This window comes from Pedococcus sp. P5_B7 (genome assembly GCF_054049895.1).
This window is the reverse complement of the sequence record NZ_JBFULM010000004.1, coordinates 227,727-281,407: the sequence shown is the minus strand read 5'-3', so window position 1 is coordinate 281,407 and position 53,681 is coordinate 227,727. Positions and strand designations below refer to the sequence as shown.

Annotated in this window: 61 protein-coding genes, 1 tRNA gene and 1 riboswitch (2 of these 63 cut by a window edge); of the genes, 33 read left to right on the top strand and 29 right to left on the bottom strand. The window is 71.3% G+C overall.

Features of this window, described 5'->3' with window-relative positions; genetic code table 11:
* The 4 genes from ACXJKD_RS11945 to ACXJKD_RS11930 all read left to right on the top strand — a co-directional run.
* Positions 1-1,666, top strand: partial view of a serine/threonine-protein kinase gene (locus tag ACXJKD_RS11945; RefSeq protein WP_457254784.1) — the 3' portion only. The gene continues 26 nt to the left of window position 1, outside the view; only the last 1,666 of its 1,692 coding nucleotides appear in the window; its start codon lies off the left edge, out of view; the stop codon is at positions 1,664-1,666.
* The gene (locus tag ACXJKD_RS11940) at positions 1,663-3,156 is read left to right on the top strand and encodes a threonine/serine ThrE exporter family protein (RefSeq protein ID WP_457254783.1); all 1,494 of its coding nucleotides are present in this window, start codon (positions 1,663-1,665) and stop codon (positions 3,154-3,156) included. Before ACXJKD_RS11945 ends, ACXJKD_RS11940 begins: the two co-directional genes overlap by 4 nt.
* A 262-nt stretch (positions 3,157-3,418) precedes the next feature.
* A riboswitch (cyclic di-AMP (ydaO/yuaA leader) is annotated at positions 3,419-3,572 on the top strand.
* Between the two features lie 11 nt (positions 3,573-3,583).
* Complete coding sequence (locus ACXJKD_RS11935; protein ID WP_457254782.1) at positions 3,584-4,309, top strand: transglycosylase family protein; 726 nt, start codon at positions 3,584-3,586, stop codon at positions 4,307-4,309.
* Between the two features lie 145 nt (positions 4,310-4,454).
* Positions 4,455-4,527 (top strand) — tRNA-Thr (locus tag ACXJKD_RS11930).
* Between the two features lie 49 nt (positions 4,528-4,576).
* On the opposite strand, the gene ACXJKD_RS11925 is transcribed toward ACXJKD_RS11930, so the two are convergent.
* On the bottom strand, positions 4,577-5,014 hold the full coding sequence (locus ACXJKD_RS11925) for an SRPBCC family protein (protein ID WP_457254781.1): 438 nt from the start codon (positions 5,012-5,014) through the stop codon (positions 4,577-4,579).
* A gap of 250 nt (positions 5,015-5,264) precedes the next feature.
* Between ACXJKD_RS11925 and ACXJKD_RS11920 the strand changes: the two genes are divergently transcribed.
* Together ACXJKD_RS11920 and ACXJKD_RS11915 are read left to right on the top strand one after the other, a co-directional pair.
* On the top strand, positions 5,265-9,143 hold the full coding sequence (locus ACXJKD_RS11920; protein WP_457254780.1) for a Pls/PosA family non-ribosomal peptide synthetase: 3,879 nt from the start codon (positions 5,265-5,267) through the stop codon (positions 9,141-9,143).
* Entirely contained in the window at positions 9,140-10,453 is a 1,314-nt protein-coding gene (locus ACXJKD_RS11915) for a M1 family metallopeptidase (RefSeq protein WP_457254779.1), read from the top strand. The genes ACXJKD_RS11920 and ACXJKD_RS11915 overlap by 4 nt, the downstream gene beginning before the upstream one ends.
* Before the next feature lies 1 nt (position 10,454).
* On the opposite strand, the gene ACXJKD_RS11910 is transcribed toward ACXJKD_RS11915, so the two are convergent.
* Positions 10,455-11,153, bottom strand: a complete 699-nt coding sequence (locus ACXJKD_RS11910) for a 4'-phosphopantetheinyl transferase family protein (protein WP_457254778.1) — start codon at positions 11,151-11,153, stop codon at positions 10,455-10,457.
* A gap of 73 nt (positions 11,154-11,226) precedes the next feature.
* On the opposite strand from ACXJKD_RS11910, the gene ACXJKD_RS11905 reads away from it, so the two are divergent.
* On the top strand, positions 11,227-11,391 hold the full coding sequence (locus ACXJKD_RS11905) for a hypothetical protein (RefSeq protein ID WP_457254777.1): 165 nt from the start codon (positions 11,227-11,229) through the stop codon (positions 11,389-11,391).
* 35 nt (positions 11,392-11,426) lie between these two features.
* Here ACXJKD_RS11905 and ACXJKD_RS11900 read toward each other — a convergent pair whose 3' ends face one another.
* From ACXJKD_RS11900 to ACXJKD_RS11890, 3 genes are all read right to left on the bottom strand, one after another.
* Positions 11,427-11,699: a hypothetical protein gene (locus ACXJKD_RS11900; protein ID WP_457254776.1), complete on the bottom strand. Its 273-nt coding sequence runs from the start codon at positions 11,697-11,699 to the stop codon at positions 11,427-11,429.
* 83 nt (positions 11,700-11,782) lie between these two features.
* Positions 11,783-12,523: a GAF domain-containing protein gene (locus ACXJKD_RS11895; RefSeq protein ID WP_457254775.1), complete on the bottom strand. Its 741-nt coding sequence runs from the start codon at positions 12,521-12,523 to the stop codon at positions 11,783-11,785.
* A gap of 45 nt (positions 12,524-12,568) precedes the next feature.
* Entirely contained in the window at positions 12,569-13,303 is a 735-nt protein-coding gene (locus tag ACXJKD_RS11890; RefSeq protein WP_457254774.1) for a GAF and ANTAR domain-containing protein, read from the bottom strand.
* A gap of 312 nt (positions 13,304-13,615) precedes the next feature.
* Between ACXJKD_RS11890 and ACXJKD_RS11885 the strand changes: the two genes are divergently transcribed.
* Positions 13,616-13,909, top strand: coding sequence for an STAS domain-containing protein (locus tag ACXJKD_RS11885; RefSeq protein WP_457254772.1), 294 nt, complete (start codon positions 13,616-13,618; stop codon positions 13,907-13,909).
* Positions 13,910-14,807: 898 nt separating this feature from the next.
* On the opposite strand, the gene ACXJKD_RS11880 is transcribed toward ACXJKD_RS11885, so the two are convergent.
* Both ACXJKD_RS11880 and ACXJKD_RS11875 read right to left on the bottom strand, forming a co-directional pair.
* Entirely contained in the window at positions 14,808-15,419 is a 612-nt protein-coding gene (locus ACXJKD_RS11880) for a hypothetical protein (protein ID WP_457254771.1), read from the bottom strand.
* 81 nt (positions 15,420-15,500) lie between these two features.
* Positions 15,501-16,181, bottom strand: a complete 681-nt coding sequence (locus tag ACXJKD_RS11875; protein WP_457254770.1) for an SDR family NAD(P)-dependent oxidoreductase — start codon at positions 16,179-16,181, stop codon at positions 15,501-15,503.
* A 184-nt stretch (positions 16,182-16,365) separates the two neighbouring features.
* Between ACXJKD_RS11875 and ACXJKD_RS11870 the strand changes: the two genes are divergently transcribed.
* Entirely contained in the window at positions 16,366-17,754 is a 1,389-nt protein-coding gene (locus ACXJKD_RS11870; protein ID WP_457254769.1) for a sensor histidine kinase, read from the top strand.
* On the opposite strand, the gene ACXJKD_RS11865 is transcribed toward ACXJKD_RS11870, so the two are convergent.
* Together ACXJKD_RS11865 and ACXJKD_RS11860 are read right to left on the bottom strand one after the other, a co-directional pair.
* Positions 17,751-18,455, bottom strand: a complete 705-nt coding sequence (locus ACXJKD_RS11865) for a response regulator transcription factor (protein ID WP_457254768.1) — start codon at positions 18,453-18,455, stop codon at positions 17,751-17,753. The two genes, ACXJKD_RS11870 and ACXJKD_RS11865, sit on opposite strands and share 4 nt — an antisense overlap.
* A gap of 2 nt (positions 18,456-18,457) precedes the next feature.
* The gene (locus ACXJKD_RS11860; protein ID WP_457254767.1) at positions 18,458-19,228 is read right to left on the bottom strand and encodes a phosphatase PAP2 family protein; all 771 of its coding nucleotides are present in this window, start codon (positions 19,226-19,228) and stop codon (positions 18,458-18,460) included.
* Positions 19,229-19,545: 317 nt separating this feature from the next.
* Between ACXJKD_RS11860 and ACXJKD_RS11855 the strand changes: the two genes are divergently transcribed.
* From ACXJKD_RS11855 to ACXJKD_RS11840, 4 genes are all read left to right on the top strand, one after another.
* A complete protein-coding gene (locus ACXJKD_RS11855) occupies positions 19,546-20,466 on the top strand; it encodes a lysylphosphatidylglycerol synthase transmembrane domain-containing protein (RefSeq protein ID WP_457254765.1) in 921 nt (306 codons plus the stop codon).
* Complete coding sequence (locus ACXJKD_RS11850) at positions 20,463-21,584, top strand: glycosyltransferase family 4 protein (protein ID WP_457254764.1); 1,122 nt, start codon at positions 20,463-20,465, stop codon at positions 21,582-21,584. Before ACXJKD_RS11855 ends, ACXJKD_RS11850 begins: the two co-directional genes overlap by 4 nt.
* Positions 21,581-22,426 (top strand): COG4705 family protein, encoded by an 846-nt coding sequence (locus ACXJKD_RS11845; protein WP_457254762.1) that lies wholly within the window; start codon positions 21,581-21,583, stop codon positions 22,424-22,426. The genes ACXJKD_RS11850 and ACXJKD_RS11845 overlap by 4 nt, the downstream gene beginning before the upstream one ends.
* Before the next feature lie 117 nt (positions 22,427-22,543).
* Positions 22,544-22,732, top strand: coding sequence for a hypothetical protein (locus ACXJKD_RS11840; protein ID WP_457254761.1), 189 nt, complete (start codon positions 22,544-22,546; stop codon positions 22,730-22,732).
* A 39-nt stretch (positions 22,733-22,771) separates the two neighbouring features.
* Here the strand turns inward: ACXJKD_RS11840 and ACXJKD_RS11835 are convergent, their stop codons facing one another.
* Positions 22,772-23,266 (bottom strand): DUF6328 family protein, encoded by a 495-nt coding sequence (locus ACXJKD_RS11835; protein ID WP_457254760.1) that lies wholly within the window; start codon positions 23,264-23,266, stop codon positions 22,772-22,774.
* A gap of 159 nt (positions 23,267-23,425) precedes the next feature.
* On the opposite strand from ACXJKD_RS11835, the gene ACXJKD_RS11830 reads away from it, so the two are divergent.
* Both ACXJKD_RS11830 and ACXJKD_RS11825 read left to right on the top strand, forming a co-directional pair.
* Positions 23,426-24,280 (top strand): sigma-70 family RNA polymerase sigma factor, encoded by an 855-nt coding sequence (locus ACXJKD_RS11830; protein WP_457254759.1) that lies wholly within the window; start codon positions 23,426-23,428, stop codon positions 24,278-24,280.
* Between the two features lie 2 nt (positions 24,281-24,282).
* Positions 24,283-25,236 carry a TIGR03557 family F420-dependent LLM class oxidoreductase gene (locus tag ACXJKD_RS11825; protein WP_457254758.1) on the top strand — a complete coding sequence of 318 codons (954 nt, stop codon included), beginning with the start codon at positions 24,283-24,285 and terminating at the stop codon, positions 25,234-25,236.
* Between the two features lie 4 nt (positions 25,237-25,240).
* Here the strand turns inward: ACXJKD_RS11825 and ACXJKD_RS11820 are convergent, their stop codons facing one another.
* Complete coding sequence (locus tag ACXJKD_RS11820; protein ID WP_457254757.1) at positions 25,241-25,942, bottom strand: HAD family hydrolase; 702 nt, start codon at positions 25,940-25,942, stop codon at positions 25,241-25,243.
* A 185-nt stretch (positions 25,943-26,127) separates the two neighbouring features.
* Between ACXJKD_RS11820 and ACXJKD_RS11815 the strand changes: the two genes are divergently transcribed.
* A complete protein-coding gene (locus ACXJKD_RS11815) occupies positions 26,128-26,397 on the top strand; it encodes a DUF7218 family protein (RefSeq protein ID WP_457254756.1) in 270 nt (89 codons plus the stop codon).
* A gap of 10 nt (positions 26,398-26,407) precedes the next feature.
* Positions 26,408-26,557 (top strand): hypothetical protein, encoded by a 150-nt coding sequence (locus ACXJKD_RS11810; protein WP_457254755.1) that lies wholly within the window; start codon positions 26,408-26,410, stop codon positions 26,555-26,557.
* 2 nt (positions 26,558-26,559) lie between these two features.
* On the opposite strand, the gene ACXJKD_RS11805 is transcribed toward ACXJKD_RS11810, so the two are convergent.
* A complete protein-coding gene (locus tag ACXJKD_RS11805) occupies positions 26,560-27,168 on the bottom strand; it encodes a PAS and ANTAR domain-containing protein (RefSeq protein WP_457254754.1) in 609 nt (202 codons plus the stop codon).
* A gap of 307 nt (positions 27,169-27,475) precedes the next feature.
* Here ACXJKD_RS11805 and ACXJKD_RS11800 point away from each other — a divergent pair, with 307 nt between their 5' ends.
* The 5 genes from ACXJKD_RS11800 (at position 27,476) to ACXJKD_RS11780 (ending at position 30,906) form a co-directional block, all read left to right on the top strand.
* Positions 27,476-27,913 carry a hypothetical protein gene (locus ACXJKD_RS11800; RefSeq protein ID WP_457254753.1) on the top strand — a complete coding sequence of 146 codons (438 nt, stop codon included), beginning with the start codon at positions 27,476-27,478 and terminating at the stop codon, positions 27,911-27,913.
* On the top strand, positions 27,910-29,139 hold the full coding sequence (locus ACXJKD_RS11795; protein WP_457254752.1) for an NRAMP family divalent metal transporter: 1,230 nt from the start codon (positions 27,910-27,912) through the stop codon (positions 29,137-29,139). Before ACXJKD_RS11800 ends, ACXJKD_RS11795 begins: the two co-directional genes overlap by 4 nt.
* A 29-nt stretch (positions 29,140-29,168) precedes the next feature.
* Positions 29,169-30,011 (top strand): hypothetical protein, encoded by an 843-nt coding sequence (locus ACXJKD_RS11790; RefSeq protein WP_457254751.1) that lies wholly within the window; start codon positions 29,169-29,171, stop codon positions 30,009-30,011.
* A 122-nt stretch (positions 30,012-30,133) separates the two neighbouring features.
* Entirely contained in the window at positions 30,134-30,367 is a 234-nt protein-coding gene (locus ACXJKD_RS11785) for a hypothetical protein (RefSeq protein WP_457254749.1), read from the top strand.
* Positions 30,368-30,474: 107 nt separating this feature from the next.
* A complete protein-coding gene (locus ACXJKD_RS11780; RefSeq protein ID WP_457254748.1) occupies positions 30,475-30,906 on the top strand; it encodes a VOC family protein in 432 nt (143 codons plus the stop codon).
* A 12-nt stretch (positions 30,907-30,918) separates the two neighbouring features.
* Here ACXJKD_RS11780 and ACXJKD_RS11775 read toward each other — a convergent pair whose 3' ends face one another.
* The 7 genes from ACXJKD_RS11775 to ligD all read right to left on the bottom strand — a co-directional run bounded on the left by ACXJKD_RS11775 (position 30,919) and on the right by ligD (position 36,826).
* Complete coding sequence (locus tag ACXJKD_RS11775) at positions 30,919-31,551, bottom strand: hypothetical protein (protein WP_457254747.1); 633 nt, start codon at positions 31,549-31,551, stop codon at positions 30,919-30,921.
* A gap of 101 nt (positions 31,552-31,652) precedes the next feature.
* Positions 31,653-32,396: a calcium-binding protein gene (locus tag ACXJKD_RS11770; protein WP_457254746.1), complete on the bottom strand. Its 744-nt coding sequence runs from the start codon at positions 32,394-32,396 to the stop codon at positions 31,653-31,655.
* Positions 32,397-32,586: 190 nt separating this feature from the next.
* Entirely contained in the window at positions 32,587-33,639 is a 1,053-nt protein-coding gene (locus ACXJKD_RS11765; protein WP_457254744.1) for a sulfate/molybdate ABC transporter ATP-binding protein, read from the bottom strand.
* Positions 33,640-33,669: 30 nt separating this feature from the next.
* Entirely contained in the window at positions 33,670-34,473 is an 804-nt protein-coding gene (locus tag ACXJKD_RS11760) for an ABC transporter permease (protein WP_457254858.1), read from the bottom strand.
* A 16-nt stretch (positions 34,474-34,489) separates the two neighbouring features.
* On the bottom strand, positions 34,490-35,317 hold the full coding sequence (gene modA / locus ACXJKD_RS11755) for a molybdate ABC transporter substrate-binding protein (protein ID WP_457254743.1): 828 nt from the start codon (positions 35,315-35,317) through the stop codon (positions 34,490-34,492).
* Positions 35,314-35,718, bottom strand: coding sequence for a TOBE domain-containing protein (locus ACXJKD_RS11750; protein WP_457254742.1), 405 nt, complete (start codon positions 35,716-35,718; stop codon positions 35,314-35,316). Before ACXJKD_RS11750 ends, modA begins: the two co-directional genes overlap by 4 nt.
* 136 nt (positions 35,719-35,854) lie before the next feature.
* Positions 35,855-36,826 carry a non-homologous end-joining DNA ligase gene (gene ligD / locus ACXJKD_RS11745; protein ID WP_457254741.1) on the bottom strand — a complete coding sequence of 324 codons (972 nt, stop codon included), beginning with the start codon at positions 36,824-36,826 and terminating at the stop codon, positions 35,855-35,857.
* A 168-nt stretch (positions 36,827-36,994) separates the two neighbouring features.
* On the opposite strand from ligD, the gene gabT reads away from it, so the two are divergent.
* Positions 36,995-38,326 (top strand): 4-aminobutyrate--2-oxoglutarate transaminase, encoded by a 1,332-nt coding sequence (gabT, locus tag ACXJKD_RS11740; protein WP_457254740.1) that lies wholly within the window; start codon positions 36,995-36,997, stop codon positions 38,324-38,326.
* 291 nt (positions 38,327-38,617) lie between these two features.
* Here gabT and ACXJKD_RS11735 read toward each other — a convergent pair whose 3' ends face one another.
* Positions 38,618-39,112: a YciI family protein gene (locus ACXJKD_RS11735; RefSeq protein WP_457254739.1), complete on the bottom strand. Its 495-nt coding sequence runs from the start codon at positions 39,110-39,112 to the stop codon at positions 38,618-38,620.
* Here ACXJKD_RS11735 and ACXJKD_RS11730 point away from each other — a divergent pair.
* Positions 39,111-39,551, top strand: coding sequence for an N-acetyltransferase family protein (locus ACXJKD_RS11730; RefSeq protein ID WP_457254738.1), 441 nt, complete (start codon positions 39,111-39,113; stop codon positions 39,549-39,551). The two genes, ACXJKD_RS11735 and ACXJKD_RS11730, sit on opposite strands and share 2 nt — an antisense overlap.
* A gap of 34 nt (positions 39,552-39,585) precedes the next feature.
* Here the strand turns inward: ACXJKD_RS11730 and ACXJKD_RS11725 are convergent, their stop codons facing one another.
* The 6 genes from ACXJKD_RS11725 to ACXJKD_RS11700 form a co-directional block, all read right to left on the bottom strand.
* Positions 39,586-40,983, bottom strand: coding sequence for a vanadium-dependent haloperoxidase (locus ACXJKD_RS11725; protein WP_457254736.1), 1,398 nt, complete (start codon positions 40,981-40,983; stop codon positions 39,586-39,588).
* Positions 40,984-41,146: 163 nt separating this feature from the next.
* Complete coding sequence (locus ACXJKD_RS11720; RefSeq protein ID WP_457254735.1) at positions 41,147-41,911, bottom strand: SDR family NAD(P)-dependent oxidoreductase; 765 nt, start codon at positions 41,909-41,911, stop codon at positions 41,147-41,149.
* A gap of 6 nt (positions 41,912-41,917) precedes the next feature.
* Positions 41,918-43,102, bottom strand: coding sequence for an acyl-CoA dehydrogenase family protein (locus ACXJKD_RS11715; protein WP_457254734.1), 1,185 nt, complete (start codon positions 43,100-43,102; stop codon positions 41,918-41,920).
* A gap of 141 nt (positions 43,103-43,243) precedes the next feature.
* A complete protein-coding gene (locus ACXJKD_RS11710) occupies positions 43,244-44,092 on the bottom strand; it encodes an SGNH/GDSL hydrolase family protein (protein WP_457254733.1) in 849 nt (282 codons plus the stop codon).
* Positions 44,089-44,766: a uracil-DNA glycosylase gene (locus ACXJKD_RS11705; protein ID WP_457254732.1), complete on the bottom strand. Its 678-nt coding sequence runs from the start codon at positions 44,764-44,766 to the stop codon at positions 44,089-44,091. Before ACXJKD_RS11705 ends, ACXJKD_RS11710 begins: the two co-directional genes overlap by 4 nt.
* 46 nt (positions 44,767-44,812) lie before the next feature.
* Positions 44,813-45,178, bottom strand: a complete 366-nt coding sequence (locus ACXJKD_RS11700; RefSeq protein WP_457254730.1) for an ArsR/SmtB family transcription factor — start codon at positions 45,176-45,178, stop codon at positions 44,813-44,815.
* A gap of 112 nt (positions 45,179-45,290) precedes the next feature.
* Here ACXJKD_RS11700 and ACXJKD_RS11695 point away from each other — a divergent pair, with 112 nt between their 5' ends.
* The 4 genes from ACXJKD_RS11695 to ACXJKD_RS11680 all read left to right on the top strand — a co-directional run bounded on the left by ACXJKD_RS11695 (position 45,291) and on the right by ACXJKD_RS11680 (position 47,279).
* A complete protein-coding gene (locus tag ACXJKD_RS11695) occupies positions 45,291-45,872 on the top strand; it encodes an ArsI/CadI family heavy metal resistance metalloenzyme (RefSeq protein ID WP_457254729.1) in 582 nt (193 codons plus the stop codon).
* A gap of 11 nt (positions 45,873-45,883) precedes the next feature.
* Positions 45,884-46,558, top strand: a complete 675-nt coding sequence (locus ACXJKD_RS11690; protein WP_457254728.1) for an aquaporin — start codon at positions 45,884-45,886, stop codon at positions 46,556-46,558.
* A complete protein-coding gene (locus tag ACXJKD_RS11685) occupies positions 46,555-46,968 on the top strand; it encodes an arsenate reductase ArsC (RefSeq protein ID WP_457254727.1) in 414 nt (137 codons plus the stop codon). Before ACXJKD_RS11690 ends, ACXJKD_RS11685 begins: the two co-directional genes overlap by 4 nt.
* Before the next feature lie 107 nt (positions 46,969-47,075).
* Complete coding sequence (locus ACXJKD_RS11680; protein ID WP_457254726.1) at positions 47,076-47,279, top strand: hypothetical protein; 204 nt, start codon at positions 47,076-47,078, stop codon at positions 47,277-47,279.
* Between the two features lie 38 nt (positions 47,280-47,317).
* On the opposite strand, the gene ACXJKD_RS11675 is transcribed toward ACXJKD_RS11680, so the two are convergent.
* Genes ACXJKD_RS11675 through ACXJKD_RS11665 form a run of 3 tightly spaced genes read right to left on the bottom strand, consistent with a single transcriptional unit; the run spans position 47,318 to position 50,162 of the window.
* Positions 47,318-49,153 carry a BTAD domain-containing putative transcriptional regulator gene (locus tag ACXJKD_RS11675; RefSeq protein WP_457254725.1) on the bottom strand — a complete coding sequence of 612 codons (1,836 nt, stop codon included), beginning with the start codon at positions 49,151-49,153 and terminating at the stop codon, positions 47,318-47,320.
* A 52-nt stretch (positions 49,154-49,205) separates the two neighbouring features.
* Positions 49,206-49,901 (bottom strand): redoxin domain-containing protein, encoded by a 696-nt coding sequence (locus ACXJKD_RS11670; protein WP_457254724.1) that lies wholly within the window; start codon positions 49,899-49,901, stop codon positions 49,206-49,208.
* Between the two features lie 9 nt (positions 49,902-49,910).
* Complete coding sequence (locus tag ACXJKD_RS11665) at positions 49,911-50,162, bottom strand: DUF4242 domain-containing protein (RefSeq protein WP_457254723.1); 252 nt, start codon at positions 50,160-50,162, stop codon at positions 49,911-49,913.
* 119 nt (positions 50,163-50,281) lie between these two features.
* Between ACXJKD_RS11665 and ACXJKD_RS11660 the strand changes: the two genes are divergently transcribed.
* The 5 genes from ACXJKD_RS11660 to ACXJKD_RS11640 form a co-directional block, all read left to right on the top strand.
* Positions 50,282-50,938, top strand: a complete 657-nt coding sequence (locus ACXJKD_RS11660) for an HAD family hydrolase (protein ID WP_457254722.1) — start codon at positions 50,282-50,284, stop codon at positions 50,936-50,938.
* 40 nt (positions 50,939-50,978) lie between these two features.
* Positions 50,979-52,349, top strand: a complete 1,371-nt coding sequence (locus ACXJKD_RS11655) for a pyridoxal phosphate-dependent decarboxylase family protein (protein WP_457254720.1) — start codon at positions 50,979-50,981, stop codon at positions 52,347-52,349.
* Between the two features lie 316 nt (positions 52,350-52,665).
* Positions 52,666-52,956 (top strand): DUF3263 domain-containing protein, encoded by a 291-nt coding sequence (locus ACXJKD_RS11650; RefSeq protein ID WP_056922188.1) that lies wholly within the window; start codon positions 52,666-52,668, stop codon positions 52,954-52,956.
* Between the two features lie 121 nt (positions 52,957-53,077).
* The gene (locus tag ACXJKD_RS11645) at positions 53,078-53,533 is read left to right on the top strand and encodes a GNAT family N-acetyltransferase (RefSeq protein WP_457254719.1); all 456 of its coding nucleotides are present in this window, start codon (positions 53,078-53,080) and stop codon (positions 53,531-53,533) included.
* Positions 53,533-53,681, top strand: partial view of a VOC family protein gene (locus ACXJKD_RS11640; protein WP_457254718.1) — the 5' portion only. It continues 244 nt past the right edge of the window; 149 of the gene's 393 nt are visible here — the first part of the coding sequence; the start codon lies at positions 53,533-53,535; its stop codon lies beyond the right edge, outside the window. The genes ACXJKD_RS11645 and ACXJKD_RS11640 overlap by 1 nt, the downstream gene beginning before the upstream one ends.

Genomic DNA, 53,681 nt, shown 5'->3' with positions numbered 1-53,681 from the left:
CGACGGGCGTTCCGCCGTGCCCGAGGGCCCCCGGATCGGGCCGTACCGCCTCATCCAGCAGCTCGGCGAGGGCGGCATGGGGGTGGTCCACCTGGCGCTCGATCCCAGCGGCAGGGCGGTGGCCCTCAAGCTGCTGCGCCCCCACGTCGCGCACGACCGGGACGCCCGCACCCGCCTGGCTCGCGAGGTACAGGTGCTCAGCCGGATCCGCGACGACCGGGTGGCTGCGGTCATCGACGCAGACCTCGACGGCGAACGCCCCTACCTCGTCACGCGCTACGTCCCGGGCCCGGCCCTCGACGACGTCGTGAAGGATGTAGGCCCCATGCGGGGCGAGGAGCTGCTCCGGCTGGGCCGCGGACTCGCCGAGGCGCTCGACGCCATCCACGAGGCCGACGTGATCCACCGCGACCTCAAGCCCGGCAACGTCCTGCTGCTCGACGGCGACCCCGTGCTCATCGACTTCGGGATCGCCCACGTCGCGGACGACGTGCGGATCACCATGACCGGGTTGGTGATGGGCACCCCCGGCTACCTCTCGCCCGAAGTGGTCGAGGGCGCGCCCGTCACCGAGGCGACCGACTGGTGGGGCTGGGCGGCGACGCTCGCCTTCGCCGCGAGCGGCGCCCCGCCCTTCGGCCGTGGCCCGATGGACGTCGTCCTGTCGCGGGTCAGCCGCGGCGAGGCCGACCTCACCGGCGTCGACCCCCGGCTCGCGCCGCTCCTGTATGCCGCCCTGTCGCCCGTGCCGCGCGAGCGCCCCGATGCCGACGAGGTCGTCGACGCGCTGGAGCGCTACGCCACCGGCCAGCCGGTGACCGAGGCACTCACGGCGCCGTCACGGCATACCCGGGCCTTTGAGCACCGGACCACGGCCCGCTGGGAGCGGCCTGCGGTCGCACCCGCGCCGGTCGCCCGGCAGGTCGAGCCGCAGCCGGTCGCGGAGCCCGTCTGGTCGCCCGAGCCGGAGGGCGAGCTGGTCCCGTGGGACGAGCCCGAGGGCGAGCCGTCGGAGTGGCAGGCTGCCTGGGAGGGTGGCGCCAGCCAGCCGGACCCACGCATCGGGCGGCCGGCGCGCACCGGCACGCTGCTGGCACTGCTTGCTGCCGTCGTCGCGGGTGTCGCGGGCTTCCCGGTGGTCGCTGCGGTCGTCGCGGTGCTCTGGTCGTGGGCCGCTCGCACCGCCGACCGGTCCGTCACCTCCCTGGTCCTGCGGCGGCACACCCGCGGACCGCGTCGCTCCGACGTGCCGGTCGCGGTCGTGGCGAGCCCCTGGCACCTCGTCGTGGGCGCGCTCGCCACCGTCGTCAGCGCGGTCCTCCCGCTGGTCGTGGGCATCTGCGCGGTCTTCAGCACGGCCCTGGGCACGGTCGCCGTCTACGGCGGCCAGCCCCACCCCGACTCGTCCGGGCCGCTCGCGGTGGGCGCGGCGGTCGCGGCCCTCATGGCGTGGTGGGGCCCTGGCGGCTCGGGCCTGCGCCGGGGCACCCGCAGCATCGTCCGCGGCGTCAGCCCGGGTACGCGGGGCACGAAGGTCGTCGTGGCCCTCGCCCTGCTCGTGGCGGCAGGGGTCGTAGTGGTGATCGTGCAGAACGGCGGCATCCCGCTGTGGTGGCCCTACGACCCACCCTCGGCCGTGCTGCCCGGGGTGGGCTTGACGGGATGACCGAAGGCGTCCAGGACCGACCCGTTCATCCTCCCGCCAAGCGTCGACCGGTGTTGCGGCACAGCCGGATCTGGCGCGGCGAGGAGCTGACCGAGACCCTGCCGATGGTCGAGTCCCTGCGGCACACGCCCTACCGCAACCCGCGGGTGCGACAGGCGGCGGCCGAGGAGCGCGAGGCGCGGGCCTCGCTCGACCTCGCCCTGCGCGTCGGCGAGCTGATGTTGCGCTGCGGCGCCGGCGCTCCCCAGGTCGAGTCGTCGGTCGTGGCGGTGGCCGCGGCGGCCGGACTCGACAACCTCGAGGTCGACATCACGTTGCAGTCCTTGCTGATCCAGTGCACGACGGGTTCCGGGGCGCCGATCACGATGCTGAGGGTGGTGCGGTCGTCGACGCGTGACTTCGCCCGGCTCACGGCCGTGCACGAGTTCGTCGAGAACCTCGTCGCCGGGTCCTACGACCGCGAGGCCGCCGCCGCCCAGCTGCGCGAGATCCGCCGCGCGCCGCGGTTCTGGCCGAAGTGGACGGTGCGCGGTGCGCTCGGCCTGCTGGCCGCCGCCATCGCGGTGATGCTCGGCGCCGGTCCCGTCGCGACGCTCGTCGCCGGGTTGTCGGCCCTCCTGGTCGGGTATGCCGCGCGGACGCTCGGCAAGGGCGGCCTCCCGGACTTCTACCAGTGTGCGATCGGTGGGTTCCTCGCGACCGTGCTCGCGTGGGGCGCGTTCAGCCTCGGTGCGTCGGGCTGGCTCCCCGTGTCCTCGTCGGACTTCGCCTTCATCGTCGCGGGCGGGATCACCGTGCTCCTGCCGGGTCGCACGGTCGCCTCGGCGTTCGAGGACGCGATCTCGGGCTACTCCGTGACCGGTGCCGGCCGGATGTTCGCGGTGTTCCTCACGACGGCCGGGATCATCCTCGGGGTGGCGACCGGGCTGCAGCTGACCTTGGCCCTGACCAGTGCCTTCGGCCTGAACGTCGCCTCGCCGTCCATCGTGTCCACGCAGGCGCTCAACGCCCCGGTGCTGCTGGCGGTGGTGGGCGCCTTCGTGGTCGGGTTGGCCGGTGCGGTGTCGCTGCGCACGGGCCGGATGCTGGTGGTGCCCAGCGGCGTGCTGTGTGCGGTGGGCGTCGGGGTCTCGCTTGCTGTCTCGAAGGTCGACGGGCTGGGCCAGCTGTCCGCCGCCGGGCTGGCGGCGATCGTGCTCGGGTGTGCGGGACGACTGCTGGCGCTCCGGATGGGCGCGCCGGCGATGGTGCTCGTCGTCCCGGCGTCCTACGGCCTGCTCCCGGGTCTGGCGATCTTCCGCGGCCTCTACGAGATGGTGAACGGGTCGTCGGCCGACTCCGGGACGCTGTCGCTCCAAGGGGGGCTGACCACCCTGCTGGGGGCGATGGCGGTGCTCCTGGCGATCGCGGCGGGCAGCGTGCTGGGGGAGTTCATGGCGGCGCCGTTCGACCACCGCATGGTGCAGAAGCGACGCGCTCGACGGCGCTGACCGGGCCGGGCGGTCCGGGCGGTCCGGGCTGTCGAGCACGAGACTGGTTGTTCGGAAGTTATCCCGGGTCATGGCACGGCGGATCTTCCGAACACGTCGGGCCGCCGGCGCTGACGGGGAACGAAATGTGGCGAATACGCGCCAACCGGTTGTCGGCCTGACGAACGCCCCCTACCGTGTCTTACCTGCGCGAACGCGCGGTCACAACTGCACACGGCATACCCAATCAGCCAAGCACTCCCACCGCGCCGAGCCTCGTCAGGTGGGGGTTTCACCGGAAGATCTCCGGGCACGACGAGGACGGGGAACCCAACGCGGCCACCACGGTGGCCTGGGGGTGAAGCCGGCTCAGGCCGGCCGGGCACCTGACAGCCCGAACCCGACAGCTAACCCCGCAGGCGCCGGTCAGGAGAGGAACCCCCCACCCATGTTCTACGCCCCGAAGCACTCTGCTCGGAAGGCCAACCCTGTTCGACGTCGCGTGACGGGTGTCGCCGTGGCCGGTGTCGCCACCGTCGCAGGTGGCATGGCCACCGCCAGCAGCGCGCAGGCCTCGACGGTCTGGGACCGCGTCGCCGCCTGCGAGAGCGGTGGCAACTGGTCGATCAACACGGGCAACGGCTACTACGGGGGTCTGCAGTTCTCCGACCGCACCTGGGACGGCTTCGGCGGCGAGCGCTACGCCCCGACCGCAAACCGCGCCACGAAGGCCCAGCAGATCACCATCGCCCAGAAGGTGCTGGCCTCGCAGGGCCCCGGCGCCTGGCCGACCTGTGGCGCCCGCGCCGGTCTCACCCGCTCCAACGGTGGCGCGGTCGATGCCGGCTCGACGACCAGCAGGGCCTCGCGCTCTGCCACCCGCCAGGCTCCCGCGGCCCACTCGACCAGCACCGGCACGCTCGTCGTCGACGGGATCCGCGGCCCCAAGACCAACGCCGCCATCGAGCGCTGGGTCGGTGGGTCGGTCAACGGCACGCTGTCCCGCACCGACGTCAAGGCGTTGCAGCGGAAGGTGGACTCGGCCCCCGACGGCGTCATCGGTCCGAAGACGATGCGCGCCCTGCAGACCAAGATCGGCGCCCGCAAGAACGGCGCCCGCTACCTCGACCGCGCCACGGTGCGCACGCTGCAGACCTACCTGAACGCCCGCTGACCCGCTCTCCGCACAGCCGGCGGCCCGACACCTCACGGTGCCGGGCCGCCGTCGTGCGATGGCTGGGTATGGCGCGGGGTCGCCCAGGATGCCGAACCCTCGCCATGCCGCCGGTACGATCGTCGCCGTCTGCTGCGGCAGACCGGCCGGCGTGGCGCAATTGGCAGCGCACTTGTCTTGTAAACAAGGGGTTGGGGGTTCGAGTCCCCCCGTCGGCTCCGCGTGGTTGTTCGACGCGCCTGGCGGTCGGGCCAAGGTCGAGGGGCCTCAGCGGTTCTCGGCCCTGCGCAGCACGGTCTCGAACTGCTTGCCCAGGGTCCGCGCGCCCACGAGGGGGATCAACCCGGCGACGAGCTTGCCCCTGAAGGAGATCGGCTTCCGCTGGAGGCTCACCCGCAGGTCGGTGCCGTCGTCGGCAGGGACGAGCTCGTAGTGCCAGCTGCTCCCCGGTCCCCAGAGGTTCGACTCGAGGGTGTCGATCGTGACGGTGCCGGCAGCGGCGTCCCAGGAGTACCGCTCGCGTTCCCAGCCCATGCTGGTGCCCTCGGTCACCTCGGCCCAGTCGGGGCCCTGGTCGTGGACGGTGAAGTGGGCGTCGTCGACGTTGGGCCACCAGCGGGCCCGGTCGGGGCCGAAGTCCGTGATGACGGCCAGGACCTCCTTCGGCGACAACCTCGTGTGGACGGTGAACTGGGTGCTCGACATGCGAGGTCCTCTTCGTCGGCGGGTGGTGCGGTCAGCAGGTTCGGCCGGGCCGCGCGCCCGGACCGGCTGGCTGACGTGCCCATCATGCGCCACGCCCGTGCTTGGCCCAAGGTTCGAGCGACGTGGTTGACACCCCGGCGACGGTGGGCACGTGCTGGGCGTCCTCGCCGTTCATGTGCCGTTCACCCTCGTGCGCCACCATGGCCCGCATGAGCCGTGGTCGCGGGGTCCCGACGGAGGACCCCCAGAGGTGACGCTCCGCCGCGGCTACCTGGCACCTGCTCCCCGCACCCTGACCGACATCTTCGAGGCGACGGTCGCCCTCGCACCTGACGAACCCGCCCTCGACAACGGGGCGAGCGTCCTGACGTACAGCGAGTTCCACGAGGCGAGCGAGCTCGTCGCCGCCGAGCTCAACTCCCTCGGGGTGGGCCGGGGCGACCGCGTGGGGATCCGGCTGAGGTCGGGGACCATCGACCTCTACGTGGCGATCATGGGCACGTTGGTCGCCGGCGCGGCGTACGTCCCGGTCGATGCCGACGACCCGGACGAGCGCGCCCGGACCGTCTTCGGCGAGGCTGACGTGGCTGCGGTCATCAGCGACGACCTGGTGGTCGAGCTGACGGGCAACCCGGCGGGTCCCGCGGTCGAGGCCGAGGACCCCGACCTCGCCGACGACGCGTGGATCATCTTCACGTCGGGGTCCACCGGCCTGCCCAAGGGTGTGGCCGTGTCCCACCGGTCTGCCGCCGCCTTCGTCGACGCGGAGTCGAGCCTCTTCCTCCAGGACGAGCCGATGGGTCCCGGCGACCGGGTCATGGCCGGCCTGTCGGTCGCGTTCGACGCCTCCTGTGAGGAGATGTGGCTCGCATGGAGGTATGGCGCGTGCCTCGTCCCAGCGCCGCGCTCCCTCGTGCGGAGCGGGATGGAGCTCGGGCCCTGGTTGACCGCCAACCGGATCACGGTCGTCTCGACGGTGCCCACGCTGGCCGCGCTGTGGCCGACTGACGCCCTGGCGGACGTGCGGCTGCTCATCCTGGGTGGGGAGGCGTGTCCTCCGGAGATCGGCACCCGGCTGGCCACCGACGGGCGCGAGGTCTGGAACACCTACGGGCCGACCGAGGCGACGGTGGTGTCGTGCGGGGCCCGCCTCACCGGCGAGGGGCCGGTGCGGATCGGGCTGCCGCTGGACGGCTGGGACCTGGCGGTCGTCGACCCCACGGGCCGGCCGGTGGAGCCGGGTGAGACCGGCGAGCTCATCATCGGTGGGGTCGGACTGGCGCGGTACCTCGACGCCGACAAGGACGCCGAGAAGTTCGCCCCTATGCCGACGCTCGGGTGGGACAGGGCGTACCGCAGCGGCGACCTCGTCCGGAACGACCCTGAGGGCCTGGTGTTCGGGGGGCGCGCCGACGACCAGGTCAAGGTCGGTGGCCGACGCATCGAGCTGGGCGAGGTGGACAGCGCCCTGCTCTCGCTCGAGGGGGTGATGGGTGCGGCGACAGCGGTACGCCACACCGGGGCGGGCCACGCCATGCTCGTCGGCTACGTCGTCCTCTCCGACTCGTTCGACCTCGAAGCGTCCTTGGCGGCACTGCGTGCGTCCATGCCGAGCCCGCTCGTGCCGCGCCTCGCCGAGGTCCAGAACCTCCCCACGCGGACCTCGGGGAAGATCGACCGGGATGCCCTGCCGTGGCCCGTCGCGACACTCGCCGGCAAGGCCAGGGCGAGCGGGCCGGTGCGCCTGGAGGGGACGGCTGCCTGGCTCCAGGAGCTGTGGCTGGAGATCCTCGGAGCCGTGGTGTCCGGACCACAGGAGGACTTCTTCGACGTCGGCGGAGGGAGCCTGGCGGCGGCCCACCTGGTGTCACGCCTCCGCGAGCGCTTCCCCGAGGTGACCGTCGCGGACATCTACGACGCGCCCCGCTTGGGTGACCTCGCCCGCGTCCTCGATGAGCTGGCGGCACCGGCGGCCGCGCAGAACCGCAACGTCCGGCCGGTCCCGGCGAGCACCCAGCTGGGGCAGGTCGCGTTCACGATCCCCTTGCGGACCCTCACCGGCCTCCGGTGGTGCGTCTGGGTGGCGGCGGCCAACAACGTGGCGCACGATGCCTGGTCGATGGACTGGTTGGTCACCGTGCCGTGGTGGGTGGTCCTAGTGGGCTGGCTGGCGTTGGTCACGCCGGTGGGTCGCCTCACGCTCAGCGCAGTCGGCGCTCGCCTGCTCCTCAAGGGGATCGGCCCGGGCCAGTACCGGCGGGGTGGACGGGTGCACCTGCGACTGTGGGCCGCCGAGCGGCTCACCGACGAGCTGGGCGCGGCCAACCTCGCGAACACCCCGTGGATGCGTCTGTACGCCCGCGCCCTGGGAGCCAAGGTGGGCCGCCACGTCGACCTGCACGGCATACCCCCTGTCACGGGGCTGGCGCGGTTCGGTGACGAGTGCTCCGTCGAACCCGAGGTGGACCTGGCCGGGCACTGGCTCGACGGCGACATCCTGCACCTCGGGCGCGTCGACATCGGCGAGGCAGCGCGGATCGGTGCCCGCAGTACCCTGGCACCCGGGAGCTCGGTCGGTGCGCGGGCCGAGGTGGCGCCCGGGTCGGCAGTCTTCGGCGCCATCCCGGCGGACGAGGCGTGGGCCGGTGCGCCCGCTCGGCGGGCTGGTCGGGCGCGCGGGCCCTGGGACGACCGGCGGCCGCTCAACCGGCCCGTGTGGCTCGCCGCCTACGGCGCAGTGGCCGTGCTCGTCTCGCTCCTCCCCGGGATCGCCGTGCTCGCGGGAGCGCTCAGTGTGTCGGCACCCCTCCGTGACGCGACGGGGCCGGGATCCGCGCTGACCACCGCCTTGGTCTGGCTGCCGGTGGCGACTGTCGTGGGACTCCTCACGCTCGCTGCGCTCGTCCTCGCGCTCGTCCGCCTGCTGGGCATCGGCCTGACGAGTGGACACCACGCGATCAACGGCCTGCGGGCCTGGCAGGCCTGGTCGACGATCCGGGTCCTCGACGAGGCACGCACGTGGCTCTTCCCCCTCTACTCCAGCAGTCTCACGCCCATCTGGCTGCGCCTCCTCGGTGCGCGGATCGGACGCGATGTCGAGGCCTCCACGGTGCTCCTGATCCCGAAGCTCACCACGGTCAACGACGGCGCGTTCCTCGCCGATGACACCCTCCTCGGTGGCTACGAGCTCGGCGGTGGCTGGCTGCGGATCGAACACGTCAAGGTCGGCAAACACGCCTTCGTCGGCAACTCGGGCATGACCGCCCCGGGGCGCCGGGTGCCCAAGCGCGGGCTTGTCGCTGTGCTGTCGGCCGCGCCGCGACGCACCAAGGCCAAGGCCGGCACGTCCTGGCTGGGGAGCCCACCCACGGAGCTGCGCCGCCCCACGGAGTCCGGCGACACCAGCCGCACCTACGACCCGCCGCGACGCCTGCGCGTGGCCCGCGCAGCGGTGGAGGTATGCCGCGTCGTCGCCGTGGTCGTCCACCTCGCCATCTGTCTCGGAGTGATCGCCTTCACCGAGTGGGCTGCGATCGAGCTCGGTTGGGGTTGGGCCGCGGCCACCACCGGACTGGCCCTGCTCGCTGCCGGCGCGGTGGCCGCCACAGCAGCAACCGCGGCCAAGTGGCTGCTGGTCGGACGGATCCGCGCCCGGGACTTCCCGCTCTGGAGCTCCTTCGTCTGGCGCAACGAGCTGGCGGACACGTTCGTCGAGGTCGTCGCGGCTCCGTGGTTCGCCCGCGGCGCCACTGGCACCGTGGTCCTCAACTGGTGGATGCGCTCGATGGGCGCCACCATCGGGCGCGGAGTGTGGTGTGAGACCTACTGGTTGCCCGAGGCCGACCTGGTCACGCTGCAGGACGGCGTGACCGTGAACCGGGGATGCGTCGTGCAGACCCACCTGTTCCACGACCGCCTGCTGAGCATGTCGGCGGTCACCATGCGCACCGGGTCGACCCTGGGCTCCAACGGGGTCATCCTGCCCGCCGCGGTCATCGGGCGGCACGCTACGGTCGGACCCGTGTCTTTGGTGATGAGGGGCGAGTCCGTGCCCGACGGGACCCGCTGGATCGGCAACCCGATCGGGCCGTGGCCCGCCGACGACGTCCTCGGGGTCGGCCCCCGGTGATCGACCGAACAGACCCCTACCTCGCTGGGCACGGTGACCTCACGTTCGACGTCGACCGCTACGAGCTGGCGCTCGACTACAAGGTCGACACCAACCACCTCGCGGGACGGGCGACCTTGGTGTGCCGGGCGGTCGAGTCGATCGAACGGCTCCACCTCGACCTGCACGCGTTGCGGGTGTCGAAGGTGACCGTGGACGGCCACGCACCGCGCAAGTACGCCCACCGCGCGGGACGAGTCGTCCTCCAGCCCCAGGCGAAGCTCGAGGCCGGGCAGGAGTTCACCGTCGTCATCTCCTACTCGGGGCACCCCACGACGGTGCCGGGCCCTGACGGGGGTGCCGGGTGGGAGGAGCTGAGTGACGGCGTCATCGTCGCGGCGCAGCCGGACGGCGCGCCCTCGTGGTTCCCCTGCAACGACCGTCCCTCCTCGAAGGCGAGCTACCGGTTCGAGGTGTCCACCCCACCGGGATACCGGACCGTCGCGAACGGTGACCTGCTCACCGTCCGCACGACTTCGAGCCGCGTCGTGTGGGTCTACGACCAGCCCGAGCCCATGGCGCCCTACCTCGCCACCCTCCAGATCGGGCGCTATCGCCGGACGGTCCTGGATGGTTCCCCGGTCGCCATGGCCGTCGAGGCCTCGGCCGGCCAGACGGTCGAGGCCCACAAGGCCCTGGCCCGCCAGCCCGAGATGATGAGCACCTTCATCGACCTGTTCGGGCCCTACCCCTTTGCGGCCTACACCGTGGTGGTCACGGACGACGTCCTCGAGATCCCGCTCGAGTCCCAGACGTTGTCCACGTTCGGGTCCAACCACCTGCGCAAGGACTGGGAGGCTCAGCGACTCATCGCCCACGAGCTCGCCCACCAGTGGTTCGGCAACTCCGTCACCGCAGCGCAGTGGCGCGACATCTGGCTGCACGAGGGCTTCGCCTGCTACAGCGAGTGGCTGTGGTCCGAGGCGTCCGGCGGACCGGCGGCGCACCTGATGGCCGTCGACCACTGGAAGCGGCTCGCCGCAGCACCCCAGGACCTCGTCCTCGCCGACCCGAAGCGCCCGCTGATGTTCGACGACCGGGTCTACAAGCGCGGAGCCCTGTTGCTGCACGCCCTGAGGTTGTCCATCGGGGACGAGTGCTTCTTCGACCTGCTCCGCGACTGGGCCGCGACCAACCGTCACGGCACGGTGACCACCGACCAGTTCGTCTCCGCTGCGACGACTGCGGCAGGTGGCGTCGACGAGGTCCGTGTCCTCCTGCACGACTGGCTGTACGAGACGGCGCTCCCGCCCTTGCCAGCACTGACCTGAGTCAGCCGAGCGGGTCCACCCATCGGGCCGGGCTGGTGGCGGCCACGCTGCAGACGAAGGCGTCGTTCGGTGGGGTGTCGGTGATCACCACGTCGACCCGGCTCCCGAGCAGAGCCCGCCGGGCACGCGGCCGTCCGCCTGTGTCGAGTCGATGGCGCCTGCCATGCACCGCCGGAGGACCGTCGAGCACGGGGCGCCATGCGCTCGACTCGTCCAGGTTCCCGTGACCCCACTTCACGATCGCCTCCGCCCGCACCCACGCGGGGAGAGACGACACGCTTGCCACGTCGGGTCGGAGGGGTTCGATGTCCACGCCGATCGCGTCAGGCCCGACGGCGGCCGCCACGTATCCGTGCGAGTGCGACCAGGAGATCTCGGCCCCCGGCACGTCGACGGAGGGCCGCCCATGGGGCCCGCCGCACACGTCGCAGGTCTGGGACACCGTGGGACGCGAGATCCACTCGAGTGGCGAGCCCGGCGCGAGCCGGTGGCGAAGGAGCAGGCGGGTGAGCACCCTCGCAGCGAGGAAGTCGTCGCGGTCGACCACTGCCGACAAACGGGCACAGCGGGCGGCCTCGGCCGGGGACAGCAGGTTTCGCGCGTCGAGGCTGCCGCTGACGTGCGCGAGGACGTTCGCTGACGGTGCCCAGGCGAAGAGCACAGCCGGTGGTGCCGTGGCTTTCCAGCGCCTGGGACTCATGGGCGGCGGGTCATCGTCGACGCCTCCTCGCGAACCGCTGGACGGTCGCCGACATCGGGAGCACGCTTGACTCATGGTCGCAGTGCTCGGATGGCTGGCCCTGGTGGTGGGCGTGCTCGGTTTCGTCGTCGGGCTGCGTCGGAGCCGTCGTAACGACGAGCTCGAGCGTGGCCTCATCCTGTGGATGGTGCTGGCCTGGGCCGGGGCAGCAGCCCTGATCGGCGCCGGGATCGACTAGGCCGGGGTACGCCACTGACCGTGAGGGAGCCGGCCTCACTCTTTGGTGACCCCGATCCGCACCTTGCCGCTTCCCGTGCACTCGGTCAGGTGCGCCTCTGCGTCCCGCCTGGCCTTGCCGCGCGCCCGGCGGGCGGGTCCCACCCAGTTGCAGCTCTTGCAGAACCCGAAGGTGAACGAGCCGTCCTCCCGCACGGAGACATGGTCCTCGACCTTGGTGAGCTTCGCGCGGTGTCGCTGCCCCTCGTCGTCGGTGACGGTGAGCCGGTGGCCGTCTCGGCTCCGGAACCGGAGGATGCGCTTGGCCACGGGCTCATTGTGCCTCACCGTCGACCCCAGCGCAGGCGCTCTCTCCCGCCGCCTCGTCGGAGCGAGGGGTGCTGGCCGGAGCCCTAGGGCTTGGGGCCGGATCGACCGCGGGTCAGGTCGGGGTGTCTCGCAGGATCGGTCAGCACCGCCTCGGCGACCTCGACGAGCCGATGGTGGTTGGCGCGGGCGTAGCGACGCATCAGGTCGAAGGCGAGGTTCACGTCGACGCCGTGGATCCGTGCCAGGGCACCCTTGGCCTGCTCGATCATGATCCGGCTGTTCAGGGCTCGCTGCAGCTGCTCGGTGAGGACCTCACCGCTGCGGATGGTGCGCTCCTGGAGGAGGGCGATCGTCGCGATGTCGGCCAGCGACTGGACGATCCGGGCATCGGGAGGTTCGAGCGCGCCCGGCTCCGTGCTGAAGAGGTTCATCGCCCCGATCACCCTGCGCTGGTGGCGCAGGGGGAAGGCGTGCACCGACCGGAAGCCTGCTGCGACGGCACGCGGCGCGAAGTGCGGCCAGCGTTCGTCGCCCGTGCTGAGGTCGGCGTTCACGACCGGCTCGCCGGTGTGGAAGCAGTCGAGGCACGGACCCTCGCGGTACTGGAGCTGGAAGAGCTCGAGGAGCTTGATCGACTCGGCCGACGACGCGACGTACTGGAGCTGTCCCTGAGGGTTGGCGAGGAGGAGGCCGGCAGAGGAGGCGCTGCTGACCTGGGCGGTGTGGTTGGTGAGCGTCTCGAGGAACTCGATGACATCGAAGTCGTCGACGAGGGTGTCGGCTGCGTCCACGAAGATCTCGGCCAACCGGTCAGTGGAGATCATGGCGAGTCCTTCCCGTCCGGACGTCCGCCGCTGAGTCCCACCGAGTCACGGCTTGTCCTGACTCAACCTCAGGTTACCTTCCACGATGTCGCGGGCGACATCCGTCAGGCTCCGGTCGTGCGCGTAGGCGTGGGCCCTCATTCTGGCCATCGCCTCGTCGAGGCTCACTCTCAGGTCGACCATGACCATCCCCTGCGCCTGGTAGACCTCGAGCCGGTAGGCGAGCGCGTCGTCCAGGTCTGCGAGGCCGCCGGCGTGGGTCGGCGTCTGCGTGTCGAGCAGGAGCCCCATGGCGATGTCCGCGAACGTCAGGGCCTGGGCGAGAGCGCCTTGGGTGAGCGGGCCCGGCTCGTCGCGGTAGACGTCCAGGGCTCCGGCCCGGGCCGTGCCGATCTGCAACGGGAAGGCGAACACCGCGAGGACCCCCTCACCCTGCGCCGCGGCGGCATACCCGGGCCATCGGCTGCTGCCGTGACCGAACAGGTCCGGCTCGAGGACGGGCCGACGCGACGCGTAGGCGTCGATGCAGGGGCCCTCGCCCAGGGTGAACTGCAGCTCGTCGAGGTGTCGGCTCACGAGGTCGGACGCCGCGACGGTGCCTCCGCGGGACGTGTCCTCGGTCAGCACGCTGACTCCCACGCCCTTGGCGGGGAGGGTGCGGGTGAGTGCCGAGCAGAGCTTCTCCATCCGGACAAACGGCCCTCGAGGGCGAAGGGAGGAAGTCGGCTCGGCGTCGATCAGCTGGTTCGCGCGGGCGACCCGTGCGTCCGCGTCGGGCATCTCAAGGACCCAGACGTTGGCCGGCGGGCGACCGCCTCAGGTGTGCCACCAACTCAGACTAGACCCGCCCTGGTGGTTTCGCCCCGGCGCGCCCGGGCGTAGCGTGGTTGCGAGGCTACCCCGGACCCCGGTGGCGAACTGCTATCGGGGGAGCCCGCCATGAATGCACAACCCTCCCACGGCAGGCCGGCCCTGCGTCTGGTCTCGCCCGTGAGCGTCGGCGACGACCAGCCCAGGCGAGGTCCTCCTGCCTTGGCCGAACCACCCCGTCTGGCACCGCCCACAGCGTTCGACGCACGCGACACGCTGGCGGTGACCCATCACGACGAGGGGAGCGTGTGGGTGATGAAGCTGGCCGGTGAGGCGGACCTGATGAGCCTGGCCGAGCTCGTGCAGGGGCTGACCCAGGCCTTGTCGACGGATCGGGGTGTCGTGGTCGTCGACGTCGCGGGGCTGGACTTCTGCGACTCCCTCTGCGCCACGGCCGTGATCGAGGCCAACTGCAACGCTCCGGAGACGCAGGTGGTCCTGGTCGGCGCACACGGAATGGTCGGGCGGGTGTTCGACCTGCTCGACCCCGCGGAGACCTTGGCCCGTCACGCGTAGGTCAGGCAGGGCGGGCCGGAGCTGGGTCAGGCAGGGTGGCAGGAGTTGCGGGCAGGACGCGTGCGCCCGGCTGCGGGTGGGAAGCGCGCCCCTCGACCTTGGGGGGACTGAAAGGGAGGGGCGCGCATGACCCGCCCCAGTACACGGCGCCGGACGCTCCACCGGGCCCTGGAATGCGCATTGCCCCAGACGGCAACCGGTGTGCGACCGGGGTCTGGGGCAGCAAGACCACAGTACGCCCCGACTCGGCGGAGCGGAAGGTGCGAGGAGTCAGCCGTCCGTGTCAGCGGCTGGGCCGGTCGAGGGTCCGGGCGCTGATCCGGCTCCGCTCTCGGCGTGGAGCTGAGACCACTGCTCGTCGTCCGCCCACTGCGTGTCGCACACCATGCAGCGGAAGGCCGGGTGGGGGCGCGTCTCGTGGGAGCCCTTGGCTGGCGGCAGCATGACGCTCGTGGCCTTCGGGGACCCGCAGCGTGGGCACGTGTGGTTCGCCATGCCGCCCTCCTCAAGCGCAGTTGCCTACCTCCAGTATGCGCACGGTCTACCCGGTCGCGCCTCGCCCAAACCCGCAGGCGCTCCGCCCGAGGCCGCCCGTGGTGGCCCCGCCCCCGACCGCCGCTGCCGGTGAGGTTTGCAGCGCACCGCGCTGGACACGGCATACCGAAGAGCCTGGACCGTGGAAGAGGCGGAGTGCAGCCCTGGGACGTGGGATCGCTGCCGTCCTGGTCGGTCGCAGCGGCGTCCAGCCCGGTCGCCGTGAGGGGGGTCGGGCGACCGGGCTGGACTGACCGGCCGGGTCCCGGACTACTACAGGGGAAGGACCGGCCCGGCCACGGCTTCGCCGCGGACCCAGTGTCGCCAGCCCTCCCTGAATGGATCCTGAGTGGACCGGGGTGGGTCAGGCAGGTCGGCCGGCGCCGCCGGGGCCGCCGCCGGTGTTGGTGGTGATGGTCTTGAGGTCCTTGCTGACCTCGAGCATGACGGGGGCGCCGGCCTTGCTGCCGAAGACGTCGTAGGAGCCGTCGGGGTCCATCCGGACGGAGGTGACGGTCACGGTGGAGTCCTTGGCCTTAACCGCTGCGGTCACCGTGGCGAGTGCGGTGCCGGTGACCGGGGTGTCGTTGCTGCCGCCACCGCCGTGACCACCGCCGTGACCGCCACCGGCGTTGGTGGTGATGGTCTTGAGGTCCTTGCTGACCTCGAGCATGACGGGGGCGCCGGCCTTGGTGCCGAAGACGTCGTAGGAGCCGTCGGGGTCCATCCGGACGGAGGTGACGGTCACGGCGGAGTCCTTGGCCTTGACCGCTGCGGTCACCTTGGCGAGTGCGGTGCCGGTGACGGGGGTGTCGTTCGATCCTCGCCCGCCGTCGGCGGACTCGCCTCCCGCGACCGAGTATGCCGTGGTGCTGGCGGCCGGGCTGGAGGCGCCGGAGAAGGCGGCGGCACCGATGACGATGCCGGTCGCTGCGACCAGGCCGGACGCGGCGGTGACGATGCGGGTGTTGATCATGACGGGTGGGTCCTTTGCTCTCAGGACGCCCGACGGGTGCCAGGCGATGACCCGACTCTGGAGACGCTGGCTGTCAGCAACCTATGGACGTGCTGGGGTGTGGCTGGCAGTTCCTCCGGCCACGGTCCCCAGACGACGTAGCGCCGCACGCGGCAGCGCCCGCCGGGCGCTGCGAACGCGACCGGGGCTGACGATGACGCACTGGACGCCGTAGGGGCGAGCCCGCGCGGCCAGACCGCGCACCAGCTCGTCGAGGCCGCGCTCGGCCGAACGGTAGCCGACCATCGGCTGGCGGCTGCCCCCTGCCGCCCCCGACGAGACGACGACGAGCGTCCCGTGGCGTTGGGCCGCAAGGAGATTGACGGCGGTGTTCGCCACCAGCGCGGGCCCGGTGAAGTTGTCCCGCAGGAGGCGCTGGAGTCCAGGCTCACCGGGCGCTGGTGGGTCCGTGCCGAGGTGGTCCGACCTCTCGCCCGGTGACCCGACAGCCACGACCACGAGGTCGAGTCCGCCCATTCGGCGGCTCGCCTCCGCAAGGAGCATGCTGATGGCCGCGGTCCCCCAGTCCGCCTCATAGGCGAGGACGCTCGTCTCGTGGCCGTCCTCGCTGAAGGCCGCCTCGGCTGCCTTCAGGTGCGGGCTCTGGCTCCCCGCCAGGGTGACGACCGCATCGTCGGCGGCATCGACCAGCCGACGCACGATCGGCAGACCGATCTCCGATGACCCACCCACGAGCAGGATCCGGCGCGCGCTCCTGCTCATGACCGCGCTCCGCCGCCTGGGCAGGATCGCTGACGCGAGATCGTTCACGCCTCGACCCTAGGAAGAGCACCCTGAGCCTTCCCTGAGACGACCTCGGTGGGGGCATCGGTGGGGGCGTCGGTGGGGGCGTCGCGCGTTCAGGAGTCCTTCAGGTGTGGCGTTGCTAGCCTGCTCGACGTCACTGATGAGGGAGCGGACGAGGTCGATGAAGCGCTGGTACTCGTGGTCCCTGCAACGGCGCGTGCTCGTGACCTCAGGAGTCCTCGTGACCGTCATGATCGTGATCGGGGTGGCCGCCTTCGCGGCTGCCCTCGACCGCATCCTCTACAGCGCCTCCCTCGACGCGGCCCGCGCCCAGGCGGCGCAGGTGGCGCAGCTGGTATCGAGTGGTGAGTCACCGGCGACCCAGGCGCTGACCGAAGTCCCGGTCCAGGGCGCTGTGCTGCAGGTGCTCGACTCCACCGGCCGGGTCGTGGCTGCCTCTGAGCGGAGGCTCGAGCAGAAGCCGATCACCAACCTGCGGCCGGTGGTCGGCCACGTCGACGTCGCCCAGGTGACGACGATCCCGGGCGAGGTCGGTGAGCCGCACGCGATCGTGGCCCAAGGTGTCGCCGACCCGAGCGGCGCGGAGTACATCGTGGTGGTGGGCTCGCCCCTCAACATCGAGACCGACATCGTCCAGACCGCGACCGTCCTGCTGGCGGTTGGATCAGCAGCCCTGCTCGTCCTGCTCCTCTTCCTCATCCGCCGGGTGCTCCAGCAGGCTCTCGCTCCCGTCGAACGGATCCGCACCCAGGTGTCACAGATCAGCCAGGTGCGCGGGCGGGGCAGCATCGACGTCCCACCGACAGGTGACGAGATCGCCCGGTTGGCGGAGACGATGAACGACATGCTCACCCGGCTGGAACGGGCCGACGCCTCCACGCGGCGGTTCGTCTCCGACGCGTCCCACGAGCTGCGGAGCCCGCTGGCGACCATCCGGGCGACCGTCGAGGTGTCGGGGCGAGGCGGGGCTCCCCAGGATGCGCGCGACCGGGTCATCCACGGTGAGGCCCTCCGCATGCAGGGGCTCGTGGACGACCTGTTGACCTTGGCGAAGGCCGACGACGGCGCCCCCATGCTGAAGGAGGACGTCGACCTCGACGACATCGTGGACGGGGAGGCGCGCCGCGTCCGTGCCACGGGGGTGGACGTCGAGGCGGACATCGCGGCGGCTCGCGTGGTGGGTGACCCGATCCGACTCGAGCAGATGGTGCGCAACCTCGTGGACAACGCGGTGCGGCACACGACCGGAAGCGTGGCGCTGTCCGTGGGCACCGAGTCCGGCCAGGTCGTGGTGCGCGTCGACAACGACGGACCGCCGATCCCCGACGCCGATCGCGACTCGGTCTTCGAGCGGTTCACCCCGCTCCAGGAGTCTCGCCACCGTGACACCGGCGGCAGCGGCCTGGGCCTGGCGATCGTGCGGACCGTGGCCCAGGCCCATGGCGGCACCGCCATCGCGACGCAGACGCCGGAAGGAAGCTGCCGCTTCGAGGTCCGGCTCCCGGCAGGTGGGGAGGTCGAGGGTTAAACCTCGACGTCGCCCTGGGGCGTGCCACCGTCAACGGGCATGAGTCGGTAGCCCATGCCGCGGACCGTCTCCACCGAGGTGACGCCGAACGCCGCGTCGACCTTGCGACGCAGGTAGCCGACGTAGACCTCGACGATGTTGTCGCTCCCGTCGAAGTTCGGGTCCCAGACGTTGTCCAGGATCTCGGCCTTGGACAGGACCACCTCGGGGTGCCGCATCATGAACTGGAGGACGGCAAACTCCTTGGCAGTCAATGAGATCCGGTGACCGTTGCGAGTCACCACCCGCTTGTTGGGGTCGAGCTCCAGCCCACCCACGGTCAGGCTGACCGGGCGAGCGGGGGCGCCACGGCGGACCAGGGCCCGTAGCCGGGCGACCAGCACGATGAAGCTGAACGGCTTGGTCAGGTAGTCGTCCGCGCCGAGCTCGAAGGCGTCGGTCTGGTCGTACTCACCGTCCTTGGCCGTGAGCATCAACGTCGGCGCCCAGATCTCGAGCCCCCTGATGTTTCGCAGCACGTCGTAGCCGTTGCGACCCGGGAGCATGATGTCGAGGACGATGACGTCATAAGGGTTTTCGGTCGCGAGCCACTGGCCGGTCACCCCGTCGTGCGCGACGTCCACGACGAACCCCTCGTTGACGAGCCCTCGTCGGATCGTCTCCGCCAAGGCCTTCTCGTCCTCCACCAGCAGCACCCGCATGACTATGACCCTGCCCGGGAGTCCGGCCGGCCGTCCAGCCCATCACCGCGCCGGAGGACCGCCGGCAAGCGCAACGGGCGCTCGCGGCATACCGTCCACGCTGCGGCGGCGCAGGCGAGCACGGCGATCGCCAGCGCCCAGGACGCGACCACGTCGGTGAGCCAGTGGTACCCGAGGTAGAGGCGGGTTGCCCCGACGACTGCACTCGCGACCACCCACCCCAGCACGACGAGCACTCGGGCGGCGCGGCTCCCGGTCCGCTCGAGGAGCAGGCCTGCGACGAGTCCGAAGAACACCGTGGAGAAGAGCGTGTGCCCGGAGGGAAAGGCGAAGCTGCTGTCGAGCGGACCGAGGACGTCGGCGGCCGGTGGGCGCTGCCGCCCGATGAGGTGCTTGAGCCCGATGCTCAGGGCGCCGGCCGAGCCCATGCTGGCCGCGAACAGCACGGCAGTGGTCCAGGCGCGCTTCGCGACCGCCAGCCAGGCCAGGACGAGGACGGTCAGGATGGCCATGGCCGGCTCGCTGCCGATGGTCGTGACGACCTGAGCGGCAGCGCTCACGAGAGGCGTCCTGGCGTGCAGCAACCACGCAGTCACCGCGGGGTCGTGGGCGGCGAGACCGCCGTGCCCCTCGGCTCCGTCGGCCAGCAGGCCGGTGAGCGCGACGCTGAGGGCGAGGACGGTGCCCAGGGCGATGCCAGGTATGCCGCGCAGCTCGTCGAGCGGGCGGGCGTGCGGTCGTGGCGGTGCGGCCTGCGCCGTCGAGTGGGGCAAGGGATTCCTCCGGCAGTGTGGTTTCGTCCACTGTCGAGGGTCTGGACTGAGGGGTTCCTGAGAGCGAGCGGTATCGGGGTCCTCCGCTCAGGAACGGTTCAGGCGGGAGTCGTGATGGTGGGCGCAGCCAGTTGGCGCCGCCCACCAGGAGCAGGACATGACCGTGCCAGTCCACGCACCGACCGCCACCCCAAGGCCGTCGGGTGCTGCCCGTGGTGCCAACGGCCCCCAAGCCCTTCGCTGGACCGGTGCCACCGTGCTCGCGCTCGCTGCCTTCGTGTGGGTCCTGCCCCGGACCACTGGCGCTGCCTGGTCGGATGTCCGGTCCGTCCTGGGCGACCTCCGACCAGTCGAGCTCCTCCCCCCTGGTCGGGGTCTGGGCCGCAGGACTGCTCGCCTACTCGTTCGTCCTCACCGCAGCCCTGCCCGGGCTGACTCGACGTCGGGCACTGACCCTCAACCTGACGGGCAGCGCTGTCTCCAACGTGGCACCGATGGGCGGGGCACTGGGCGTGGCCGCCAACCTGATGATGGTGCGTGCGTGGCGTTTCCGTCCGTCGGCCTTCGCGGCCTACACCGTCGTCACGAACATCTGGGACGTGATGGGCAAGCTGGCCCTGCCCCTCGTGGCCCTCGCCGCCGTCCTGGTGGGCCAAGGCCTGACGAGCGCACCACTGCAAGCGGCCGCGGCGACGACCTGCACGGTCCTGGCGCTGGTGCTGGCTGCCATCGTGCTCACCCTGCGCAGCGACCGGGTCGCCGGCATCGTCGGACGCGCGGGCGCCGTGGTCCTGCGGCGGGCGGCTCCTCGACGGATGGCTCAGCGGGCCGACGGGTTCGAGGCCGCGTTGCTGGACACGCGGGCCCGCGTGAGCGCGGTCATCGCGCGGACGTGGCTCCAGCTGACCGGTGGGACGATCGCCTACCTGGCCCTCCAGGGCGCGCTCTTGTGGGCCTGCCTGCATGCCGTGGGTGCCACGTCGCCACTGAGCGTGGTGGCCGCCGGGCTGGCCGTCGAGAGGCTCCTCACCCTGGCGGTGATCACGCCGGGTGGGGCGGGCCTCGCGGAGGCGGGGTCGGCGGGCGTGCTGGTGGCGCTGGGCGTCGACCCGCTCACGGCTGCCGCGGGGGTCCTGCTCTACCGCGGTTTCACGTTCCTGCTGGAGATCCCCGTGGGAGGCCTCTGGCTCGGCGGCTGGGTCGTCGCGCGCGCCCGGGTCGCGCGGCGACCGGCATGAGGATCCTGCACGCCACCGACACGTTCGGGCCGACGATCGGGGGGATCGAGGTCCTGGTGCGCGACCTCGCGGCGCGACAGGCAGCCGCGGGGCACGACGTCACCGTCCTCACCCGCACTCCGGGCCCCGACTCGCCAGACCTCGGCCCGGTGACCGTCGTCCGGGAGCGCCGTCGGATGGCCGAGCTGGTCAGCAGCAGCGATGTCGTCCATGCGCACGTCTCGGCCTGTTCTCCGCTGGCCCTGCGCACCGCCGAGGTCGGGGCCTCCATGGGTGTGCCGACGGTCGCCGCCGTTCACTCGATGTGGGGCAGCGCGTGGCCGCTGGTCCGTGCCGTCGCCGGCGTCCGTGGCTGGCTGTCGGCACCCATCCAGTGGGCGGCCGTGAGCGAGGCGGCGGCCGGACCGGTGCGGCGGGCGCTCCCCGGCCGAAGCGTCATCGTCCTGCCGAACGCCGTGGACGTCGGTGCGTGGGCGCCGCAGTCGCGACCTCCGTCGCCGGGTGCGGTCACGATCGTGTCGGTCATGCGGATGACGCACCGCAAGCGGCCGCTCGCCCTGGTCGAGGCCCTGCATCGTCTGCGGGGCGAGCTCCCGTCGGGGGTGCCGGTCCGAGCGGTCCTCGTCGGTGACGGCCCACAGCGCCCGGCGGTCCTGCGTGCGGTTGCGCGGCACCGGCTCGACGCGTGGGTCTCGGTGCCCGGTGCGATGGACCACGCGGCCATCAAGGACCTGTACCGCTCGGCGCACGTGTTCGTCGCGCCCGCCACCCTGGAGTCGTTCGGGATCGCCGCCCTGGAAGCCAGGGCGTCCGGTCTGGCCGTCGTCACGCGGTCGCGCACGGGCGTCAGTGACTTCGTGGTGCACGGGCAGGAGGGACTGGTGGCGCAGTCCGATGGTGAGCTCGCGGACGGTCTGCTCCGACTCTGCACCGACCCGCGGCTGCTCGACACCGTGCGCAGGCACAACACGACGCACCCACCGTCGTTCGACTGGTCAGATGTCTTGTGGCGCAACACTTATGGCTACGAACTTGCAGCGGGGCTGGTTGGTCGCCGGGTCGACGCGACACCCTCTCAGGCGTCACTCAGCCGCTTGCCCCCAGAGTCTGCGGCATGACTTCACGAACCGGCATGACTCCAGGAACCGGCCCCATGAGCCGCGACCGTCCGCTCCTCGCCTTCGTCAACCGCGTGCCAGAGGTCACGCTCTTCTTCTGGGTCATCAAGATCCTCGCGACCACCGTCGGGGAGACCGCCGCCGACTACCTCAACGACACCCTCGGGTTCGGCCTCAACGGGACCTCGGTCGTGATGACCGCCCTGCTGGCAGTGGTCCTGACGATCCAGTTCCGGGCGCGACGGTACGTTCCGGCGATCTACTGGTTGGCCGTCGTACTGGTGAGCATCGTCGGCACCCTGGTCACCGACAACCTCACCGACAGCCTGGGCGTGCCGCTCCCCGTGACGACCGCCGTCTTCGCCGTCGGCCTGGCGCTCGCGTTCGCCGGCTGGTTCGCGTCCGAGCGCACGCTGTCGATCCACACGATCTACACGGCCCGCCGCGAGGGCTTCTACTGGCTGACCATCCTCCTGACCTTCGCCCTGGGCACCGCCGCGGGAGACCTGCTGGCCGAGCGCCTGGCGTTCGGGTACTTCCCGTCGGCCCTGCTGTTCGCCGCTGCCATCGCCGTGATCGCCCTGGCGCACCGCCGCGGGGGACTGGCTCCGATCCCCGCCTTCTGGGCCGCCTACGTGTTGACGCGACCCCTCGGTGCCTCGATCGGCGACCTGCTGTCGCAGGCGAGGGCTGACGGTGGTCTCGGGCTCGGCACCACTGGGACCAGCGTGCTGTTCCTCGTCGCCATCGTTGGCCTGGTCACCTACCTGGCCCGCACCCGTGTCGACCGCAGCGAGCCCGAAGTCGTTGCGACCGAAGGCGAGACCGTCAACGTGGCGTGAGTCGGCTTCTGCTTGCGCCTCCCCGGCGGGCCCGTCGAGACCGATGAGCCGTTTGCCGGGCTGTGGGACGGGTAGGACACCAACGCCACAGCCGCGAACGAGTGAGGAGCCATACCCATGTCCGAGAACGCGACCCCCACCGAGGATGCGAACACGTCGACGCAGGACACGGGGGCACCCGCGATCGGCCAGGACGAAGAGCAGCGGGACGGCGGCCCGGGATCGCACACCGAGGACGGCTCGGGCGGCACCGTCGACGACCCGGCCAGCGGTGGCGTGCCCGAGAAGGCGGACGAGGACAGCTGACCGCGAGGGCTGGCCCGCGGGTGAGCGAGCCCGGACGGGTCAGTCCTGGTCGCGGCGCATCATGCCCAGGGGCAGTACCAGCCAGTTGACGACGAAGAGCAGCAGGCTGGCCCCGGCGGCTGCGACGGCCACCCCCGTGTCGGCGACCACGTCGAAGATCACGAAGGCGACGGCCGAGACGGCTAGCGCGAGCGCCACCAGTCCGACCCGGGCGCACCGGTTGGCGAGGGCGACCAGCGCTGCCTTCTGGTGCTTGCGGAACAGGATCCGGTGAGCGCTGACGGGAGCGACGAGGAAGGCGGTCGCGACCACGGCGAGGGCGAAGGCAACGAGGAACACCACTCGGTTGACGTCCTCGATCTGGGTGAACCGCTGCTGGAAGGGCAGCGTGAGCAGGAACCCCGCCAGGATCTGTACGCCGGTCTGCACCACGCGCAGCTCCTGAAGCAGCTCGTCCCAGTTGCGGTCGAGGCGCTCGAGGGGGGTCTCGTTGCGGCCGTCGTGTGCGCTGCCGGCGTCGGCGTCGTTGTCCATGCCCCACGTCTACCCCCGATTCGTCCCCGCAACCAGACCCCTCCCCTGACCGACAGAAAACCGTCTGGCCTTGCGCCGCGGTCCACCTGGTGGTTGTGTAAAGGCAGACACATCGGTCCAAAAGCGGTGCCGTGTCCCCTCAACTCGACGGGATTCGCCATGGCACTCGCAACACCAGTTCGGACCACGACCCTTCAGACCACCCCCCTTCAGGCGGATCGCCTCCCGGCGGGTCGCCGGTATGCCGCGGAGCGCGAGCACTCCACCGCGGACACCCCCGACCACGCCCGGGCCGAGGCGCTGCTCGCCGAGGTCGAGACGTGTCACGACCGGTGGCGGCGGGGCGAGCTGCGGCGCGAGGCGGTCGTCCTCACCCTCGACCTCGTCGACGGGGTGGCGCGGCGCTATCACGGCCGGGGCATGGAGCGCGACGACCTCGTCCAGGTGGGCCGGATGGCCCTGGTCAAGGCGGCGAACGGCTACCGTTGCGGTCTGGGAAGCAGCTTCGCGGCATACGCGGTCCCCACGATCTCGGGAGAGATCAAGCGGCACTTCCGCGATCAGGGCTGGCTGGTGCGGCCACCGCGGCGCATGCAGGAGCTGCGCGCCGCGGTGTCCGGGGAGCAGGAGCGGCTGCGCCAGGTGCTGCTGCGCGAGCCCACCGACGTCGAACTGGCGCAAGGGCTGGGCGTCAGCACCGAGCAGGTGCGCGAGGTGCACTCGTGCTCGATGGCCTACCACGCGATGCCCCTCGACCTCTTCGACGGACCCGGGCTGCCGGGAGGCGAGCACTGGTTCGACGACGTCGTGGTCGCCCGTGACGCGCTCGGCAATGCCTTGGTGGGGCTGAGCGACCGCGACCGGCTGATCATCCGTCTGCGGTTCGTCGAGGAGCAGACCCAGAGCCAGATCGGGGAGGTGCTGGGGGTCAGCCAGATGCAGGTCTCACGGCTCCTGACCTCGATCCTCCAGCGGTTGCGTGACTCGATGAGTGCCGAGGGGGAGGTGGCCTGACGATGAAGGTCGGCTACTTCCTGTCCTGTGAGGAGTACGGCCCCGAGGACCTCGTCGAGCAGGCCGTGCTGGCCGAGCGGGCCGGCTTCTCCGGCCTGTGGATCAGCGACCACTTCCACCCGTGGAACGACGAGCAGGGTCAGAGCCCGTTCGTCTGGTCCGTCATCGGTGCCATCTCGCAAGCCTGCTCGCTGCCTGTGACCACCGCCGTGACGTGCCCGACCGTGCGACTCCACCCAGCCCTGGTGGCGCAGGCGGCCGCTACCTCGGCGTCGATGCTGAAGGGGCGGTTCATCCTCGGTGTCGGCAGCGGGGAAGCACTCAACGAACACATCCTCGGCGGGCCCTGGCCACACGCCGAGCGACGTCTGGGGATGTTGGAGGAGGCCGTGGAGGTCATCCGTGCCCTGTGGTCCGGCGAGGTGGTCTCCCACGTGGGGGAGCACTACGTGGTGGACACCGCGCGCATCTACACGTTGCCCGACCAGGCACCGCCCATCTACGTCTCAGCCTTCGGCCCGAAGGCGCTCGAGGTCGCGGCGCGGATCGGGGACGGGTTCATCACGACCAAGCCGGACGGGGAGGCCGTCGGCGAGTTCAGGCGGCTCAAGGGCGATGACCGGGCTCCCGCCATGGCCGGGTTCAAGGTGGCCTTCGCCGACACCGCGAGCGAGGGACTGGATCACGCGCACCGCCTCTGGGCGAACTCCGGGGTGCCGGGTGAGCTCGCCCAGGTGCTCCCGTCGCCGCAGCACTTCGAGCAGGCCTCGACCTTGGTAACCAAGGAGTCGACCGGCGAGTCGGTCGTCTGCGGCAACGACGCCGAGGAGCACCGCAACGCGTTCAAGCCATATGCCGAGGCCGGCTTCGACGAGGTCTTCGTCGCCAACATGGGTCCGCACTGGCGGGAGATGATTGAGTTCTACGGCGAGCAGGTCCTGCCCCGGCTGTCGTGACCTCTCAGGGCCCGCTACCCCACGTCCCCTGGGCGGGCTCCGGTCGGGCGGCCTGCAGCGCGTCGAGGAGGGCTGCGAGGTCCTGGAAGGTGAGCTCGGCGCCGGCGTTCTCGAGCTCGGGCGCACTGGTCCCACCCGTCGCGACGCCGATAGCCACGGCGCCGACCCGGGTGGCGGCTTCCATGTCCCACACCGAGTCGCCCACCACCATGACGTCCTCGGCGTCCAGCCCGGCGCGGTCGAGGGCCGTGGCGAAGACGTCGGGGGCTGGTTTGGTGCTGTCCACGTCGTCTCCGGTGACGATGACGTCGAAGTCGGGGTGGTCGAGCACGTCCATCATCGCCCAGAGGTCCCGCTCCCCTCCGGACGAGGCGAGGCCCACCGTCATCCCGGCGTCCCGGCACCAGTTGAGCAACGCGCGCGCGGCCGGGAGGGGGTGCAGCCGCTCGTGCCACGTGCCGAACAGGACGTCGTGGGCGGCGCTGATCTCGGGGTCCTGGGCCCGGTCTCGACCATCGCCGAGCAGGTGGTCCAGCACGTGGTCAGACCCCATCCCCACCGTGTGGTGGACCGCGGCCATCGGGCGGGAGTGACCGAACTGCTGAAGGGCCTCCCACCAGCAGAGCGTGTGCACGTAGGTCGAGTCGACCAGGGTGCCATCGAGGTCGAAGACGATGCCGCTGGCTCGCGTCAGGCTGTCGGACATGGTGCCTCCCCACCGCCCGGGGACCACCGGGCGTCGTACGTGTTCCCCTCCATGGTGCCCCCGGAGCGGCCGGGCCAAACCTGGGGGTTTGCCCGTCCTGCGGTCGGGTAGGACCCGGACGGTGACGCGCCCGCTCGCTCACGCCACCGGCATACCGCTCCCCAGCGAGTGCACAGGAGGTCACCATGCCTGCACGCAAACCGGGCCCGTCGGTCAAGGACCCCGAGATGTACGAGGCGCTGCGCGACGACGGCGCCAGCAAGGAGAAGGCGGCTCGGATCTCCAACGCCGCGTCGAACAGCTCGAGGAGCGCCGTGGGTGCCAAGGGCGGTCGCAGCGGTGACTACGAGGACTGGACCAAGCAGGAGCTCCTGAAGCGCGCCCGCCAGATCGGGATCGAAGGACGCTCGTCGATGTCGAAGGCGCAGCTGATCACGGCGCTGCGGGACCACTGAGCCGACGACCATGGACACCTACGCCTCGCAGCTTCGTCCCGACGGGACGACCTTCCCGCCGGTCACCCCGGACCCGCCCCTGCCGCCCGGCTACGAGCCACCGCCGGAGCTCGAGCCAACTCTGCCGGAGCCGCAGGAGGACGAGCCGTCGACTGAGTGACCTCAGAGGTTGTCGACCACCTGACGGGCGACGTCGCGGAGTTTCTCGTTGCGGGTGCTGGACCAGCTCTTGAGCAGCTCGAACGCAGCATCCGCCTCCAGGCCGTACCGCACCATCAGCGCACCCTTGGCGCGCTCGATCACGGCGCGCTGCTCGATCACCCGGGAGGCCTCCTGCCAGACGTCGATCTTCATCCGGCGTTCGACGGCGTCGGTGACGTCCACCATGTAGCCGTGGACGGCGACGACGCGTCCGCCCAGGACGATCCCCTCGCCCACCGAGATGACGTGTCGCACAGCGCCGTCAGGGGTCACGACCCGGTGGGGCTGGGTGAATGGCTGACCCGTGTCGAGCGCGCGGTGCAGCGTCGCCGAGGTCTCGGCAAGGTCGTCGGGATGCTTGAGGGAGAGGATCAGCTCGGTGGTCAGCTGCGCCTCGCCCTCGCACAGGCCGTGGATGTCGAACATCTCCGCGGACCACCACCAGTTGTCCGTGAGGGTGTCGTAGCGGAAGCGACCCAGGGTGGACGGTCGCGGCGGCTGCTGAGCACCATCGGTGAGGTGGTCCTCGGTGAAGCCGTCGGTGGTTGGGCTCGACTCAAGCGCCGACATGGGGTCCTCCGTGACAGGTGTCCGCTCACAAAGCGGAAGTGAAACGAAAGGGCTGCTTCTTAACCCGGCGTCATCATAAGACCGGGAGGCCCGACCAGCGCAAGACACCTCCGGGACGTGGTGGCGAGGGACCGAGCGGGGCGACGTTTATGGTGCTCGAGAGCGGGTACCACCAGGCCGTGACCGAGGGACTCGCCCTGGCGGGCGGTTGGTGCGTCTACGCCGGCATGCTCGCCACCCTGGCCTTCGTCCTGCTGCGACGGCCGCGATGACGGCCCGGCGTCCGGGTCCGCGTCGCTCTCGCGCCGTGTACTTGGCTGCGGTGTTGGCCGTGCTGCTCGCCGCCGTGTCGGGGTGCGTGGTGCCGGCTCGTGACGCTGGTGCCTTCCGGGCCAATGCCAAGGCTGCGCTCGGGTCGGCCGTGAGCGAGGCTCGCACCGGGGCACTGGTCCTGCAGGCCCGGCTCGACGGGAACGCGACGAACGCCTACGCGGACACGGTCATCACCGAGGCCGAGTCGGCGATCGGGCCGATCGAGGACAGCTTCGGCAACGTCGACCCACCGGACGCGGCAGAGGATGGCCTGCGCACCGACGTCATGTCCATGCTGGGCGACACCGCGGATGCCTTCGCGACAGCGCGGCTCTCGGTGCGCCGTGACGACGAGGCGCAGATGCGTTCCAGCGCAGCGGAGCTCATCGAGCTGGCGGACCGGATGGACGACGCCAAGGACGGCCTCGGGTGAAGAAGCTCTTCGCCGTCGCGCTCGGAATCCTCACCGCCATCGGCGGCTTCGTGGACATCGGCGACCTCGTGACCAACGGTCACGTCGGTTCGCGATTCGGTATGTCCCTCGGCTGGGTGGTCATCGTCGGCATCGTCGGGATCTGCGTCTTCGCCGAGATGAGCGGGCGGGTCGCGGCGGTGTCCGGGCGGGCGACCTTCGACCTTGTCCGCGAGCGGCTCGGCCCGCGCATGGGGCTGGCCAACCTCGTGGCGTCCATGGCCGTCACGCTGCTCACGTTCATCGCCGAGATCGGTGGCGTCGCGTTGGCCCTGCAGCTGGCGACCAGCGTCAACGACTACCTGTGGATCCCGGTGGTGGGTGCAGCCGTCTGGCTGGTCCTGTGGCGCGTCAAGTTCGCCGTGCTGGAGAACGCCTTCGGCCTTGCGGGTCTCTCCCTCATCGTCTTCGCGGTGGCGCTGTGGAAGCTGGGTCCGGACTGGGATGCGCTGTGGCTCCAGGCGTCACAGCCCTTCGTCCCGCAGGACGAGAGCCACTGGACCTACGCCTACTACGCGATCGCCCTCTTCGGCGCGGCGATGACGCCGTACGAGGTCTTCTTCTTCTCCTCCGGCGGCGTGGAGGAGCGCTGGACTGCCAAGGACCTCGGCACCATGCGCGCCAACGTCTTCATCGGGTTCCCGTTGGGCGGCCTGCTCTCCCTGGCCATCGCGGCGACGGCGACCGTCGTGTTCCAGCCCCAGGCAGTCCAGGTCGACACCTTGGGACAGATCGCGTTGCCGGTCACCATCGCGCTGGGCAAGGTGGGCCTCGCGCTGGTGCTGTTGGGCTTCTTCGCCGCCACCTTCGGCGCGGCCTGTGAGACGGGTCTGTCAGTCGGCTACAGCATTGCGCAGTACTACGGCTGGCAGTGGGGCAAGTACGTCGAGCCGTTGCGAGCCGCGCGGTTCCACACGGTCCTGCTGATCGCGTCGATCGCGGCCGTCGGGGTGCTGCTGACGACGGTCGACCCGATCATGCTGACCGAGTACTCCGTGGTGTTCAGCGCGATCGCGCTGCCCTTGACCTACTTCCCCATCCTCGTCGTGGCCAACGACCGCACCTACATGGGCAAGCACGTCAACGGAAAGCTCGCGAACGGCCTGGGGAGTGTCTACCTCTGCGTCGTGCTGGTGGCCGCCGTGGCTGCGATCCCCCTCATGGTCATCACCAAGGCTGGCCAGTGATGACACCGCCCCGTGACACCGCGCGACCCATGAGTCAGCGGGTGGTGCTGCGCATCCTCGACCACCAGGTCGTGGGGCCGGAGGGCGAGCTCCTCGGCAACGTCGACGACCTCGAGCTGGTCGTCTCCCACGACGGGTGGACCATCACGGCCCTCCAGGTCGGTCCGGCCGCGCTCGGCCAACGCCTGCCCGGAAGGCTCGGCCGGTGGACCGTGGCAATCTGGCGGCGCCTGCAGACGAGCCCTGACCCGCACGCAGCCAGGGTTGCCGTCGCGGACGTGCGCGACATCGGTTCGGCGATCACGGTGACCCGGACGGCTGCGCAGGCCCTGGCCGCGTCGTTCGGGCTCGAGCTGTGGTTGCGGGAGTACGTCGTGTCGCGGATCCCCGGGGCCAAGGGCGGCGGCGACGAGCGGGACCAGGGCCGGGCACCGGAGGCTGGTGGCGACGAACCGGACCGTGGCCGGGCGCGGAAGGGCCGTGGTACGACGACGCCAAGGAGCACGACAGTGCCCTCCGGGCGCGCGGTGCGCACCGGTGCGGTGTCGGATGTGATCGGCGCAAGGGTCTTCGCCCGCGACGGCTCGGAGCTGGGGGTGGTCCTCGACCTGCTCTGCGCGGACCCCGCCTCGAACCGTGCCCGTGACCACCTGACCGTCACCCACGTCCAGTACGGACCCCATACCGCTGGCTCGCAGCTGGGCTACGACGCCGACTCGCGACAGGGCCCCTTGGTCGTGGGCGCCGTGGTCCGGTGGTGGCAGCGCGGCCACCGCGTCGCCTCGATCGAGGACGTCGTCGACGTGGACCTCGACGCGGGCACGCTGCGGGTCAGCTCCCCCGCCCGTCATGTGCACCCCCGCGATCTCTGAGGAGACGCCACCCGTCGGCGCCGTTGGCGACGCCCACCGTTGACAGACCGGGACATTTCGGATGATGATCGCAAGGCTTCAAGCAGTCGGGGCCCCTTCTCACCACGTCCCGGAGGCAGCTGATGACCGAGTTGACGAAGCCCGTCGGTCCCGCCGATACAGCACCCGTCGTCGCAAGTCTCGAGACCGTCGGCCCGGCAACGGTGCGCGATCTGCTCACCGAGCTCGCTGCCCTCGAGGACGCCGCTCGGGCGCCGGGTGCGAAGCGCCGCGAGCGGCTGACGGCCCTGGCCCGCGAGCAGGAGATCATCGAGGAGCTCCACCGCCGGTGCCCCGAAGGCCATCCGCCGAGCTGACCTTCACCGTCGGTCGATCGACTGCCATGCGGTCAGGAAGTGGCCGGAAGCCTTCCTAGGCTGGTGGTAGAACCTCCGAAGGAGAGGTTGCGACGAGAGGACCGGCCGTGGACTACAAGATCGAGCTCATCCCCATCTCCGTCACGGACATCGACCGCACGAAGGCGTTCTACGAGGACGTCGTCGGGTGGCCGGCGGACCAGGACCAGGTCGTGGAGGAGGCCGGCCTGCGCTTCGTCCAGATCACGCCGCCGGGGTCGGCCTGCTCGTTCTGCTTCGTCAAGGGCATGTCGATGCTGGCCGATGGGACGAAGCAGTACCTCCAGGTCGTGGTCGCCGACGCCGACGCCGCCCACGCCGAGCTGAAGGGCCGCGGCGTCGAGGTATCGGAGGTCGAGGACCTCCCGTGGGGTCGGTTCACCCACTTCGAGGACCCCGACGGCAACCACTTCGCGCTCCAGGAGCTGCCCGACTACGCCGCAGGTCTCGCCGCCCGCGAGGCAGCCGCTGCGTCCGCCGCATCCGGCGACGCCTCCTAGGAGGCGTCGCAGTCAGTCGCGCTCGGCGCGGGGTGGTCGGCGGAGGACCAGCCCGGCCACGAGGGCGCCGAGGGTGCCGAGCGCCTCGTCGCCGAGGGTGTCCTGGTAGGCCGTGTCGAGCTCGGTGCCGTGGCGGATGAAGGTGTACCACTCGCCGAGCTCCCACCCGATCGCGAGCACGGCACCGAGTCCGGTCACCAGCAGCACGCGTGCCCACGGTGGCTGGATCCTCTGCAGCAGTAGGAGACCCAGGCCGGCACACAGCAGCACCCAGTTGACGAAGTGGTTGGCGTCGTCCCACCACACCACCGAGTCGTAGAGGTCGAGGGTGTTGCCGGTGACGTCGATGAGGAAGGGAGCCATCACCAGGCCGAAGGCGCCCCACGGGACCCTGGCCCCGCGCCCCCGGTGCACCAGCCACCAGACCACGGGCACCACGAGCATCATCACGGGGTACGCCACGAGCCGGGCTCCGAAGGCCTTGCCCTCGAACTGCTGCAGGCTGCTCGCGAACGTGCCCACGCCGAGCTGCACGACGGTCAGCGCCAGGACGGCGGCGGGCGCCCACCAGCCTGCGCGGACACTCGAGTCGTGAACCCCGTTGTTGCTGGCCCCTCTGTCGGGGGCCCTTCTGGTGGCGGGCATGAGGAGATCATGGTGGACCCGGCGCTCCCGCGCGGCGCGGACCCCGCGACCTCGGGCACCGCCACGCCGCGGGCGAGCGTCGTCCGCGGCGTGGCGCGAGCTCACTCGGGCAGCGGACCGGTCGACTCCACCTGGTTCAGCCGCTCACACGACCCTTCGACCGCGAAGTCCTCGCCCTGCTGGCCGTTGCAGACGTCGAAGGAGGGCCCGGGCGTCACGGGTGCGGGGTTGTCCCCGGTCATCAGGTCGTCACCGCTGCCGCCGAGCACGGTGTCGTTGCCGAAGTTGCCGACCACCACGTCGTTGCCGGCGCCACCGTTGACGACGTCGTCGGCCGGGCCGCCGAACAGCTCGTCGTCGCCCGCCTCGCCCATGACGGTGTCGCGACCCATCTGCCCGGTCGCGAAGTCGTTGCCGTCACCGGCTCGGAGCAGGTCGGCACCGCCCTCGCCGGCCAGCTGGTCGTCGCCGGCACCGCCGACCAGCTGGTCGTCGCCGCCGGGGACGTTCATCCCTGCCGGGTTGCCCAGCAGGAAGGTCTCCCCGGTGTCACCGAGGATGAAGTCACTCCCGTCGCCGCCGTCGAGGCGGTCGCTGCCGGGCCCGCCACAGATCAGGTCGTCGCCACCGCCGCCGGTGACCACGTCGTCACCGGCTCCGGCCAGGATCACGTCTGGGCCGGGGGTGCCGACGATGACGTCGGGTCCGGCGGTCCCGAGGATCGTCGCGGCATCCACTCCGAAGATGAGCAGGCAGGGGTCCGGCTCGTCCTGTGCCGAGGCGGCCGGTACGAGTCCGAGAGTGAGGACAAGGGCTCCGGTGGTGATGAACGGCAGTCTGCGCATGGTGGTCTTCCTCCCTGGTCAGCGGGCACGTGCGGGCCCACGAACCACCGTGCCGTGACCGATCTGGCCCGTCATGGCCCAGAAGTCCTAGTACGGCGGCGTTGTCGCCCCGAGGTGGGACGAGGGGTATCGGCGGCCCGCCCCACGCCGGCCGCGAAGCCAGCCCCCAAGCCGGACGCCCGGCCAGCCCTCAGGCGGCGTAGACGGCCACTTCGCTGGCCTTGACCGTGAGCACGACCTCGGCGCCCGGGGCCAGGTCGAGGTCGGCCAGCGCCGCCGGCGTGATGTCCGCCGAGAGGTATGCCGTGTGCACCCGCACCTGGTGGCCATGCGGTTCCAGCTCGGTGACCGTCGCGTGCACGACGTTGCGCGGGCTGCCCGAGGGCGCGACGCGGTAGACACCCACGGCGCTCGGGCTGAACACTGCGACGGCCGCTGAGCCGTCGGCCAGGTCGTCTTCCGACAGGCCTTCGACGTGGAGCCCCTCCGGCGTGGACACCGTGGTGCCGTGGGCCGTGCCGCGCACCAGGTTGAGGCCGGCGATGCGCGCCGCGAACCGGCTGGTGGGCCGGGTCAGCACCCGCGAGGTGGGCCCCTCCTCGACGACGCGTCCCGCCTCGAGCACGGCGACGTCGTCGGCGAGCAGCACGGCGTCGAGGATGTCGTGCGTGACGACGATGGTCGTACGGCCCTGGAGCACCCTGCGCAGGAGCTGGCGGATGGCCGGGGCAGAGTCGACGTCCAGCGCCGAGAGCGGCTCGTCGAGCAGCAGCAGGGGGGGCTCGGTGGCGAGCGCGCGGGCGATGGCGACCCGCTGGGCCTGACCGCCGGAGAGGGCCGCGGGTCGCCGGTCCGCGAAGTCCTCCGCGTCCACCTGCGCCAGCCACTGGTGCGCCACTTCGCGAGCCCGGCCACGCGGCATACCGGCGCTGCGTGGGCCGAAGGCCACGTTGTCGAGCACCGACAGGTGGGGGAAGAGGCGGGCTTCCTGCGCCAGCAGCGCCACCCCGCGGGCGTGCGGCGGCACCCAGGTGGCATCGCTGTCGCCGTGGTGCGAGAACAGGATTCGGGAGTCGAGGGTGATGCGGCCGGACGCCGGGCGCAGGAGGCCGGCGATGGAGGCGAGCGCCGTGGACTTGCCCGCGCCGTTGGGGCCGAGCAGCGCGAGCGTGCGCCCCGCCTCGACCGCGAGCCCGAGGTCGAGGTCGCGGTCGGGGAAGCCCACGCGGGCTTCGAGCTTCACTGTTCCGCCCTTGTCACTGCGCCGCCCTGGTCACAGCGCGGTCCGCGACCGTCGGGTGAGGGCGATGACGACGGTCGCCACGACGACCAGCACCAGCGACAGGGCGACCGCAGCCTGCGGGTCGGTCTCGCGCTGGAGGTAGATCTCCAGGGGCAGCGTGCGGGTGACTCCCTGCAGGCTGCCGGCGAAGGTGATCGTGGCGCCGAACTCGCCGAGGGCTCGCGCGAACGCCAGCACCGCCCCGGACGCCAGCCCCGGCAGGACGAGGGGGAGGGTGACGCGCAGGAACACCGTGGTGGGTCGGGCGCCGAGGGTCGCGGCCACCTCCTCGAACCGCTGGCCGCCGGTGCGGAGGGCGCCCTCGAGGCTGACGACGAGGAACGGCAGCGCCACGAAGGTCTGGGCCATCACGACCGCGGTGGTGGAGAAGGCGATCTGCAGGCCCAGCACCTCCATGGAGTGCCCGAGCAACCCCCTGCGACCGAACGTGTAGAGGAGGGCGATGCCACCGACCACCGGTGGCAGCACGAGCGGGAGCAGCACGAGCGAGCGGGCGATCGACTGACCCCGGAACTCGGTGCGCGCCAGGACGAGCGCCATGGGCACGCCGAACAGGATGCACAGCACGGTGCTCGCCAACGAGGTCCGCAGGCTCAGCGCCAGCGCCGCGCGGGACGACTCGGAGGTGATGAGCGAGCCGAAGCTGCCCCACTCCACCCGGGTGAGCATCGCCACGAGGGGGAGGACGACGAACGTCGCCCCGACCGCGGCGGGGACGAACACCCAGGTGGGCAGTCCCAGCCGCGGTTGACCTCGCGGTGTTGCAGGAACCAGGGGCACGACGTGCAGGCTACGGCTTGGCGAACCCGGCGGCCGCGAGGATGCCCTGCCCGGGCTCGCCGGTGACTGCCTCGAGGAACGCCTGGGCGGCAGCGGCGTTCTTGCTGGCCTTGAGCGTCGCGATCGGGTAGGTGTTCACGGCCGACGACGACTCGGCGAACTCCACGCCCTCGACGGCGTCGCCCGCGCCCTTCACGTCGGTGACGTAGACCAGGCCCGCGTCGGCCTCCTTGCTCGTGACCTTGCCGAGGACGTCGGTGACCGACTGCTCCTCGCTGACCGGCTTGATGTCGATCTTTGCCGCCGCCTCGACCTTCGCCGCGGCCGAGCCGCAGGGGACCTCGGGGGCGCACAGCACGACCTTCAGGCCGGGCTTGGCCAGGTCGGCCAGGCTCGCGATCTTGGCCGGGTTGCCCGGGGGCACCGCGATCTCCAGGGTGTTGGACGCGAAGTCGACCGGGGCGGCCGCCGTGAGCGAGTCACCGGTGGCCTTGTCCATGTTCTTGGTGTCGGCCGAGGCGAAGACGTCGGCGGGGGCGCCCTGCTGGATCTGGGCCACGAGGTCGGAGGAGCCGGCGAAGTTGAAGGTCACCGTCACCCCTGGGTGGGCCTTCTCGAACTCGGCGCCGATCGCGGTGAACGTCTTCTTCAGCGAGGCGGCGGCGAAGACCGTCACGGTGCCGCTGAGCTCGCCCCCGGGCGAGGACGAGGTCGACGACGAGCCGCCCCCCTGCGGCGACCCGTCGTCCGTCGAGGATCCCGACCCGCAGGCTGCGGTCGTCAGGAGGAGGCCGGCGAGGGCCACGGCCGGCAGTGCGCGGCGGGGAAGGATGGTCATGACGCTCCTTCAGGAGTCTCGACGATGACGGTGGTGGACTTCACGACCGCGATGGCGACCGACCCGAGCTCGAGCGCGAGGTCGTCGACGGCCTCGGAGCTCATCAGCGAGACCACGCGGAACGGACCGCACTGCATCTCGACCTGGGCCATCACGGTGTCGCGCTTGATGTCGGTGACCAGGCCCACGAAGCGGTTGCGAGCCGACCGCCCGACGGCGCTCGGGTCGGCGACCGCGTGGGCCTGGTCGCGGGCCAGGAGCGCCACCTGGTAGCCGTCGACGACCTTGCGGCCGGACTCGTCGGAGTCGGCCTCGAGCGCGCCGCTGTCGACCCAGCGGCGCACGGTGTCGTCGCTCACGCCGAGGAACGACGCGGCGTCCTTGATCCTCATCAGCGGCATGACGAGAACACTACCCCCGCACCTGCGGTTGTGTGGAGCACTTTCCTCCGCAGAAGCGGAGCCTCCATTCCGCGGTCGGGTTCGGCGTCGACCTTCGGCACCGACCTTCGGCACCGACGGGGGTTCGGTCGTGCTCTCAGTCGGCGTCGGGCTCGGGCGGCTCGTCGGCCCCCTCGCGCTCGTCACGGTCAGCCCACTCGACGAGCTGGTCGATCTCGAACACCGCGTCGTCGATCCCCGCGTGCAGGTCGCCCAGCTCGGCATAGCGGGCCGGCATGGTCGCGATGGTGAAGTCGTCGGGGACCACGTCGTCCACCTCGTCCCAGCGGATCGGGGCCGACACCGTGCCGATCGGGTTGCCGCGCACCGAGTAGGCGGCGGCGATCGTGTGGTCGCGCGCGTTCTGGTTGTAGTCGACGAAGAGGTCGGCGGGGTCGCGGTCCTTGCGCCACCAGGTGGTGGTGACGTCGTCGGGCATGCGTCGCTCGACCTCCCGGGCGAACGCCAAGGCCCCGCGACGCACGTCCTTGAAGCCCCACTCCGGCTTGATCCGCACGTAGACGTGCATCCCCGACCCGCCGCTGGTCTTCGGCCAGCCGACGGCACCGAGCTCGTCGAGCACCTCGTGGGCGACGTGGGCCACGCGCTGCACCCGGTCCCAGGGACAGTCGGGCCCAGGGTCGAGGTCGATCCGCCACTCGTCGGGCTTCTCCACGTCGGCCCGGCGGCTGTTCCACGGGTGGAACTCGACGGTCGACATCTGCACCGCCCAGATGACCTGGGCGAGCTCGGTGACGCACAGCTCGTCAGCCGTGCGGTTCCAGCGCGGGAAGGTCACGCGCACCGTCTCGAGCCACGGCGGGGCGCCGTGGGGCACCCGCTTCTGGTGCACCTTCTCGCCCGCCACGCCTTCGGGGAACCGGTGCAGCATGCAGGGCCGCTCGCGCAGCGCGTTGACGATCCCGTCGCCCACCGAGAGGTAGTAGTTGACGAGGTCGAGCTTGGTCTCGCCGCGGGCCGGGAAGTAGACGCGGTCGGGGTTCGAGATGCGCACCTCGCGCTCGCCGACCTCTACCTCGACCGCGGGCGAGCTCGCCTTGGATGCCATGCCCCCACGCTAAGGGGAGGTATGCCGCGCCGCCACGCACGCGGCATACCTCCCCTTTATCGGGTTGAGGGACCAAGTTGCGCTTCACCGGGGAAGGGTTCTCGGGCGAAGCGCAACCTTCCTGCTAGACCCGATAAAGGGGAAGCCGGGCGGTCGTATGCTCGGCGCATGCTCGAACAGAAGCGTGTCCTCGCGACCAGCATCCCCGGCCCCAAGAGCCAGGCCCTCCAGCAGCGCAAGCTCGCCGCGGTGTCCGCCGGCGTGGGCACCGGCCTCCCCGTCTACATCGAGCAGGCGGCGGGCGGGATCCTGCGCGACGTCGACGGCAACCAGCTGATCGACTTCGGCTCGGGGATCGCCGTGACGACCGTGGGCAACGGCAACCAGCGGGTCATCGACGCCGTCACCGCACAGATCAACGACTTCACCCACACCTGCTTCATGGTCACGCCCTACGAGGAGTACCTCGAGGTGGCCGAGGTGCTGGCCGAGGTCACGCCGGGCACGCACGACAAGCGTTCTGCGCTCTTCAACTCCGGCTCCGAGGCGGTCGAGAACGCCGTCAAGGTGGCCCGCCACTTCACCGGGCGCCAGGGCGTCGTCGCGTTCGACCACGCCTACCACGGACGCACCAACCTGACGATGGGCCTGACCGCGAAGAACATGCCCTACAAGCACCGGTTCGGTCCGTTCGCGAGCGAGATCTACCGCGTGCCGATGGCCTACCCCTACCGCTGGCCCACCGGCCCGGAGTCGTGCGCCGACGAGGCCTTCACCGAGTTCGTCGACCTCGTGCACGCCCAGGTCGGCGAGGACAACACCGCCGCCGTCATCCTCGAGCCGATCCAGGGCGAGGGCGGGTTCATCGTGCCCGCACCGGGATTCATGAAGAAGGTCTCGGACTGGTGCACCGAGCAGGGGATCCTGTTCATCGCCGACGAGGTGCAGACCGGGTTCTGCCGCACCGGCGACTGGTTCGCCTCCGAGCACGAGGACGTCGTGCCGGACCTCATCACCACCGCCAAGGGCATCGCCGGTGGCATGCCGCTGGCCGCGCTGACCGGTCGGGCCGACGTGATGGACGCGATCCACGTCGGTGGCCTCGGCGGCACCTACGGCGGCAACCCGGTCGCGTGTGCGAGCGCCCTCGCGGCGATCGAGACGATGAAGGCCGATGACCTCGCCGGACGGGCCCGCGCGGTCGAGGCGCTGTTCCGCCCGCGGCTCGAGGCGCTCGCCGACAAGTACGGCGTCATCGGCGACATCCGCGGTCGCGGGGCGATGCTGGCGGTCGAGCTGGTCAGCGACCTCGAGCGCAAGACCCCCGACGCCGACCTCACCGGGCGGATCAACAAGGCCTGCCACGCCCGCGGCCTGGTCACCCTGACCTGCGGCACCTTCGGCAACGTCTTCCGGTTCCTGCCGCCGCTCTCGGCCGGCGACGACCTGCTCTCCGAGGGCCTCGACATCCTCGAGGAAGCGTTCGCCGAGTCCGTCTGAGCTCGGGCCTGCTCGCGGTTCGTGCGGAACCACCCGGAGATCCGGGCGTTTCCGCACCGAACCAACCACAGGTGGCGGTGTCCTTCGGCCCGCCAGTGTTTACGCGGGCGTTGCGTGTCGGTCACCGGCCGGGTCTGTTTCCCCTGTTACAAAAGGTGAGACCCGGCCAAGTATGAGTTGGCCGGGTCTCGTGTCTCCCGAGGGAGACTGGCCTCCCGAAGGAGGTCCGCTGATCTTGACCCATCCCCGCCGCTTCGCGCAAGAGGTCGGCGGGGTTTGCCACGTCAGCAGTCAGAGGTCCTCGAAGGCCACCACGCGGCCCACCGGACCCTCGTGCTCCGGGAAGGCGATCCGCCCAGAGGCGACGGCCCACCGCGCCACGTCCACGCGGAACCGACCGGCCCGCACGGCAGGGTCCTGCTCGGCCAGGCGGCGGGCCTCCACGGCGTCGACCGAGTAGACCGACATACCGCGGATGGTGTCGTCGGACTGGTCGAGGAGGGGGCCGTTGGCGACGATGATCCCCCGCCGGCCCAGGTCTGCGAGGTGGGCCAGGTGGGCGTGGTGGAGCGCTGTGGACTCGACCTCGTCCAGATCAGGGGGGTTGTCTCCCCGCCGGAGGTAGACGACGGTGCGGATGTCGAAGGTGTCCGGGACACCCGGTGGTCGATCCATGGCCACCTCCCCTCGGCGTCCATCATCGCCCTCGGCCGCCCCGTCACGCACCTCGCGGGCGGCGGCGGGCTGCCGGTATGCCGCGTGGCAGCATGGCAGCATGGCGGGCATGTTCAGGCCTGCGACCGGCCGGGACGCGGTGGCGCTGCGGGACCTCGAGAAGGCGGCCAACCTCGTCGCCCTCGCGCACGTCTTCCCGCCCGAGACGCACCCGTACCCCGACCAGGTGGTGCTCGACCGGTGGCACGAGGTGCTCGCCGACGCCGCGAGCACGACGGTGGTGAGCGAGGACGACCAGGGGCTGACGGCGTTCGCCGCGTTCGACGCGACCACGGTGCTGCACCTCGGGGTCAGGGCCGACCTGTGGGGGTCGGGCCTGGCCACGGAGCTGATGGACGCCGTCCCCAGCCGCTTGCTCTGGTGCCTTCGGGAGAACCACCGGGCCCGGCGGTTCTACGAGCGGCTGGGGTGGCGTCCCACGGGTCGCGAGAAGCCGGAGACGTTCGTGCCGTTTCCCGTGCTGCTGGAGTACGAGCGCCTTCCGACCTAGCGGTCCGCCCTGGCGACCCGACCTGGCGGTCCGGCTAACCGGACGAGCCGCCGTGGACCGGTTCGAAGTAGTGCTTGTCCATCCACCGGGCGACCTTCGAGCCGATTTGCGAGCCCACGACGTCGGCGGTGCGGAAGTGGATGCCGCCCCAGACTCGCGCGTCGACGACCTCGTCCATCGCCGTCGACAGCCGGGAGAAGGTGCGGACCTCACCCGGGTAGCGGCCGGAGGAGACGTTGATGGTCACCTTGTCGGTCCCGAAGAACGCCTCCACGGCGCCGAGCGTGGCGCCCGTGACGCAGCCGTGCCCCGAGGGGTGCTCCGGGAACGGCGGGTTCGAGAGCGGGGGCGTGGTCGCCGTCGACGGGTCGAACAGCGGGAGCCACGTGGGGTCGGCAGTCGTCGCCGGGTTGCCGTCCGTGTCGGCCTCACGGATGGCCGCCACCGGCCGCCAGAAGTACCAGTTGTACTTGTCGTTCCAGCAGGCGATGGCGCCGTCAGCGCCTGCGAGGCTCATGCTGGCCAGCAACCGTGCCGCGTCGGCGGCGCCGAGGTCGTGCCGGGTGATGAGGTCGCGTGCCATGCCGTGCCAGAGCGGCGCGGGTGCCGTCTGCCAGAAGATCGCCGTCCTCGTCTGGGCCGGGGTCCGGCTGGTGCTGGTGAGCGAGCCCAGCTCCTTGACCTCGTTGAACTCCTTCGTGTACTCGCGACTGGTCAGCGAGTTCGGGCCGGAGGACGGGAACTGGTCCTGGCTGGTGATGAGGAACGGGCGGAGGTTGCCCACCCACGGGTCCGGGTCGAGCCCGCCTGCGGGGAAGGGGCGCCAGTCGCCCGCCTCCGTGCCGAGCTCGAACGTGAACGGTGCCATGAACCCGTCGCCCTGGCGGGAGTCGAGCATCGCCTTGGCTGCCGCTGCTCCGGCGCGGACCCCTTCGTCTTCCGCTGCGCCGTCCGGGACTGCGGCGAGGGTGGCCGCCAGGGCGCCGTCGAGCGTGCCCTCCTGGGCCGGCGCAAGGGCCACGAGCACGTGGTGGGCGGCGGTGGCGACAGCCGCGTCGGTGGAGGCTCCCGGACTGATCGCCAAGGCGTCGAGGTCGAGCAGGTAGGGCTGGTGCCCGCCGTGGACGGCGTTGACCGCGTCGTACACCGCGCCAGCCACCATGGCCGTGCCGCGGGCCTGGCCGTGGGCGGTCGGTCGCAGTGAGGTGGTGATGGGTTGAGCCCGGAGGTTCCACTCGAGGAGCACTGCGGAGCTGTCCTGAGGAGTGGCCTGTCGAGCTGTGGCTGGAGTGCCGGCTGCGGCGCTGAGGGCGACTCCGAGGGCTGCGGTCAGGATGAACCCTGCCCCGCGGCGCCACGGGCGTCCCGGTGTGAGGTGTTGAGTTGCTGCGTGCTGGACCGTCCCTGCTCCGGCCCGAGAGCGTGCTCTCATGGCTGGTCCCTTCGACGGGGGCCCATGGCGGGACGAGTGGGACACCCGACGCCTCCAAGTCAGGCCCAACTCCTGATGGTGCCACCACGCGAGCGTCGGCGGGATCAGTAGAAGAGCGTATGGACCACCGTTCGCGAGGGGCCGCGGTCAGCACCCTGGGCGGTCAGCGAGGAGGCATCCGCAGTGCGCCGTCGAGCCGGATGACCTCGCCGTTGAGCATGCCGTTGTCGACGATGTGGGCGACCAGGTTGGCGTACTCGTCGGGGCTTCCCAGCCTCGACGGGTGCGGCACCTGCGCCTCGAGGACCGCCGTGGCCTCAGGCGGCAGACCCGCGAGCATGGGCGTCATGAACGTCCCCGGGGCGACGGTCATGACGCGAATTCCCTTGTCCGCCAAGTCACGAGCCGCGCTGAGGGTGAGGCCGACGACGCCACCCTTGCTGGCGGCATACGCGGCCTGGCCGATCTGCCCGTCGTAGGCGGCGATGGACGCGGTCATGACCACGACGCCGCGGTCGCCGTCAACGGGCTCGTTGTCGAGCATCGCTGCTGCCGCGAGGCGCAGGACGTTGAACGTGCCGATCAGGTTGATCGTGACGACGTTGGTGAAGTCCTCGAGCGGCAGCGGTCCGCGCTTGCCGACGACGCGACCGGGGGTGCCGATTCCTGCGCAGTTGACCACGATCCGGAGCGTGCCGAGCTCGCGGGCCACGTCGATCGCCGCCTGCACCTGCGCCTCGTCGCGGACGTCCGTGGCCACGAACCGGGCGCGCTCGCCCAGCTCGGCGGCCAGCGCCTCGCCGGGGGACGAGGGGAGGTCGAGGATCACGACGGCCGCACCGTCGGCGTGCAGCCGACGGACCGTGGCTCCGCCGAGGCCACTGGCTCCGCCGGTGACGATCGCTACGGTGGAATCGTTGATCTGCAAGGTTTGTCAGCCTCTCTTGGACGTGCTCTTCAGGAGCTGGCGGCTGATGACGAGCCGCTGGATCTGGTTGGTGCCCTCGAAGATCTGGGTCACCTTGGCCTCGCGCATGTAGCGCTCGAGCGGGAAGTCCTGGGTGTAGCCGGCGCCGCCGAGCACCTGCACCGCGTCCGTGGTCACGCGCATGGCGTTGTCGGTGCACACCAGTTTGGCCACGGCCGCCTCCTTGGTGAACGGTCGCCCGGCGTCGTGGAGTCGCGCGGCGTGCAGGTACGACGCCCGCGCGCTCGTGACGGCTGCCTCCATGTCGGCGAGCAGGAAGGCCAGTCCCTGGTTGTCACCGATGGGGCGCCCGAACTGCTCGCGCTCCTTGGCGTACGCGACTGCCCGGTCGAGGGCGGCTTGCGCCAATCCTGTTGCGGCAGCAGCGATTCCGAGGCGACCGGAGTCGAGCGCGGACAGTGCGATGGCCATCCCCTGGCCGGGCGTGCCGACGAGCCGGTCGGCAGGGACCTGCACGCCCTCGAAGTGCACCTCGCTCACCGTGTCGCAGTGCAGCCCCATCTTCTTCTCCGGGGCGCCGAACGCCAGGCCCTCGGCGTCGCCGGGCACGACGATGCACGACAACCCGCGTCCGCCGTCGTCGGACGTGCGCACGAACGAGGTGTAGAAGTCCGCGTGGCCCGCGTGGCTGATCCAGGCCTTCGTGCCCTTGAGCGTGTATGCCGTGGGGTCGGCGTCGTCGTCGGCGGTCGCCCGGGCGCCCATCGACGCGACGTCGGAGCCGGAGTTGCGCTCGGACAGGCAGTAGGCGCCGAGCTGGTCACCGGACAGCATGCCGGGGAGCAGGGCCTCCTGCTGCGCCCGCGAGCCGAACTGGGCGACGGGGTAGCAGGTGAGGGAGTGGACGGAGACACCCACGGCGACCGACATCCAGACCGAGGCGATCTCCTCGACGACCTGGAGGTAGACCTCGTAGGGCTGCCCGCCACCACCGAAGTCCTCGGGGTAGGGGAGCGACAGGAGGCCGGCCCGGCCCAGCACGCGGAAGGCGTCCCGCGGGAGCTCTGGCGTGGTGGCTGCGCGACGCTCCGCCTCGTCGACCTGTGGGAGCAGCTCCTTCTGGCAGATCTCGCGCGTGAGGTCGATGAGGTCCTGGCCCTCCTCGGTGGGCATCAGGCGGTTCGCAGGCATGGCCCGATGGTAGTTGTAGGACGTCCTAGTACTTGAATCCCGCAGGTCAGCGGCACCCCGCCGGCGCTCATCCATGCAAAAGGCGAGTTAGCGCCGGGCTCAAGCGGCGCTAACTCGCCTTTTGCATGGATGGCCGACGAGTCAGGTGGGGTCGACGGGGGTGAGCTGGGGGCGCTTGGCCTGCACGGTGTCGCCCGAGGACTCGCCCCTGAGCCGCCGCTGCACCCAGGGAGCGAGGTGGGTCCTGGCCCATTCGGCGTTCGCGGCGGCCGACTCGCGTCGGGCCTGGGGTGGCTGCGGCGGCAGGGGCGTCGACCAGTCCGCCCGGTCGGTGTCGTGGCCGAGCGCCGACAGTGCGTTGAGGGCGACCCGTCGGTGGCCCTCGGTCGTCATGTGGATCCGGTCGTCGGCCCACAGCCGGAAGTCCTGCAGGGCCTTCATGCCCCACTGGTTGATGACGTAGGCGCCGTGCTGCTGGGCGATGCTGAAGATGTTGGCCGAGTGGATCGCGTGTCGACCCCGCAGGTGCTTGAGCAGGGGCGCTCCCACCGGGTCGGTCGGTGTCGCGAGGAGCACGTCGGCGCCCGCGTCGCGCAGCCGCACGACCGCCGCCTCGAGCCGAGCTGCGATGGCGTCGAGGTCCGCCTTGGGCCGCAGGATGTCGTTGCCCCCGCCGACCATCGAGACGAGGTCGGGACCGAGCGCGATGGCCGCGTCGAGCTGGGGTCCGATCACGTCGGCGAGCAGGCGGCCGCGCACGGCGAGGTTGGCGTACGCGAAGTCGCCGCCCTCCCGGTGCGCGATCGCGGCCAGGTGCGAGGCGAGCCGGTCGGCCCACCCGACGTAGGAGTTGTCCCGGGTGGGGTCGGCGTCGGACATGCCCTCCGTGAAGGAGTCGCCGATCGCGACGTAGCGGTGCCAGACCTTGCCGCGCTCGGGCAGGTGGGTCTGGTTGTCATCGGCCAGGTCGGGGGTTGGCACGTCGGTCACGGCAGGCTCCAGTCGATCGGTGCGGCGCCCTGCTGGGCGAGGAGGTCGTTGGCGCGGCTGAACGGCTTGCTGCCGAAGAAGCCCGAGTGCGCCGACAGTGGGGAGGGGTGGGCGCTCTCGATGGCCGGTATGCCGGGCAGGTGCGGCACGAGGTTCCTCGCGTCCCTGCCCCACAGGATCGCGACGAGTGGTCCGCCGCGCTCGACCAGGGCCACGATGGCGGCCGCGGTGACTGACTCCCAGCCCTTGCCGCGATGGCTCGCCGGCTTGCCCGGGGCCACGGTGAGCACCCTGTTGAGCAGCAGCACCCCCTGGTCGGCCCAGGGGGACAGGTCACCGGAAGCCGGCCGCTGGATCCCGAGGTCGCTCTCCAGCTCGGTGTAGATGTTGACGAGCGACCGGGGGACGGGACGCACGTCGGGCGCGACGGAGAACGACAGCCCGACGGCGTGGCCGGGCGTCGGGTAGGGGTCCTGCCCGACGATGAGCACCCGCACGTCGTCGAGGGGGCGCTCGAACGCCCGGAGCACGTGCTTGCCCGCGGGCAGGTAGCCCCGTCCGGCGGCGACCTCCCCCCGCAGGAACTCACCGAGGGCCGCCACGGTGTCGGCCACGGGTTCCAAGGCGGCTGCCCAAGAGGGGTGGACGAGCTCGGTCAGGGCAGCGGGCGGCATACCCAGAAACTAGCCCGGCTCACCCGCGCTGGCTCAGTTGGCCCGCTCAGCGGAAGATCGCCCCCAGGTCGTCGAGCCGTGCCGGCACCAGCTGGAACCAGGCCCACGTCCCGCGGCGCTCGCGGGTCAGGAGGCCCGCCTCGGTCAGCACCTTGAGGTGGTGGCTCACGGTCGGCTGGCTGAGGCCCACGGCCGGGGTGAGGTCGCAGACGCACGCCTCGTGTCCCTTGGACGACCGGATCAGCGACAGCAGCTGGAGCCGCACCGGGTCGGCGACCGCCTTGAGCAGCTGGGCGGTCGCCTCGGCCTGCTCGCGACCCATCGCCTCGTCGGTCGTCAGCGTGCCGCAGCAGGCTTCGCCGTCGGCCGCGGCCGCGGTGGTGTCGCGCAGGGTGGCGATCAGCTGGGGCACGGGTCCTCCTGAGAGATTGAGCGGCTTCGATATTGACAAACATCAATATAACCGTTTCACTTCCTGCATAGACCATAGTCGATGCAAGTCCGACGGATGAAGGAGCACGCCCATGTCTCGTGTCCAGCTCGCGCTCAACGTCGCCGACCTCGAGCGCTCGGTCGAGTTCTACTCGACGCTCTTCGGCACCACCCCGCACAAGCGTCGCCCGGGCTACGCGAACTTCGCCATCGCCGAGCCCCCGCTGAAGCTCGTGCTCATCGAGGTCCCGGCCGACCAGCGGGGTGAGGGCACGGCCCAGGCGCTCAACCACCTGGGCATCGAGGTAGACAGCAGCGCCGAGGTGGAGGCCGGGGCGGACCGACTGCGCGAGGCGGGGCTGGCGGCGTTCGACGAGCGCGACACCACGTGTTGCTATGCCTTGCAGGACAAGGTCTGGGTGCACGACCCGGCCGGCGCCCCGTGGGAGGTCTACACCGTCAAGGACGACGACCCCGCGACCGGCCGGCCGGCGACGGCCAGCCTCCCCCTGGTGGGGGCGGGTGTGGCTGCGAGCAACGACGGTGGGTGTTGCACCAGCGCAGGCGGCGCGGCCACCACGGCCGCCACGGCCACCACGGCCACCACGGCCACCGCGGTCCCCCCGACCGCTGCGGCCGGAAGCGCCCTCATGGCCGAGGCTGCCTGTTGCTGACGACTACCTCGATGCGGTCCCGCCTGGCGGCTGAGCTGATCGGTTCCGCGGGCCTGCTCGCGGCCGTCGTGGGCTCCGGCGTGATGGCCCAGCGGCTCACCGACGACGTGGGTCTCCAGCTCCTCGTCAACGCCGCGGCCACCGCAGCCGTCCTCGGGGTGCTGATCTCCAGCCTCGGCCCGCTCAGCGGTGCCCACCTCAACCCCGCCGTCACCGTCGCGTTGGCGGTCCGACGGGCCCATCCCTGGCGCGCCGTCGCGCCGTATGCCGTGGCCCAGGTCGTCGGCGCCGTGGCCGGCACCGTGCTGGCCAACCTCATGTTCGGGCTGCCTGCCCTCCACCTGTCCCACCACCAGCGCACCGGCTCCGGTCTGTGGCTCGGGGAGGTCGTGGCCACGGCGGGGCTGGTGCTCACCATCGGTCTCCTGCGCGACGGTGGTCGGGCGGCCCTCGTGGTCCCGGCCTGGATCTTCGGCGCCTACTTCCTGACCTCCTCGACGTCGTTCGCCAACCCGGCCGTGACCGTGGCTCGCGCCTTCTCCGACACCTTCTCGGGGATCGCTCCCTCCAGCGTCCCGGCCTTCGTCCTGGCCCAGCTCGTCGGGGTCGCGGCCGCACTCAGTCTCCTGCGTATCCTCGAAGTCCCCTCTGCCGACCGCCCTACGACCCGAAGAAGCGCCGCATGAGTGACAAGCCCTCCGTCCTGTTCGTCTGTGTCCACAACGCGGGGCGCTCGCAGATGGCCGCGGCATACCTGACCCACCTCGGGGGTGGCGCCGTGGAGGTGCGGTCCGCCGGGAGCCAACCGGCCGACGAGGTCAACCCCTCCGCCGTCGCGGCGATGGCCGAGGAGGGCATCGACATCGCCGCCGAGATCCCGAAGGTGCTCACGGTCGAGGCCGTCGAGGCCTCCGACGTGGTTGTCACGATGGGGTGCGGCGACACCTGTCCCTACTTCCCGGGCAAGCGGTACGAGGACTGGGTGCTCGACGACCCGGCCGGGCAAGGGGTCGAGGCGGTCCGTCCGATCCGCGACGAGATCCGCACCCGCGTCGAGACGCTCCTGCGCGAGCTCGGCGTCGAGCCTTCGAGCTAGGCCAGGCCCACGCCACCGGATCGTCAAACGCGGGCTCACACGACCCTCCGGTTCCCTTCAGGAAGACGCTCGGCGACCGACGCCGGGCGGACCCTAAGGAGAGCACGATGGTCACATCCACCGACATCTGGTGGTCCTCGAACCTGTCCAGTGGGGAGCTGAGCCGCCAGGCGGCGCACCGGTCCGCCCAGGCCCAGGCCGTCCGCAGTGTCGTTCGCGCGCCCCGCACGCTGGGCCGGATCCCCCTGCCACGCCGGCTCCGGGCCTGGCGGCTGCCACGGTTCGCGGCGGTCCGTACCGTCGATCGTTGACTGGCCGGCGAGGGACGCGCCGAACCTCCAGCCCGCTGTCACGCCGTGGGCTGGGGGTTCGGCGTCCCGAGGAATGGTCGAGCGTCGAGCAGGCCGGTCAGCGCCGGGTTGTCGATGTGGCGTGCGAGCAGCGCTGCCGCCTCGGCGTCACCGCCCTGACCGAGGGCCGCTCCGTGGAGGAGGGACCGGACGACGAGCTCGCGCATTCCGGTGCGTGACGCCAGCTGACGCAGGTCCTCGACCCATCTGGCGGTGTCTGGATGGTCGTGTCGCAGACCGAGCACGCACTGCGCGTCGAGGATGTAGCCATCGAGCCACACGTAGGGATCGGCGAGCCGGTCAGCGCGGGTTCGTGACTCGGCCAGGAGGTCGAACCCTCGCGGTACCTCCCCGTCCGCCTCCGCCACCAGCGCGAGCCCCCGAGCCGTGATGCCTTCCCAGCAGGGATCGCCGAGCTGGCAGGCGCGGGCAAAGGCCTGGTCGAGGACCTCCGCGGCAGTTCCCAGGTCGCCGGCCGACAGCGCCGCCTCGCCCTGGAGGGCCTGGGGCCAGGGCAGGAAGGACAACCAGTGGTCCCGCTGGGCCAGCGCGACCGAGGCCGAGAGCTGGCCGTGGGCCCCGTCCAGGTCGCCGCACAACAGGCTGATCCGGCCCAGCATCGACCGCGCGAAGGCCTCTCGCCGGGGATCCTCGGCCTTCCGTGCGTGGTGAACGGCCTGCTCGAGCAGCGCTCGAGCCGGCCCGTAGTTCGCCCGGTCGCTCTCGACCGAGCCCAGGTACGTCGTGGCCTTCGCCATCATGGCGGGTGAGCCGTCAGCCAGTCGGAGCGCGTCGTTCAGCCACAGCTGGGCCCGATCATACCGGGCGCGCAGGAAGTCGACGTAGCCGAGCTCGGCGCGGGCCGCCGCGACGGCATCAGTCAGCTGGTGGGCGACCGCGATCTCGTCGGCCTCGTAGAGGCTGGCCAAGCCCTCCTCGTCGAGTCCTCCGAGGGCGTGGACGAGCGCCTCGGCCAGGACGAGCCGCGAGCGCACCCGAAGTCGGGTCTTGCGCGCGCCGTCGGCCAGTCGGGTGGCGGTCTGCAACGACAGGATCCCTGCCTCCAGCGCGCCGGCGCCCATCGCCGCGGTACCGGCTTCGATGATCGCCTCGATGGTGGCGTCGTCCGCCTCCGCGAGCGGGTTGGGTCTGGTGGTCCGACGGGCAGCGAGCACGGCCGCCCCGGGAGGCGTGCCGAGCTCGCTGGTGAAGAGCGCCGAACACGCGGCGAACTGTCGCTCGGCCGCGTCGTCGTCACCCGCGAGGCGGTAGAGGCGGATCAGGAGCGCCTGGTGGTTCTCGTCCAGCGGGCTCATGGCGGTGACACGGGCCGCGTAGCCGATGGCCTCCTGCCACGCACCACGCGCCAACGACCGGACCGCCGCTTCGTGGAGGATCGCCTCGGAGGCAGCCGTCAGGTGCCGCTGTTGGGCCAGCAACCAGATCTCGTATGCCGCGCTCGCGCGGAACGTCATCCCCTCGAGCAGGCCGGCACCGAGGCCGGGCAGCGCGATGGCGTCGCCGGAGGCGCCGCGGGCGAGCACCTCGACGTCGACGACGGTGTCGTGCGGGAGGGAGAGCCGGACGGGGTCGTCCTCGACCGCCGCCTCCCGCCCGAGACCCCGGCGCAGCTCGGAGAGCGTCCAGCGCAGGGCACGGTGCGGATCCTGCGCGTCGGAGAAGAGGAGCTGGGCGAGCTGGCTGCGGCTCGGCGGCCGGTCCGCCAGCACCAGGTAGGTCAGCAGTGCCCAGCTCTTGCGGCTCCGGAAGGGGTGGGACTCGCCGGACGCCTGCACGATCCGTGGCCTGCCGAGGAGCTGCACGGACAGACTCATCGGACCTCCGATCCCGACGGCGCTGCCGCCGGACGCCGGGCTGACGCGCTCGTCATCCCACGCTCATTCGCGCCGCTGTGGTGATGACGCGAGGATCCGGGAAGTCCTCGCAGTACTGGTAACCGTACGCCAGCCGTACCCGTCCGGCCGGCGTGATCACGAACTCCGCCACCGACCGCCAAGGGTCGTCGACCGGTGGGTTGCCACGGCGGCGTCGGCTGTCCTGGAAGGCCTGGCCGACTGCTGGCGAGTGGGACAGGAAGGCGTGGGGCGCGTCGTAGAGCACACGCTCCACCGACCAGTGTCCGATCCCGTACGCCCGGAAGGCGCGCGCGCCGGGGTCGCAGAGCACTGGAGCCGAAAGGTGGTGGGTGACCCGGTACGCGCTGGCGCGCACCGGGTCCCCCAGGGAGACGATGACCGGGTTGAGCCCTGCGTGGCAGTAGTCCGACCACTCGGCCTCGAGCCGCGCGGCCCTGGTCGCCCCGCAGCTGCAGCCGAAGTGGCGCCAGAACATCAGCAGGGCCGGTGCCCCGGACCAGAGCTCCGACAGCCGTCGGACCGTACCGGTGTGATCGGGCAGGCTCAGGTCAGGCGCTTCGAACCCATCGCGCAGCAGGACGAGGTCGGTTTCCGTCGGTCCCGCGGACCACCGGTCCAACCATGCGGTCTCGGCGTCCGCGACCGAGGACCCCAGGGACGGCTCGGGCACCGAAGGCCGCGTCGTGGCGGACGTCAACTCGGTCATGTCGCCCGCCTAGAAGCCTTCGATGACGGGGTAGATCTCGTCGGCCACGAGACCGTGCGCCTCGCGGTGCACGGTGTTCGCGGCCTCCGCGTCCGGTGCATCGACCAGGCAGAAGATCTTCCCCGCGGCCTCGTCCACCCAGTAGCGCAGGTAGTTGACACCGTGCGGCGCCTGAGCCGACAGGTCGGCCTGATGAGCCCCCGCGACGTCTCCAGCCGTGAGGCCACCTTCGATGGTGTGCACGTCCATGAACAAGGACATGTCGTTCCTTTCGTTCCGAGGTCGGCGTCGGTCGCCGAGCCTTCGTCCTGAAGGGAACCCCCCCGGCGTGTGACCCCGCGTTTGACGGTGTCCCGACGCGCCTCGTTAACCTCGAGCCCGTGACCCCACGCTGGCCCGTCGTCCTGTTCGACTTCGACGGCACCCTCGCCGACACCATCGCGCTCATCGTCGCGTCGTACCACCACGCGCTCGGCTCGGTCCTGGGCGAGCAGGCCCCCGAGGACGAGGTGCGCTCGTGGATCGGCCGACCGCTCCAGCCGGTGCTCGAGGAGCGCTACCCGGGCCGCGGCGCCGAGCTCACCGACGTCTACCGCACCTGGAACCTCGCCAACCACGACGAGCTCATCCGCACCGTCGAGGGGGTGCCGCAGCTGCTCGACGACCTGCACGCCGCTGGCGCCCGCACCGGCGTGGTCTCGAGCAAGAAGGGCGACACCGTGCGCCTGGGGTTGCGCGCCGTCGGTCTCGAGGACCGCATCGACGTGCTGGCCGGGCAGGAGGAGACCACCCTCCACAAGCCCCACCCCGCGCCCCTCCTGTATGCCGCGGCGCAGCTCGGTGCCGCGCCGCACGACTGCGTCTACGTCGGTGACGCGACCGTCGACGTCGAGGCCGCCCGCGCGGCGGGGATGGGTGCGGTGGCCGTCACCTGGGGTGCCGGGCTCGAGCCGGCCCTGGCCGCGACCCGCCCGGACGCCCTCGTCGCGGACGTGGTCGGGCTGCGCACGGCGTTGTTCGAGACGGCCCTCGACTGAGCCCTGCACCCGGCGCCCGGCTGCGCCCTAGACTCGCCGCGTGCACGGCTACAGCGACCAGAACCTCGAGGCCCTCGGCGACGCGATCCTCGCCTACTCCGCCGACCGCCTGAAGCTCGACCCGGTCCCACTCGACGGGCCCCAGACGCTCGCCGAGCTCGACGCGGCGGCCGGCCAGACCATCACGCGCGACGGCATCGGCGGGCTCGAGGCGCTCAAGCTCTTCGAGGAGCACCTCGCCCAGGCCTGCATCTCCACCGACCACCCCCGTTACCTCTCCTTCATCCCGTGTGCCCCCACCGAGGCCTCGGCGATGTTCGACCTCGTCGTCGGGGCGTCGTCGATCTACGGCGGCTCGTGGCTCGAGGGTGCCGGCGCGGTGTATGCCGAGAACCAGGCCCTGCGCTGGATCGCCGACTTGGTCGGCCTGCCGCAGGAGGCCGGTGGCGTCTTCGTGCCCGGTGGCACGATCGGCAACCTCTCGGCCCTCGTCGCCGCCCGGCACACGGCGCGGACGAAGGCGGCCCGCGAGGCTCGCAGCGGCGCGGGGGCTCGGCCGTGGCGGGTGGCCGCGACGCACGGTGCGCACTCGTCGATCCAGTCGGCCTGCGACGTCATGGATGCCGAGCTGGTCGGCGTCGAGGTGGACGACCGCGGTCGACTCAGTGGCGCTGCCCTGCGCGAGGTCCTGGTCGCCAACGGGCCGGAGACGTTCTTCGCGGTGGTCGCGACCAGCGGCACCACCAACTTCGGGATCGTCGACGACCTCGCCTCGGTGGCAGAGGTCTGCCGTGAGTTCGGGATCTGGTTCCACGTCGACGGTGCCTATGGCGGCGCCGGTCTGGCGGCCCCCTCGGTGCGTCACCTCTACGCAGGCATCGAGCACTGCGACTCGTTCATCGTCGACCCGCACAAGTGGCTGTTCGCGCCGTTCGACTGCTGCGCGCTGATCTACCGCGAGCCGGCGATGGCCCGTGCCGCGCACACCCAGCACGCGTCCTACCTCGACGTGCTCACCGACAAGCCCGACTGGAACCCCACCGACTACTCGGTGGGCCTGACCCGCCGGGCTCGTGGCCTGCCGTTCTGGTTCTCCCTCGCCACCCACGGCACGGATGCCTACCGCGAGGCGGTCGAGCGGACGCTGGAGGTGACCCGGTTCGCGGCGGAGGAGATCGAGCGGCGCGGCTACCTCGAGGTGGTCCGCGAGCCCGACCTGTCGGTGGTCGTCTTCCGGCGGCTCGGCTGGACGGCGGCGGACTACCAGGAGTGGTCCGACCGGCTGCTCGCCGAGCAGTTCGCATTCGTCGTCCCCACCTCGCACCTCGGCGAGACCCTGACCCGGTTCGCCATCGTCAACCCGCGCACCTCCGAGGAAGACATCACCGCGATCCTCGACACGATGGCCTGATCCACGCTCGGGTCCCAGTGACCATGCCTTGGCACGCTATGCCGTGCCCCACCACATGGGGCACGCCGCCAGCGCCCCCTGCCCCACCTGGTGGGGCACGGCATAGCGTCTCCAATGGCCTGCCAGCCCTGCCCTCCTGAGGCGCAGCGACCCTGATGGGGCGAGTGGGACGGGTGTGACCAAACCCGTTCAGAACGGTCGTGCCGGAGTTCGCGAGTGGAATGACAAGCGTGTGATTCGCTCCGTATAGTTGCTCCTGCACGCACGGTCAGGCTGCACACGACGTCTGCACACCAGGCAAGGATTGGGTCGAGAGTTGAACGCCGCACACGAGCAGGGTCAGGTCAGCGTCACCACGGAGCTGAGCGATCGTGACCGCGAGATCATCGCCTTCGAGCGCCAGTGGTGGAAGTACGCCGGCGCCAAGGAGCAGGCGATCCGTGAGCTGTTCGACATGAGCGCCACGCGCTACTACCAGGTGCTCAACGCCCTCATCGACTCGCAGGCCGCCCTCGAGGCCGACCCGATGCTCATCAAGCGGCTGCGCCGGCTGCGGGCCTCGCGCCAGCGCGCCCGCAGCGCACGCCGGTTGGGCATCCAGCTCTGACCGAGCCCCCTGGTTCACCAACGCCCGTGCAGAAGTGACTGTACGGGCGTTGTTGCGTCCGCTCCGGGGCAAGGCCTCCGATCCGGTGTCCCGGTCCACTTCCGCGTGGTTGACTTCTGGCGTGGGCGAAGTGCGAACCCGGTTGGCTGGTCCCGATGACGCGCTCGTCGTGGCGGCCCTGACGCTGCAGTGCGCCCGGCACCGGGGAGGTCAGGGCGAGGTCGGCTTCCTCGACCGGTTCGCCCGTGCCTGGTCGGCGAGCCAGAAGGTCCGCCCGGTCTGGATCGCCGAGGCCGGCGACGACCACGCCGGCTACCTCCAGGGCCTGGTCGTCGAGCCGTTGCCCTGGCCCGGCCGCGGGCCCGGGGCTGAAGCGGAGCTGGTCGTCGACACCTTCTTCGTCCGCCCCGAGCACCGCGGGATCGGAGCGGGGGAGGTGTTGCTCAACGCAGCCGTGGGGTGGGCCCGTGACTCGGGGCTGCGCGCCGTCACGATGGCCGCGGGCGTCCACACCACAGCGATGGTCGAGCGCGTCGGTTTCGTCGCTGACGCCCGTGCCTACCGGATGGAGCTGTGATGGGAGCCGCGTTCAGGATCGGGTCGATCGTCGTCAACGTCCGCGACGTGCCACGGGCGATGGCCTTCTGGGCCGCCGCCCTCGACTACGCGCCGCGCTACGAACCAGAGCCCGACTGGGTCATCCTCAGTCCCCGTGACGGCATCGG

Bases quoted from the DNA above. Each gene is read 5' to 3' on its own strand.
- ACXJKD_RS11940 (WP_457254783.1), top strand. From the start codon at position 1,663: ATGACCGAAGGCGTCCAGGACCGACCCGTTCATCCTCCCGCCAAGCGT.
- ACXJKD_RS11935 (WP_457254782.1), top strand. From the start codon at position 3,584: ATGTTCTACGCCCCGAAGCACTCTGCTCGGAAGGCCAACCCTGTTCGA.
- ACXJKD_RS11925 (WP_457254781.1), bottom strand. From the start codon at position 5,014: ATGTCGAGCACCCAGTTCACCGTCCACACGAGGTTGTCGCCGAAGGAG.
- ACXJKD_RS11910 (WP_457254778.1), bottom strand. From the start codon at position 11,153: ATGAGTCCCAGGCGCTGGAAAGCCACGGCACCACCGGCTGTGCTCTTC.
- ACXJKD_RS11905 (WP_457254777.1), top strand. From the start codon at position 11,227: ATGGTCGCAGTGCTCGGATGGCTGGCCCTGGTGGTGGGCGTGCTCGGT.
- ACXJKD_RS11895 (WP_457254775.1), bottom strand. From the start codon at position 12,523: ATGATCTCCACTGACCGGTTGGCCGAGATCTTCGTGGACGCAGCCGAC.
- ACXJKD_RS11890 (WP_457254774.1), bottom strand. From the start codon at position 13,303: ATGCCCGACGCGGACGCACGGGTCGCCCGCGCGAACCAGCTGATCGAC.
- ACXJKD_RS11880 (WP_457254771.1), bottom strand. From the start codon at position 15,419: ATGATCAACACCCGCATCGTCACCGCCGCGTCCGGCCTGGTCGCAGCG.
- ACXJKD_RS11875 (WP_457254770.1), bottom strand. From the start codon at position 16,181: ATGAGCAGGAGCGCGCGCCGGATCCTGCTCGTGGGTGGGTCATCGGAG.
- ACXJKD_RS11870 (WP_457254769.1), top strand. From the start codon at position 16,366: ATGAGGGAGCGGACGAGGTCGATGAAGCGCTGGTACTCGTGGTCCCTG.
- ACXJKD_RS11865 (WP_457254768.1), bottom strand. From the start codon at position 18,455: ATGCGGGTGCTGCTGGTGGAGGACGAGAAGGCCTTGGCGGAGACGATC.
- ACXJKD_RS11855 (WP_457254765.1), top strand. From the start codon at position 19,546: ATGTCCGGTCCGTCCTGGGCGACCTCCGACCAGTCGAGCTCCTCCCCC.
- ACXJKD_RS11850 (WP_457254764.1), top strand. From the start codon at position 20,463: ATGAGGATCCTGCACGCCACCGACACGTTCGGGCCGACGATCGGGGGG.
- ACXJKD_RS11845 (WP_457254762.1), top strand. From the start codon at position 21,581: ATGACTTCACGAACCGGCATGACTCCAGGAACCGGCCCCATGAGCCGC.
- ACXJKD_RS11840 (WP_457254761.1), top strand. From the start codon at position 22,544: ATGTCCGAGAACGCGACCCCCACCGAGGATGCGAACACGTCGACGCAG.
- ACXJKD_RS11835 (WP_457254760.1), bottom strand. From the start codon at position 23,266: ATGGACAACGACGCCGACGCCGGCAGCGCACACGACGGCCGCAACGAG.
- ACXJKD_RS11830 (WP_457254759.1), top strand. From the start codon at position 23,426: ATGGCACTCGCAACACCAGTTCGGACCACGACCCTTCAGACCACCCCC.
- ACXJKD_RS11825 (WP_457254758.1), top strand. From the start codon at position 24,283: ATGAAGGTCGGCTACTTCCTGTCCTGTGAGGAGTACGGCCCCGAGGAC.
- ACXJKD_RS11820 (WP_457254757.1), bottom strand. From the start codon at position 25,942: ATGTCCGACAGCCTGACGCGAGCCAGCGGCATCGTCTTCGACCTCGAT.
- ACXJKD_RS11815 (WP_457254756.1), top strand. From the start codon at position 26,128: ATGCCTGCACGCAAACCGGGCCCGTCGGTCAAGGACCCCGAGATGTAC.
- ACXJKD_RS11810 (WP_457254755.1), top strand. From the start codon at position 26,408: ATGGACACCTACGCCTCGCAGCTTCGTCCCGACGGGACGACCTTCCCG.
- ACXJKD_RS11805 (WP_457254754.1), bottom strand. From the start codon at position 27,168: ATGTCGGCGCTTGAGTCGAGCCCAACCACCGACGGCTTCACCGAGGAC.
- ACXJKD_RS11790 (WP_457254751.1), top strand. From the start codon at position 29,169: ATGAGTCAGCGGGTGGTGCTGCGCATCCTCGACCACCAGGTCGTGGGG.
- ACXJKD_RS11785 (WP_457254749.1), top strand. From the start codon at position 30,134: ATGACCGAGTTGACGAAGCCCGTCGGTCCCGCCGATACAGCACCCGTC.
- ACXJKD_RS11775 (WP_457254747.1), bottom strand. From the start codon at position 31,551: ATGCCCGCCACCAGAAGGGCCCCCGACAGAGGGGCCAGCAACAACGGG.
- ACXJKD_RS11770 (WP_457254746.1), bottom strand. From the start codon at position 32,396: ATGCGCAGACTGCCGTTCATCACCACCGGAGCCCTTGTCCTCACTCTC.
- modA (WP_457254743.1), bottom strand. From the start codon at position 35,317: ATGACCATCCTTCCCCGCCGCGCACTGCCGGCCGTGGCCCTCGCCGGC.
- ACXJKD_RS11750 (WP_457254742.1), bottom strand. From the start codon at position 35,718: ATGCCGCTGATGAGGATCAAGGACGCCGCGTCGTTCCTCGGCGTGAGC.
- ligD (WP_457254741.1), bottom strand. From the start codon at position 36,826: ATGGCATCCAAGGCGAGCTCGCCCGCGGTCGAGGTAGAGGTCGGCGAG.
- gabT (WP_457254740.1), top strand. From the start codon at position 36,995: ATGCTCGAACAGAAGCGTGTCCTCGCGACCAGCATCCCCGGCCCCAAG.
- ACXJKD_RS11730 (WP_457254738.1), top strand. From the start codon at position 39,111: ATGTTCAGGCCTGCGACCGGCCGGGACGCGGTGGCGCTGCGGGACCTC.
- ACXJKD_RS11735 (WP_457254739.1), bottom strand. From the start codon at position 39,112: ATGCCCGCCATGCTGCCATGCTGCCACGCGGCATACCGGCAGCCCGCC.
- ACXJKD_RS11725 (WP_457254736.1), bottom strand. From the start codon at position 40,983: ATGAGAGCACGCTCTCGGGCCGGAGCAGGGACGGTCCAGCACGCAGCA.
- ACXJKD_RS11715 (WP_457254734.1), bottom strand. From the start codon at position 43,102: ATGCCTGCGAACCGCCTGATGCCCACCGAGGAGGGCCAGGACCTCATC.
- ACXJKD_RS11705 (WP_457254732.1), bottom strand. From the start codon at position 44,766: ATGCCGCCCGCTGCCCTGACCGAGCTCGTCCACCCCTCTTGGGCAGCC.
- ACXJKD_RS11695 (WP_457254729.1), top strand. From the start codon at position 45,291: ATGTCTCGTGTCCAGCTCGCGCTCAACGTCGCCGACCTCGAGCGCTCG.
- ACXJKD_RS11690 (WP_457254728.1), top strand. From the start codon at position 45,884: ATGCGGTCCCGCCTGGCGGCTGAGCTGATCGGTTCCGCGGGCCTGCTC.
- ACXJKD_RS11685 (WP_457254727.1), top strand. From the start codon at position 46,555: ATGAGTGACAAGCCCTCCGTCCTGTTCGTCTGTGTCCACAACGCGGGG.
- ACXJKD_RS11680 (WP_457254726.1), top strand. From the start codon at position 47,076: ATGGTCACATCCACCGACATCTGGTGGTCCTCGAACCTGTCCAGTGGG.
- ACXJKD_RS11675 (WP_457254725.1), bottom strand. From the start codon at position 49,153: ATGAGTCTGTCCGTGCAGCTCCTCGGCAGGCCACGGATCGTGCAGGCG.
- ACXJKD_RS11670 (WP_457254724.1), bottom strand. From the start codon at position 49,901: ATGACCGAGTTGACGTCCGCCACGACGCGGCCTTCGGTGCCCGAGCCG.
- ACXJKD_RS11665 (WP_457254723.1), bottom strand. From the start codon at position 50,162: ATGTCCTTGTTCATGGACGTGCACACCATCGAAGGTGGCCTCACGGCT.